Genomic DNA, 53,907 nt, shown 5'->3' with positions numbered 1-53,907 from the left:
CGATGATCGGCACCGCGCTGACCGCCCGCACCATCCGCAGCACCTCGCGGCCGTCGAGGTCGGGCAGGCCCAGGTCGAGCAGGACGACGTCGGGCCGGTCGGTGACGGCCGCCTGCAGCCCGGCCATCGCGGTCGGCGCGGACGTCACCGTGTGCCCGCGCTCGCCCAGCGCGCGCAGCACGGCCGTGCGGATGGTCGGGTCGTCCTCGACGAGCAGCACGGTCGCCATGTTCGGGAGGCTACACACGCGATGCCGCTTCACCGGGCTCGTGGCGAACGCTAAGGACGTCTTAGCCGCGCCTTAACCCTTCCGGATGGCACAGTGGACGGGTGACCAGGCGCGGGCTGCTGATGACCGGGGGCTGGCTGCTGGCCGCCGCGGTCACCGCGGGCGCCGGCACGGTGGCCCTCGACGTCGTCGGCGCGGGCATCCTCGGCCCGCAGAACCAGCCGCTGTCCCAGGACGACGTCGCCCGGGCGCTGGAAACCGTGCCGGCGAGCACGACCCCCGTGACGCCGGCCTCGGCCGCCACCCCGTCGAGCGTCCCGGCGCCGCGCGGCCTGACCGTCCCCGGCGGCAGCCTCGTCGCGAAGTGCACCGGGGACCAGGTCGAGCTGGTGTCGTGGAGCCCGGCCCCGGGTTACCGCACCGACGACGTCGCACGCGGTCCCGCCGCCACCGCGTCGGTGAAGTTCAAGAACGACGGGACCGAGAACGAGACGGTCGTGACGTGCCGAGACAGCGAGCCGCACGCCGAAACGGTCGCCGACGAGGGCCACCACGGCCGCGGCTAGCGCGGCAGCCCGGCGTTGAGCCGGGCCAGGATGCCGTGCGGGAACGGCAGTTCCGGCGCGCTGACGTCGGTCAGCCGGTCCAGCTGGGCGTCGGTCGGATCGAGGTCGAGCGCGCCGAGGGTTTCGGCGAGCTGCTCCGGCGACCGGGCGCCGATCAGCGGCGCGGGCATGGCCGGCCGGCGCGTCACCCAGTGCAGCGCCACCTGGGCCGGGGTCGCGCCCACCTCGGCCGCCACCTCGCGGACGACGTCCAGCACGGCCCAGCGCGTTTCCGGCAGGGACCGGTAGGGCGCGCCCTCGGCGAGCCGTCCCTCACCGGCGCCGTCGCGGGTGTACTTGCCGGACAGGAACCCGCCGCCGATCGCGCCCCACGGCTGGACGGCGATGCCGAACTCCCGCGCCAGGGGCACGTACTCGGCTTCGATCGACCGCTCGACCAGGGAGTACTCCAGCTGCAGCGCCGTCACCGGCGGGCCGCCGAGCATGGCGGCCTTCGTCGCGTACCAGGCCGGGACGTCGCTGAGCCCCACCGCGCGGATCTTCCCGGCGCGCACGAGGTCGCCGAACGCCGCCATCACCTCCTCCGCCGGGGTGAAGCCGTCCCAGAGGTGGAGCCAGTACAGGTCGACGTGGTCGACGCGCAGCCGCCGCAGCGACGCCTCGAGCGAGGCGACCATGTTCTTGCGGCCGTTGCTGCGGCGGCGGGGGTCCGACCGGGGTTCGCCACCGCTGAAGCCGGGCCCGGAGTACTTGGTGGCGAGGACGACGTCGTCGCGGGCGACGTCGCGGAGGAACTCGCCGACCAGTTCCTCGCTGCGGCCGGCGCTGTAGTTGTCGGCGGTGTCGACGAAGTTGCCGCCGCCCTCGACGTAGGCGCGGAAGATCTCGCGCGCGGTGTCGTCGCCGGCGCAGAAGGAGCCGGTGCCGAAGGTCATCGCGCCCAGCGCCAGCGGCGAGACCCGCAGCCCCGAGCGGCCCAGCGGCCGGTAGTCGTCCAGTCGTGTCATGTCCCCGATCGTGCAACCCGGAGCACGGTCCGGGTCAAACCCGATCGAGGGCATTCCGGGGCAACGTCGGGGGGAAATCGAGCCATCCTCCCGGTTAGCCCGGGATGAACATCAGAGGTGCGCTAGCCTGGCCCGATCGTGGGGCCCGGGGCCCCGTACCCCGGCGTCGCGAGGAGTCGAATTCGTGCAACCCGACTTGGGTCCAGGTGAAGACTTCGAGCTCCTGCTCGAACGTCAGGTCCGGGAAATGCAGTCGAAGGCGGCGGCGCTGAACGAAGCGCTTTCCGCCGCCGGTGCCACGGTCCGCTCCCGCGACGGCGCGGTCACCGTGACGCTCGCGCCGAACGGCGCGCTCACGAACCTCGAGCTGGGGCACCGGGCGTGCGAACTGGGGCCCGCGCGGCTGACCGCGACGATCATGGGGACGGTGCGCGAAGCCCAGCGCCAGACCGCCCGCAGCGTCGCGGACTCCTTCGCCACCATCAACGGCGACGGCGAGTCGACCGACATGGTCCGCTCGTTCCTGCCGCCGGACCCGCCGCCCGACGGCGACTTCGCGGCACCGGAGAGCGCCGAGCCCGAGCGGACCCCGCCGCCGGCCGCTCCCCCGGCGCGGCCGCCCGCGCCGCCGGCCCCGCCGGCCGCCGGACCTGCCTCGCGTCGCCGTCCGCCGGCCGACGACCACTCCGACGACGAATCGAACCCCTGGTGAGCGGCGGCGGCTTCAGGGTCGACTCGGAACCCCTGGCCACCTTCGCGAAGCACCTCGACGAGCTCCAGAGCAACCTGCAGGGCACGGCCGACCTGGTCGGCGGTATGACGTGCGACCCCGGCATGTTCGGCATCAACCCGGCGTGCCAGCTGATGGCGGCGGGCGCGAGCACCTGGACCGACAAGGCGCACCACCAGTTCGGCGACTACGCGAAGACGATCGGCGAGTTCTCCGACAAGGTCGCCGAGGCCGCTAAGCGCTACCAGGCGGGCGAAGAAGACGCCGTCGACTCGATCGTGAGGTTCGAATAGTGGGCGACGACTACCAGAGCAAGGACGTCAGCCTCCACGGCTCCGAACTCTTCAACGAGGACAACCGGTCGGCCGGCGCGGGGTTCTTCGAGGCCGCGGTGGGCCTGGACAAGGCCGTCAAGGAAAACGACCAGGTCGCGATCGGCATCGGCGCGGCGGGCATGGCGCTGGAGACCATCGGGCTCGTGCTGGACCCGATCGGCAGCCTGCTGACCGCCGGGATCGGGTGGCTCATCGAGCACATCACGATCCTGCGGTGGCCGCTGGACATCCTGATGGGCGACCCCATCGGCATCAACGCGGCCGCCGAAGCGCTTTCGGCCGAGAAGAAGAAGCTGGAGCAGTGGTCGACGGACCACCAGACGGCACTCGAGACGCTCATGAAGGACTGGTCCGGCAACGCCGCGGACCAGTTCAAGAAGGACATGGACGCGGTCACCGAGCAGCTCAGCTCCCTCGGCGGCTACCTCGACCAGGCCGGCAAGAACATGAAGATCGCCGGCGGCATCGTCGGTGCGTTCCGCGGCATCTTCCGCGACCTGATCGCGATGCTCCTGGCGACGATCATCAAGGGCGCCCTGATCGCGGCGGCGCTGGCCCCGGTGACGTTCGGCGCGTCGATCGCGATCTTCATCGGCACGACGATCGGCACGGTGGCCACGGCACTGGGCAAGATCGGCGCGAAGCTCGTCCAGCTGGGCCGGAAGCTGGGCGACCTGGTGCAGGCGCTGGCGAAGATGGGCAAGGCGGGTGACGAGATCGCCGGGGCGAAGCCCCCGACGAGCAGCCTGACGCCGACCCCCACCCCCAAGCCGGACGCGACGCCGCTGCCCAAGCCGGACTCGACGCCCGCGCCGAAGCCGGACACGACCCCGTCGTCGGCGACGCCGGAGCCGAAACCCGAGCCCAAGCCGGACACGACACCGGAGCCCAAGCCCGAACCGAAGCCCGACACCACACCGTCGTCGGCTACCCCGGAACCGAAGCCCGAACCCAAGCCGGACACAACCCCCGAGCCCAAGCCGGAACCGAAGCCCGACACCACACCATCGTCGGCCACACCGGAACCCAAGCCCGAACCCAAGCCGGACACAACCCCCGAGCCCAAGCCCGAACCGAAGCCCGAGCCCGTGCCATCGTCCTCCTCGGCGACCCCGGAGCCGAAGCCGGAACCCAAGCCGGACACCACACCGGAACCCAAGCCCGAGCCGAAGCCCGACACGACACCGTCTTCAGCCACCCCGGAACCCAAGCCGGACACCACACCCGAGCCCAAGCCGGACCCCAAGCCCGACGCCACGCCGGAACCGAAGCCGGACTCCACCCCGTCGTCGGCCACTCCGGAACCCAAGCCGCACAAGCCGTTCACCGACCAGATGACCGCCGTCATCAAGGACAAGCTGTCCAAGGTGGACGGTGTCACGCCCGAGATCATGGCGAAGTTCGACAAGATCAACAACTTCTCGGTCGAGCAGCTCGGCAAGGTCTTCGGCAAGGAAGGCGCCGAGAAGTTCGAGTCGGCCATCAAGATCATGACCGACCCGTGGTTCGGGAAGTCGGGCCTGGCCGGCAAGACCGTCGTCGACATGATCAAGGGCGTGCCCGCGAGCATCGGCAACGTCACCGGCGGGGACGACGAGTAGTCACTCCTCGGAGAGGATCACCGCCCGGGACGCGAGGTGCAGCGCCAGCCTCTCGTCCGGGCGGGACAGGTCCACTCCCAGCAGCTGCTCGATCCGCGCGACCCGGGCCGCCACGGTGTTGCGGTGCACGCCCAGCACGGTGGCGGTCTCGGCGATCGACGACTCCGCGTCGAGGTAGGCCGCGAGGGTCCGGACCAGCTCGCCCGGCGCGTCCCGCAGCGGCGCGACGAGTGCGCGGGCCGCGGGCTCGAACGTGTCCGTGCGGGTCCACTCCAGCAGCAGCTGGGCCATGCCGAGCTGGTCGACGTGCAGGAAGTGACCGGTTTCGGGCCGGGTCGCGGCGAGCCGGGCCGCGTCGAGGGCCTCCGCGACGGTCGCCGCGAGCCCTTCCGGCCGCGGGTGCGGCCGGCCCACCCCCATGTGCGCGCCCAGGCGCAGCGCCCGGTGCGCCGTCTGGAGGCGGGTCGCGAGGGCGCGCACCCGTTCCGCCGTGGGTTCGTGGTCGAAGGTGACCCAGCCGGTCCAGCCGTCGCCGTGCTCGACGACGACCGCCTCGACGTCCAGCGCGCGCATGACCTCCTGCGTGCGGGCGACCGTGTCGACCGCCGCCGGGACGCCGATGTGCAGGCCGACGTGCCAGCCACCGAGCCGCCAGCCGGCGTCGGCGACGCGGCGGCGCAGGTCCGCGCCGGGCTCGGTGTCGAGGCGCAGGAGGTCGCCGAGCAACGCCGTGCGGGAGCGCGCGTCGCGTTCCAGCTCGAGCCGGTTGGCGAGCAGCCACCGCTGCAGCGCCCCGGCCGCGACGGCGAGCGCGGGCGGCACGACCTCGGCCCGCGCGGCTTCGGCCCCCCGCAGTTCGGCCGCGAGCCACATCGCCGGGCGCTGCAGAAGCACCGGGTGGGCCAGGAAGACGTGGTCGTCACCGTCGGTCCGCTGCGGCACGGCTTCGTCGAGCCGGACGCGCCCGGTGACTTCCCCGGCCAGCGGCACGCCGCGATCATCGAGCACGGCGACGGCCGACCGCAGCAGCCGCCGCAACACGGCGACGACCTCTTCGGGCGGCCGCAGCCGGTCCCCGAGCGCGCGATGGGTGGCCAGCAGCAGGTCCGCCCGGGCGAGTTCGGGGGCGGCGAGCAGCAGCCGCGCCTCGACGAGCAGATCGAGCGGCGCGGCCCCGGTGGTCAGCAGCGGAACGGCCAGCCGATCGGCGAGCAGCCGCGACGCGGTGAGCGGTTCGGTCCCGGGCAGCAGCACCCCGGTGGCCCCGGCATCGGCACAGCGCCGGAGAAGGGCATCGATCTGCCAGTCGGTCCCGGCGACGGGCCGCGCGACAACGGTGAGTTCCCCGGGCCCGGGCAGGTGCGACGCGTCCAAAGTGGCCTGCACGGTCGCAAGTGGACGGTCGAGTCCCGCCGCACCGGCGAGCAGCCGGACGTGCGCCGCCCAGCCGGGAAGGGAGAGAACCCGCCGCAGGCTCACCGGACCCGCCCCAACCCGGCAGGCCCAAGCGCCCCAATGTGGCCTTGGTTGCGTCTGACGCACCGAAGGCCGCCTTGGGTGCGTCTGACGCACCGAAGGCCGCCTTGGGGCGCTCGCGGGGTCACGGGAGACCGACCGGGTCGCAGTCGATGCCGTACGCCCGGGGCCGCACCACCGGCAGCCACCGCGGGTCCCGCCAGAACGGCGCCGCCGCCAGCCGGACCACGTCGACCTCCACTCCCGTTCGGATCGCGTCGCAGGACACCGGTACCCCCGTGCGGTGGTCCAGCACCGACAGCACGTCCGGGGTCGAGGCCACCGGTGCCCCGTCGCGCAGCGCCAGCAGGTACTCGTTCTCCATCTCCAGCCGCAGGAGCCCGCCGTCGCGGTGGTCGGCCAGCGTGACGCTTCCGCGGCCGAACCCCGGGCTTCCGTGCTGCCCCGGGCCGAGGTGCCGCGCCACCTCCAGGACCCTGCCGCGAGCCAGCACCGACCCCGCCAACGCCGCTTCGAGCGCGTCTCGCGGCGGGCTCTCCCCCGCCGCCAGCACCCGGCGGCCCAGCTCCAAAGCGCCGCTCGTCGTCCCCGGGACCGAGCACCCGGCCAGCTCGCCGGCCGGGATCGGGGCCAGGGCGAACGCCGCCCACCCGCCGGAGCCGGCCAGGAACGCCCGGGTGCCGCGCTCGATCACCACGTCGGATCCGGCCGCCAGCACCACGACCTGCCCGCCGGGCTCCGCCAGCGCCGCCGGGGCGACCCCGCGGCCGGTCGCCGCCACCGAGAACTGGTCCAGCCGGGGCAGCCCGCGGCCGGACAGGTCGGCGTCGACGTACCCCAGCCCGAGCTGCTCGGCGACGACCAGGGGCAGCAGCCCGTTGAGGCCGCCGATTTCGATGGACATCAGCGCGTCGGCGCGTTCGCCGGTCCAGCGTTCGACGGCGGCCACCGCGGCCGCGAACTCGCCGCCGCCGGGCAGCTTCTCGGTGAACGCCGCCGTCGCGCCGACCACGCCGATCGGCACGACCCGCGCGTCCGGCGGCAGCTGGCCGGCCGGACGCGCGAAAAGCGACCGGCCGTCGGACAGCAACCGGCGCAGCAGCACGGCGGCGGTCACGGTGTCCCCGCCGCCGCCGGACCCGAGCAGGGCCACCCCGCGCTCGAGGGCGGCCACGTCACCAGCGGTGATGCGCATGACTGACCACAGTAGACGAGCTCAGCGCAGGGCGTACCCACCGTCGGGGTAGAGCGTCGACCCGGTCGTGTAGGTGCTGCCGAACAGGTACAGCACGGCATCGGCCACTTCGGACTCCTTCCCGACGCGGTGCAGCAGCGTGTCCGCGCGGTACTGCGCGAAGCTCGCCTCCCGCACGTCCGCGGGCCGCCCGGCCCACAGGTTGCCGTCGATGGTCCCCGGCGCGACGACGTTCACCCGGACCGGGGCCAGCTCGACCGCGAGCCCGCGGCCGAGCCCTTCGACCGCCGCGTTGCAGGCGACGTACGCGGGTGCCGCACCCGGCGGCCGGACGCTCGCCGCCCCGGACATCAGCACGATGGACGCGTCGGGAGCCAACCGCGGCGCCGCGTGCTTGACGGCGTGGTACTGGCCCCAGAACTTCGTCACGAACGGGCTGGCGGCGTCGGAGTCGCTCAGCTCCCGCAGCGGCCCGACCGTGTACGACGCGCCGGGCGTGAAGAGGTGGTCGACACGGTCGAGAGCACCGAAGAACGCGGCCAGCGATTCCTGGTCGGTGCTGTCGACCACCTGCCAGGTGCCACCGACCTCCTTCGCCGCCGTCGCCAGCTTCTCCGGCGTCCGCCCGCCGAGGTGGACCGAAGCACCCGCGGCGGCAGAGCGCCGGGCCACTTCCAGCCCGATGCCGGAACCGCCACCGATGATCACGACGTGCTTCCCGGCCAAGCTCATCCGATCTCCTCCACGGGGACGAAGTCGTGCGGCAACCCGAAAGCGCCCGGCCCGAAGGTGTCCAGTGCCTCGGGCGTGCGCATCAGCGGCGGGGTCGAGATGCCGACGACGGTGACGCGCTGGCCGTACCGCAGCGTCTCGGTGGTGATCGGCTCGGCCGTCGCGGCCTCCAGCACGCAGATCAGGTCGGGCACCACGCACCGCACGGAGCCGTCCACAGTGGCCAGCAGGTTCTCGTTCTGGAACAGGATCTCCAGCTTGCTCGAGCCGTCGAACGACACCGCCGCGGCGCGTCCGCGGGCGAAGCCCGCCTCCGTCCGGCGCTCCACATCGGACACCTTGCCGCGGAACAGCACCCGCAGGTGCTGGTACGGCGTCGAGCGCAACGCCGTGGCCAGCCGGTCGACCGGATCCTCGTTGCGTTCACGCGCGAACCGGATCGTCCGGCCCACCGTCAAGGCCAGCGAAAGCGTTTGCGGCACGGCGGTCCGCTTGACGTCGGCGCCGCTCATCGCGTACTCGGCGATGTGCGCGACGCCGCCGAGCCGGATGGTGACGCCGCGGGCCAGCCACTCCATCCGCTTGTTGTCCGCGCCGGTGTCGATCACCGTCGTCTCGCCGCGTTCACCGCCGATCGCCATCGGCGACCCCGTGACGCCGTAGACGCCGAACGTCTCCATCTGCAGTTCGGGGAACGCCCGGCCCATGCCGTCCGCGTCGACGACGGGCAGCCCGAGCCGGGCACCGACGATCAGCGGGATCATCGAGTTGATGCCGCCGCACTCGATCGGCATGGTCGCGTCCGCGCGCCGGCCGAGGTGCTTCTCCAGCGTCCGCAGCGCCAGCACGGGTTCGGCGCCGTTGGGCAGCTTCTCGTGCACCACGGTCGGCGCGCCCATCTGCGCGGTCGGGATCACCAGCGCGTCGTCGTCCACTTCGGACGGATCCAGGATGGTGATCGGCCCGTGCTCGCGGATCGCCTCGCGCACGAGCAGCCGCCCGACGTACGGGTCGCCGCCCCCGCCGGTGCCGAGCACGGCGGCGCCGCGGGCGAGGTCGGGCAGGTCGGCCTCGGTCAGGGTCCAGCTCACCCGGTCACCCCGATCGGGTCGATGTCGTAGCCGAAGTACCGCGGCCCGGCGAGCGCGATGCCCTCCGGCGTGTGCCAGCGCGGGTCGGCGGGCGCGGCGATGACCGTGACGCGCTGGCCGAACCGCAGGCCCTCGGTCGTGACGGCTTCCCCGGTCTCCCGCTCCAGCGTGCAGATCAGGTCGGGGACCGACGCCTCGACGACGCCGTCGCGCTCGGCCACCAGGTGCTCGTTCTGGAACCGCAGCACCAGCTCGGCGCCGGTGTCACCGTCCATTCCGGACAGCCGGGCCTCGCCGCGGGCGAAGCCGGTGACCGTCCGGCGCGCGACGTCGACGACCTTGCCGGTGAACAGCCGGCGGCCACCCAAGCGGGAAACGACCCGCGAAACCGGATCGGCGTGCTCCTCACGCGCCGCCCGGACCAGCGCGCCCAGCTCGGCGCAGAGGCTGAGCGTGCCCGGTACCAGCGACTCGCGCGCCTGGGACCCGGACATCGCGTAGTTGCTGATCATCGCCGAGCAGCCCATGTCGATGGTCGCCGAGCGGGCCAGCCGCTCGGCCCAGTGGTTGTCGACGGTATCCAATACTCCGCGGTTGCCCTTTTCGTCGGCAATCGACATCGGCGTCGCCCGGATTCCGTACAGTGTGGGAAGTACCATCTGCAGTTCCGGGAACGCGCGGCCCATGCCGTCGGCGTCGACCAGCGGCAACCCGAGCTGCGCCGCCGCGACGACCGGGATGAGCGAGTTGACCCCGCCCGCCTCGGCGCACGCGATGTGCGTCAGCTCCTTGCCGAGGTAGCCGGCGAGCGTGCGCGCGGCCAGCCCCACCTGCTCCGCCGACGGCAGTTTCTCGACCATCACCGTCGGCGCACCCATCATCGCGACCGGCAGCACGACGGCGTCGTCCGGCACCTCCGCCAGCGGAACCAGCGGCACCGGCCCGTGCGAGCGGACCGCGGACAGCGCGAGCAGCCGCCCGATATACGGGTCTCCCCCGCCACCGGTGCCGAGGATCGCCGCGCCGCGCGCGATGTCGTGCAGGTCGTTCTCGGTGATCTCGCGCATCACGCCCCCAGCTGCAGGTCGCCGACGGCCTTGGCGCGGATGCGCGTGGCGTTGCCGGGCAGGTACGGGATGGGCACCTCGTCGAAGTCGACGATGCCGACCGACGCCGGCGACGCACCGGCGGCGACCGCGCGATCGATGGCCTCCTGCTTCGCCTCCTCGACGACGGCCTCGCGACGGCCGGGTTCGATCACGTAGACGCGGTCGACCTCACCGCCGATCTGGGCGATGGCCGCGCCGATCGCGTTGGCCACGGCGTAGTTCTCCGGCCGGTGCACCTCGCCGCACCCGGCCAGCTCGTCCGGCAGCAGCACCGAACCGCCGCCGACCGCCACGACCGGCAGCGGCTCCGCGGACGTCCGCATCCGTTCGACCACATCGGACACGTCGGCGGCGATCTTGTCCAGCGCCGCCCGGACCAGCGAGCGGTCGAGGTGGGCGACCAGCGAGGCGTCCCCGATGTCGGCTCGTCCCGCCGCGACCGCGATGTCGGTCGCGGTGAGCGTGTCCCCGCCGAAGACCAGCGCCTTCGACGTCAGTTCGTAGCCGACCGAATCCGGGCCCACCGTGACGTTCCCGCGCACGCGGCTGCCGCCGCCGATGCCGATCGAGAGGACGTCCGGCATCCGGAAGTTGGTGCGGATGCCCGCGACGCTGACGTCCGTGGTCGCCTCGCGCGGGAACCCTTGCCGCAGCACGCCGACGTCCGAAGTCGTGCCGCCGACGTCGACCACCGCGCAGGTGTCCAAACCGGACAGCACGGCCGCGCCGCGCATCGAGTTCGTCGGCCCGGACGCGAAGGTGGCCACCGGGTACCGGCGGGCGAAGTCGACGTCCATCAGCGTGCCGTCGTTCTGGCTCAGGTACAGCGGCGCGGTGATGCCCGCGCCGGTGACCGACGCGGACAGCCCGTCGACGATGTGCGCGGCCAGCTCGCGCAGCGCCGCGTTGATCACCGTCGCGTTTTCCCGCTCCAGCAAGCCGATCCGGCCGATCTCGTGGGACAGCGAGATCGCGACGTCCGGCAGCTGCGCGCCGATGATCTCGGCCGCGCGGGCCTCGAACTCGGCGTTGACCGGGGAGAAGACCGAGGTGATCGCGACGCTGCGCACCCCGGCTTCCGCCATGTCGTCGGCGGCCTTGCGCAGCTCGCTCTCGTCGAGCTCCGCGATGTGGCGGCCGTCGAACTCGTGTCCACCGTGGACCAGGTAGCTGCGCCCCGACACCGCGTCGACGAGCCGCTGCGGCCAGTCGACCATCGGCGGCAGCGACGCCCCGGCCGGCAGGCTCAGCCGCACGGCCGCGGTCGGCGCGAGCCGGTGGGCCTCGACGAGGGCGTTGATGAAGTGCGTGGTGCCGATCATCACCGCCCGCACCGCCGCCGGGTCGAACGCGCGTTGCCGCTGCAGGCCGTCGATCGCGGCGACGATGCCCGAGGTAACGTCCGCGGTGGTGCTGGTCTTGACCGAGGCGAGCACCTGACGGCCGTCGAGCAGGACAGCGTCGGTGTTGGTGCCGCCGACGTCGATGCCGATGCGCACGAAGATTCTCCTTGGAGGACTCAGACGACGGGAGCGGGCCGGGCGTCGGCGGTCCGGCTGCTGCCGATCCCCCGCACCAGGCCGAGCTTCCCGGCGACGACGTACAGGACGAAGGCCACGACGAGCGAGTTGATGCTCGGCAGGCCCCACTCGACGAACTCGCCGAAGAGCGCGGCGGCAACCCAGACGACGAGCGTCGCGGGCACCCACACCGGGGCGTCTTCGGGCACCGTGCCGCGGGCGCGGGCGGCTTCCAGGTCACCGCGCCACTTCTTCACGACGAAGTACTCGGCGACCATGATCCCGGCGATCGGCGGGAACGCGACGCCCAGCACGGTGAGGAAGTCGGTGAACTTCGCCAGGATCCCGGCCGCGGCGAGCACGCTGCCGGCCAGGCCGAGCACCGCCGTGACGAGCCCGCGGTGGGCCTTGCGGCCGGACACCGTGCCGATGAAGTTCACGACACCGAGGCCCGAGGAGTAGAGGTTCCAGTCGTTGATCTTCATCGTGCCGGCGATGACGATCAGCAGCCCGATCCAGCCGACCGACGACGTCACGATGGTCGTGATGCCGGCGCTGCCGACGGCGTGCGCGAGCAGGACGCCGGACAGGCCGATGACGTACTCGCCGAGCGTGATCCCGACGAGCGTCTGCTTGACGACGTCGGCGGTGGTGCGGTTGAAGCGGGTCATGTCGGGCGTGATGACGGCACCGACGATGAAGCCGCCGGCGACCAGCGTGGTGCCCTGCAGCAGGCTCAGCGACGGCCCGGGCGGGGCCGACGAGACGAGCGTGCCGAGGTCGTGGCGGGTCAGTTCCGAGATGACCGACCAGCCGACGAGGACGAGGAAGGCCGGCACGGTCAGGTACGCCGTCCAGGCCATGGAGTGGAAGCCCCGCACCACGATCGCGGTGACGAGCAGGCCGAACAGCAGCGCCCAGCCCCACTCCGGCAGGCCGCCGATGAGCGCGACGAGACCTTGGGCGGAGACCGCGGACTGGATGCCGAACCAGCCGATGAGGCTGATCCCGATGGCGAGCCCGATGAGCGCCGAGCCGCCGCGGCCGAAGCCGGTCCAGCGGGCGATCATGGACGTGGACAGACCTTCGCGGACGCCGATGACGCCGACGAGGATCGTGATGAGCTCCAGGATGACCGAGCCGAGGGTGAAGGCCAGGACCGCGTTCCAGAAGCTCATCCCGAAGCCGACGGTGGCTCCGAGCAGGAACTGGGACAAGGCGGACACCTGGCCGAACCGCTGGACGGCGACCGACCACCACGAGTACCGGGCGTGCTCCGGCACTCTGGTGAGGGCATAGTCATCGACACCGACTGTTGAGGCCACGCCGACCTCCTTATCCGGGAAGGGAAACGGTTCCCCGCACCGTAGGCAGCGGTCCCCCCGGCGTCACCGTGCGATGTGCACAGCCACGCAGTCAGCGCTGTGCGAAGTGCACGGTCAACCGACGGGATCCACACCGGTCAGCGTGACACTTTCCGCCCACAGGCGCCCGGCGGCGGCGTCGTCGGTCAGGTTCGTCCAGCGCTCTTCGAGGCGGGGACGGCCGCGCAGGCCGAACACGCGCGGGCCCCACAGCTGCCCGCCGGTGACGTCCGGGCCGAGCACCGCGCGGACGGCGGGCCGCGCGCCGGCGTCCTTGCCCTGCAGCAGCAGGCTCGCGGGCCGGCCGCGCAGCCACTGGCCGCCGGTGCGGACGTGCACCGGCGGGCGTGACGGCGTCAGCGAGTCGAGCGCGCCGCCGGGGTGGGCCACCACGCTCAGCCGCTTCGAACCGGCTGCACGCAACCGCCGGTCGAGTTCGAAGGCGAAGAGCATCTGCGCCAGCTTGGACCGTTCGTAGGCGCGCTTCGGCTGGTAGTCGCGCTCGCTCTGGAGGTCGGCGAAGTCGAGGCTCGCGGACTTCGCCGCGAAGCTGCCGGTGGTGACGATGCGCGCGTCCGGCGCCAGCCGCGGCATCAGCCGGGCGATCAGCGCGAAGTGGCCGAGGTGGTTGGTGCCGAACATCAGCTCGTGGCCGCTTCGAGTTTCGCGTCGCGGCGGGTGGTCCAGCATCACCCCCGCGTTGCAGACGACGGCGTCGAGCGCGCCGGGGTCGACCGCTTCGAGCGAGGCCAGGTCGGCGAGGTCGAGCGGGACGTGCTCGAGTTTCGCCCCGGCGACCTGCGAGCGGATGGCCGCGGCCGCCGTCTCGGCCTTCGCCGGGTCACGGCTGCCGATCACCACCTCCGCGCCCGCGGAGGCCAGCTGCTCGGCGGCGAAGTAGCCGATCCCGGCGTTGCCCCCGGTCACCAGCACCCGCATCGGCGTCCCCTCCCCGTGCCAAGCTGTCCGCCATGGACAACGCTACCGGCTACCGGCGGTCGGCCGGCTCGGCCCGCGGCGAGGCCCGGCGCCGGGAGCTGCTGGCGAAGATCACCGACGACGTCGCCGAGAACGGTCTCGTCGACTTCTCGCTGCGCCGTGCGGCGCGGTCGGCGGGGACGACGCACAAGGTGCTGCTGTACCACTTCGACGGTGTCGAAGACCTGCTGCGGCAGGTGGTCTTCGCCTTGCGGGAACGACGGATCGGCAACGCGCTGACCGCGGTCGCCGCCTCGTCGTCGACGCTGGCCGGCCGCGTCCGCGCCGCCTGGGAGAGCCTCCGCGACGAGGAGTCGGAGCTGCGGCGCGTCCTCGACCAGGCGATGGGCCTGGCGATGTACGACCCGGGCCGATACGCCGCGCTCGGCCGTGGCGCGTCTCAGCAGTACCTGCCGACGCTGGAGTCGTTCTGCCCGCCCGGCTGGCCGGAGCAGCGGAAGTTCGAGGTCGCTTCGATGATCCTCGCGACCCTGCGCGGTTTCCTCGTCGACCTGCTGACCAGCGACGACGGCTCCGGCGCCGAGGCCGGGTTCGCGGCGTTGCTGCGCGCGGTCGAACGAGAGGAAGCGGCTCCCTGATCCTCGACAGTTTGCGAACCACGTGGTTCACTTCTGCCCGGGGGACTTCACTGGGAGGCCGGGATGCAGGTCGAGCTGTCCGCGGGAACCGTCGAGTACACCGACACGGGCGGGCCGGGCCCGGTCGTCGTCTTCGTCCACGGCCTGCTGATGGACGGCTCGCTGTGGGACGGCCCGGTCGCCGCGCTGGACGACCACCGCTGCGTGGTCCCGACCCTGCCGCTGGGCGCGCACCGCGTGCCGATACGTGCCGGCGCCGACCTTTCGCTGCCCGGCATCGCCGCTCTGCTGGCGGAATTCCTCGAGCGTCTCGACCTGCGGGACGTCACGCTCGCCGGCGTCGACACCGGGGGCGCGCTGGTGCAGCTGCTGATGGTCGCGGGCGAGCCCCGGATCAGCCGGGTGGTGCTGGCTTCGTGCGACGCGTTCGACAACTTCCCGCCCGGGCTCACCGGCAAGACGTTGTTCCTCACGGGGAAGCTGTCGCCGGGCCTGTTCGGGCTGTTCATGCAGCAGATGCGGCTGCGCGCGGTCCGCCGGCTGCCCATCGCGTTCGGCTGGCTGACGAAGCGGGGTGACGCGGTGTCCGCCCGCTGGATCCGGCCGGTGCTCTCGCAAGCGGGTATCCGCCGCGACACGGTTCGCGTCCTGCGTGCGGCGGCCGCGTCGCCGGGGATCCTGCTGGACGTGGCCGAGCGGCTCCCGGCCTTCGACCGGCCGGTGCTGGTGGTGTGGGCGCGCGAAGACCGCGTGATGCCCCCCGAGCACGGTGAACGGCTGGCGGCGTTGCTGCCGAAGGGAAAGCTCGTCGAGGTGGACGACAGCTACACGCTGGTCCCGCTGGATCAGCCGGCGGGGTTCGCGCGGCTGGTCCGGGAGTTCACAGCCGGCTGAGGCCGTGCAGGATGCGTTCCATCAGTTCGAGGCTCGGCCGGTTCCCCGACCCCTTCCGCGCGGTGTTGTGCACGGCGACGATCCCCCGGTCCGCCAGGTCGGACAGCAGCACCCGCGCCACCCCCAGCGGGATCCGCCGCCGCGCCGCGACCTCGGCGACCGACTGCGACGTCCGGAGCAGCGCGCAGATCTCCGTCTCCTCCTGCGTGCTCCCCCGCACGACGGCCCGCCCGCGCTGGGTGATCGACACGAGCGTCTCGATCGGCAGGTCCCGGGTCGGGCGGGTTCGGCCATGGGTGCGGAAGTACGGGCGGACCATCCCCGCCCCGCCTTCTTCGAGCACGGACCCCCAGTGCACAGCCAGCTCCTCACGGCGATTAATCCTTGTCGGCGATTATTTGACCTAAAGATCGAGTAGGCCGCAATCGACCGAACAGAGCAACGCCGGAAGATCAGCAGGTCAGCGCACCGACGGCGGGGCGGTACTGCCGCGAAGGACTAGTCGAGTCCCGAGAATCGACGGCGATGTCGCGATTTTTCCGCCGGACAACCTTGCCAGGAGCAGCCCGCCCGCCCACGCGCCGAGCTCGGCCACGGGCTGCGCGACCGTGCTCAGCTCGAGCAGGTCGGCGAGGTCGTGATCGTCGAACCCGAGCACCGAGACGTCCTCCGGCACCCGCAGCCCGGCCCGGCGCAGCGTCCGCAGCGCCCCGAACGCCATTTCGTCCGACGCGGCGAACACCGCGGTCGGCCGGCGGGGCAGGCCGAGGAGGGCACCCATCGCCTCTTCCCCGCCAAGCCGCAGGACCTGGCCCACTTCAAGTGGACGCGCTACCCGTCGGTGGTCGCCGGTCAGCCCAGCCGCGTCACGATCGGCGGGTTCACCCTGGCGGTTTCCACGTATTCGCAGCACAAGCCGGAGGCGTTCGAAGCGGCGCTGCGCCTGCGCAACGCGACTTCGCACCGGCGGACCCCCCGGTCGAACCCCACGATGGCCGACCAGTACCCGATGAAGGGCGACATCCAGGCAGCCCTGACGAACGCGGCGGTCCGCCCGCTCGCGCCGGCGTACCAGAACCTGTCGACGGTGATCTCGAAGGTCCTGTCACCCCGGCGGAGATCGACGTCGAGGCAACGGCGAGCGAACTGCGCGAGCGGTTGACGGACGCGCTGAACTCGCGGGGCATCATCCCGTAGGCCGTCCCGCCTGGGTGGGGACGGCGCTCGGCCCCCATCACCGCTCAAAGCCGGATGGGCTTCCTGTTCATGAACTCCTCGATGCCCAGCGGCCCCAGCTCCCGCCCGATGCCCGACCGCTTGATGCCGCCGAAAGGCAAATCCGCCTCGGACCCGCCCGACTTGTTCAGGTAGACCATCCCCGCCTCGATGCGGCGGGCCACCCGGACCGCCCGTTCGCGGTCCGTGCCGAACACGCTCGCGCCCAGGCCGAACGGCGTGTCGTTGGCCAGCGCGATCGCCTCCTCCTCCGTCTCCGCGCGGAACACCAGCACCACCGGGCCGAAGATCTCCTCGTGGTAGGCCGCCATCTCCGGGGTCACGTCGGTGAGCACCGTCGCCTCCAGGTACGCGCCCGGGCCGGGGACGCGGCGGCCGCCCGCGCGCAGTGTCGCGCCCTCGTGGATCGCCTTCTCGACCTGGGCCGCCACCTCGTCGGCCGCCGCGGTCGAGGCCAGGGGCGGCAGCGTCGTCGCCGGGTCGGCCGGGTCGCCCGGTACGTAGTACTCCGCGACGCGCTTGGCCAGCCGGTCGACGAACTCGTCGTAGAGCTCGCCCAGCACGATCATCCGCTTGGGCGCGTTGCACGACTGGCCGCAGTTGCGCATGCGGGCGGTCGCGGTGACCTTGACCGTCTCGTCCAGGTCGTCGGTGTCCAGCACGATCAGCGGGTCGGACCCGCCCAGCTCCAGGACGCACTTCTTGAGGTTCCGCCCGGCCTCGGCCGCGACGGAGATCCCGGCCTGTTCGCTGCCGGTCAGCGAGACGCCGACCAGGCGCGGGTCGGCGAGCATCCACGGGACCTGGCGGCTCGACGCGAACACGTTCACGTACGCGTCCGCGGGCACGCCGGCGTCCCGCAGCACGCTCTCGATCGCCGTCGCCGAACGCGGGCAGATCGACGCGTGCTTGAGCAGGATCGTGTTGCCCAGCACCAGGTTCGGCGCGACGAACCGGGCGACCTGGTAGGCCGGGAAGTTCCACGGCATGACGCCGAGCAGCGCCCCGATCGGCTCCTTCGTCAGCACGGCTTCGCCGCCGCGGATCGGGAGGGGCTCGTCGGCCAGCAGGTCCGGGCCGCGTTCGCCGTAGTACCGGAAGATGTCGACGACGACGCCGACCTCGCCGCGGCCCTCGTTGATCCGCTTGCCCATTTCGAGGGTCATGACCGCGGCCAGCTCGTCGGCGCGTTCGGCGAACAGCTCCGCCGCGCGCAGCACGATCGCGGCCCGCTCGCCGACCGGCCGGGCGCGCCAGGCCGCGAACCCGGCGTGGACGCGGCTGATCGCGGCGCGGACCTCCTCGTCGGTCGCGTTCGGGATCTCCTCCACGAGTTCACCGGTGGCGGGGTTGGTGACGGAATACATGGCGGTCTCCTCTGCCCACAGTCGCCTACTGCATACTGTATACAGCATGGGGCGGACAATCGACACCCGCGCGGCGGTACCACGCACGGCGTGATCGACTATCGTTTTCGCATGACGCTGGAGATCACCGGCGGAACACCTTTCTCCGCCCTGGCAACGAATAGCTGGACCCGTCGCTACGCAGGAGGCGCGGTCACGTTCGGTTGCCCCGGGCGCATGTACGAACGCGCACCGCGGGTTTGGGGCGGCCGCGGTCTGGGCCTGCCCGAAGACGAGCTGCCGGCCTTCGCCGGCCAGCTCAAGCGCGTCATGAAGCACGAGGCGTACTGGCTGGCGCGAGCGGAGTGCCCGGACCGCCGGGCGGGCGACGCCGCGCGCTGGTCCCCAGGCCGCTACGACGACGAAGACGGCTTCGTCTACTTCGCCGGACCGTGCACCCACGGCGACCCGTGGCCGGGGTACCGGCCGGCGCGGAGCTTCACGATCGCCTTGCCCCAGGTCCGCGGCCTGCGCATCCGCGTCGCCGCCTACCTGGCCGCCGGCTGAGGCCGGCAAAGTCGCCCGGCCTGCCGCCCCCAGCGCCGGTCGACCGGAGTGGCGCCGCTGCCAAACGAATCCGGCCGCGGCGGTCGGGCAGACGACATGAAAGGGTCGTTCATGTCGTCCACGAGGTGAAAGGTCGTTCATGACATCGCCGCGCGACGCCGCCCGAGCCGGAGCCCTCGCCGCAATCCTCAGCGGGATACCGTCGACCGCCCACGCCCTCTTCACCGGCCGCGACCTGCTCGCCGCGACCCGCGCCGCCGGGACGCTTCTGCCCGGCCGGCGCGACCGGCCCGGCGTCGCCGCCGGGCTGGTCGCGCACGTCGTCGTCTCGGCCGCCTGGACCGGGGTCCTCGCCGCGATCGCCCGCCGCCACCGTCTCGGACTGCTCCGGGGCGCGGCGGCCGGGTTCGTGATCGCGGCGCTGGACCTGGGCGTAGCCGGCCGGGCCTACCCGGCCGTGCGGGCGCTTCCCCGCGCCCCGCAGGTCCTGGACCACGTGGTCTTCGGCGCCGTCACCGGCGCCCTCCTCGACCGTCCACACAGGACGGATCAGGGCACCACCTGGACGACGTCACCGGGGTGCAGCGAGTTGTAGAACGTCACCGCTGCCGCGTGCGAAAGGTGCACGCACCCGTGCGACTTGACCTTCAGGCTGCCCTGGTGGAACGCCACGCCGGTGTTCGTGAAGAACACCGAGTACGGCATCGGCCCGTTGTACTGCTTGCTGTAGTGGTCGATGTCCTTGTACTGCACGTGGAACGTCCCGACCGGAGTCGGGTACTTCGCCAGCCCGACGGTGATCGGGACGCCGCCGTAGGTGACGTTCCCGGCGCCGTCCGTCAGCCACGCCGTATTCGAACTGCGCTGGACACAGGCCTTCGCGGCGGCGTCGCACGGCGTCGATGCCGCTTCGGCCGTCCCCGCGAACGCCAGGGTCCCCGCCATCGCGGCGACCCCGCCCAGTAGTGCGATCATCCTCCGGTTCATCGTGTGCCTCCCGTTGTCGTTCGGCTACAGGAAGTAGGATGCCCCGTTTTCCGATCAACGAACCGGGCATCACTCCCGCGGTTGCGACAGCCGGAGGAATTCGTTCTGCTCGCGGTCGTAGCGCTGGGTCAGGCCGTTGCCGTAGCGGTCCCACCAGTTCGCCGTGTGGCCGCCCTGGCGGGTGGTCGTGTCCCCGTAGATCTGGCGGTCGTACTCGATGCGCGCGTCGTGGAACTCCTGCTGGAACTGCTCGGGCGTGAGGCCCTGCGCATGCTGGACCGCCGCGTCGCTGATCGTGTTCGAGCTGCGGACGATGTCGTCGCCCGCCATGTGGTTGAGGATCGCGCGCACCCCGCCGGCGCCGCGCATGTGCGCGCCGGACATGACCGCGGCCTGCGTGCCGGGATCGGTGAAGTTGAGCGCGCCCGCGGTGCGCGCGTTCGCTGTCATCAGGTCGGCGACGACGGCGCGCTCTTCCGCGCTGCCGATGCCGTACTGCTCGCGCGCCGCGATGATCCGGTCGTAGCCGTTGTGCATGTTCTGCCGGAAGCCGTACGCCTCCGGCACGCCGCCCTGTTCCCCCGTCGCGCCTTCGGAGCGCATGATCGAGTCGACGACCCGCGGGTCGAGCTGCTGCGGCGCCGCCGCGGCCGCCGCTCCCCCGCCACCGCCCTGGGCGGCGTCCTGGCCACCGCCGTAGGCCTGCGCGACGTCGGAGTCGGCCGCGTTGTACCCGTTCGCGGCCGTCTGGACGTTCTGGTTGACGTTCGTGATCAGGCTCAGGAACTTCTGCAGCGCGCTCCCCAGCGAAGAGTGCAACGCCGAGTTCGCGGCGGCGACCCCGCTGCCGATGCCGGCGAACGACAACGCGTCCAGCACCAGGCCCTCCAGGTCGCGGGTGGTCGACAGGAAGGACGACCCGACTTCTTCGACCGCCTTGGCGACCGTCCCCATTTCGGTGGTTTCGGCGCGGTAGGCCCCGGCACTCATGCTCTGCTCCCTCCGGACACCGGCTGTGCGCGTCGAGAATTCCTCAGCCGACGATCCCGGCACACGGCCGAATTACCCACTGCCCGAACCTCGCCTGTCGTTCATCTTCAGTTCACGCGGGGTCTCCTGGCGCGGTACCAGGTCTCCATGACTCCCCAGACGCCCGACACGGTCGCGTTCGTCCCGATCCTCGTCGAACGGGCCGCCCGCGAGTCCCTCGAGGAACCGCCGGGCCGCCACCGGCGCTAAAGTCGGGAGATGGACAAGCCCCAGGACGACCCGGACGTCGTGGACGGTGAGATCGTCGACGAGACGCCGACCGCCGCACTGGCGATCCCTTCGCCGCCGCTGCCGGACCCGGACTACAGCGAGGGCGGGGTGCCCAGCTTCGACTTCGTCCGAGACAAGATCGAGAACCGCTACACGACGTCGGTGGGCGCCACCGAGCTGGCGGGGCTGGGCACCGAGAACACCGCCGAAACCCTGGACAAGCAGATCGCCGACCGCGACCAGGCCGCCAAGGACCGGCTGGCCGAGATTCGCCGCTCGATGCGCGGCGAGTGACTCAACCGAAGATCGCGACCGGATCGCCGGTGTACCAAGCGTTTTCGATCCGCACTCGGCGCATGACCCAGCGGTCGCCGTCGCGGACCAGCGTGACGTCGTAGCGGTTCTTCAGCAGCGCGTGCCGGCCGTGGTCGTCGCTCAGCAGGTGCTGGGCCTCGACCAGGGCCGTCAGCCGCGCGGTGTCGCCGTCCACCGTGACGCGCGGGTTGGTCACCTGGTGCGTCGTGTCGACGCGGCCCTCGAACAACGCGAGGATCGTGTCGACGATCGCGTCCCGGCCCGTCATCAGCGGCGGCTCCGCACCCCAGCGCGCGGCCGCCGGCCGGAAGTCCAGCTCCGCGTCGGCGGCGAACGACGACGCGAACAGCTCCCGGTCCTTGAGGTCCTGGCCGAGGCCGAAGCGGTACAGCGCGTCGATGATTTCGGCGCGATCGCGCGGATCCGTGGTCATGTCCCCAGCCTCGCCACGCCCGCGAAGCCGATCAACGCGCTTCTGTGCCACGATCGTGAAGCAGGAGTTGACGATGGAGGGGCGGAATGGCCGAGACCCGCGAGGTCGAGTCGTTCCTCGCGCTGGCCGAGGAGCTGCACTTCGGCCGCACCGCGGAACGGCTGCGCGTGTCGACCGCCCAGGTCAGCCAGACGATCCGGAAGCTCGAACGGCGGATCGGCGCGCCCCTGTTCACCCGGACCAGCCGCCGCGTCGAGCTGACGCCGCTCGGGCGGCAGCTCCTCGCCGATCTCGGGCCGGCGTGGTCGGCGGTCGGCGCGGCCCTGGACCGGGCGGCCGAAGCCGGCCGCGGGGTCACCGGCACGCTGCGCGTCGCGTTCGGCGACGCCGCGGGCGGCCAGCTGCTCGCCGGGGTGGCCGAGCTGTTCCGGCGGCGGGCGCCCGGCTGCGCGGTCGAGTTCCGCGAGGTGCGCCCGGCCGAGATCCTGCCGTGGCTGCGGGAGGGCGAGGTGGACGTCGTGCTCGCCGGGCTCCCGCTCGACGGCCCCGGCCTGGTCACCGGGCCGGTCCTGGTGCGGGAGGCGCGCTTCCTCGCCGTGGCGGCGGGCCATCCGTTCGCGCGGCGCGACGCCGTCCCGGTCACGGACCTCGCGCGGGTCACGGTGCTGCGCTGCGCGCTGCCGGACCCGTGGCTGGACGACCACGCTCCCGGAGCGACGTCGCGGCCGCGCGCCGGGCTGCAGGAACTGCTCACGCTGGCCGGCGCCGGCGAAGGCGTGCTGCCGGTCGGCGCCCACATCCGGCGCTACTACCCGCGGCCCGACGTCGCGTACGTCCCGCTCGACGGCGCGCCCCGGCTCAAGTGGGCCCTCTTCTGGCTCGACGGGTCCGCGACGGCCCGCGTGCGCGCCTTCGCCGAAGCGGCGGCCGACCTCGTCCGCGAACCGGCCTGACGACCGTCCCCCACGGGACGACACGCGTATCCGGATGGACGACACGGCGGAAGCCCCGTGCCTGGCCGTGTCGTCCGCCTGAGCACGCGAGTCGTCCGGTGGGGGCGCGAGCCGGTCAGCCCGGCAGCCAGCGCATCTCCACCGGCTGGCACGTGGCGATCGCCGTCAGCCGGTTCGGGAACACCCGCACCCGGTCGGCGAGTCCCGTCAGCCGCACGACCCGGTCGGCCACGGTCCCGGGCCTGACGATCAGGCAGCCGGCTATCCCGCGGTCCCGGCAGCTTTCCACCGCCGCGAGCAGTCCCCGGGCTCCCTGCGCCGACAAGAACTCCAGCGTCGTGAGGTCGAGCACCAGCAGGTGCGGTCCCGGCAGCTCGCAGATCGCGGCTTCGATCAGCGTCGTCCACCGCAGCACGGTGTCGACGTCCAGCTCACCACGGAGCTCGACGACCAGCACGCCGCTGATCCGCTCGGCGACGGCTTCTTCCCGCTCGCGCATCGCGCGCCTCCCCGGAGCCGGATCGGGGACGGCTCCCAGCCCATCGTCCCACTCCCGCGAGGTCGCGGCCGTCCCGATGGCGGACGGCCCAACCCACACCGCCGTCCGACTCAATGTCCATTGTGGAGACTCAGTCGCACCAGCCACTCCCGCAGCACCGTCACCTCGGCCGCCGTCAGCTCGCCCGGCACCGCCTCCGGCAGCCGGGCGGCGAGCGTCGTCGCCGTCACCGCGAGGTCGCGGTGCTCCAGGGGCGCCTCGGCCAGCACGCCGGACAGCACGCTTTCCCGCACGCGGACGGAAAACCCGGGGTCCGGGTAGAGCTCCGGCCGGGTGATCATCGACAGCGCGACGCCGGCGTTGGCCGCCATGACCATCTGCGCGGCGAGCGGCGGCGGCACCTTCAGCCGTCCGGCGGCCGCGCACCGCTCCAGGACCGCGAGCAGCAGGCCGTGCGCCTCGGCGGCCGCGCCGGGCGGCGTCGACAGGCCCGAGTACATCAGGCGGTAGTGGTTGGGGTTGCCGACCGCGAAGGCGACGTGGTTGTCCCAGCCGTCCCGCAGGTCGCGCACCGGGTCGTCCGACGGCTCGGCGGCCCGCTTGCCGGCGAGGTACTTCTCGAACCCGAGGTCGACGACGGCGGCGAGCAGGCCCTCCTTGTCGCCGAACTGCCGGTACAGCGCCGGCGCGCCGACTCCGGCGGCCTCGCAGACCGCCCGCGTGGAGAAGTCGGCCTCGGCGGAGTGCGCCAGCAGGTCGGCCGCCGCCTCCAGAATCCGCGTTCTCACGTCCACAACAGGGACGCTACCAGCGGATATCACCGATATCAAGCAGGAGGTAGCGCCGGTTCGTGACCTGTGTTAGCGTCGATTACACATTCACGACAACGTCGATACCAAAGGACTCGCCATGCCGTTCGCCAACTTCAAGGTCCCCGCCGGCACCCTCACCCCGGAGCAGAAGGAGCAGCTCGTCACCCGCACCACCGACCTGTACGCCGAAATCTACGGCGACCGCGCCCGCGCGAACACGATGGTGCTGGTCGAGGAGGTCGCCGACGGCGGCTGGGGCATCGGCGGCGACGTGCTCACCCTCGCGAAGCTGCAGGCGGGGTGACGTCAGGCTTCCGTAACCCTCGCGTGGAATCATCGGTACGCCGCCGAAGTTGTACAGGGGGCAGCACCACACGAGGAGAAGGAGTGACGCCGTGAGCACGTCAACCGAAAGGGCCGTCCTGGCCGGCGGCTGCTTCTGGGGAATGCAGGAGCTGTTCCGCCGTCAGCCCGGGGTGATTTCGACCCGGGTCGGTTACAGCGGCGGCGACGTCCCGAACGCCACCTACCGCAACCACGGCACGCACGCCGAGGCCATCGAGGTGGTCTACGACCCGACGCGGACGACGTTCCGCGACCTGCTCGAGTTCTTCTTCCAGGTGCACGACCCGACGACGAAGAACCGCCAGGGCAACGACATCGGCCTGAGCTACCGTTCGGCGATCTTCTTCGAAAACGACGAGCAGAAGCGCGTCGCCGAAGACACGATCGCCGACGTCGAGGCGTCGGGGCTGTGGCCCGGCAAGGTCGTCACCGAAGTCAGCCCGGTGGGCGACTTCTGGGAGGCCGAGCCGGAGCACCAGGACTACCTGCAGCGCATTCCGAACGGGTACACCTGCCACTTCGTGCGCCCGGGCTGGAAGCTTCCCAAGCGCGAGAAGACCGCCTGACACAGTCGTACCAAGAAGGCCCCTTCGCCCACGGCGAAGGGGCCTTCGCCGTTCGGACGCGGGAAAGATCGCCCGAACGGCGGTGAGGTTACTCCAGTCCTGAGTAGACAGTCGACATCCATGATCCCGATGAGCGGAATGTCCTTTTTGGGAAGTATTGCCATCGATAGATAAGACCGTACGTTAGTCGCTTGTTCACGAGCCTCCGGCACCGGATTCTGATTTCCGTTCCACAGCACCACCTCTCGTCCCCTTGACCCGGCCCGGCCTCGACCCCGGGCCTGGTTCACCCTGCCCGGAGGGAATTCCTCGATGGATCTGAGACGTCCTGTCGTCTTGGCAGCAACCGGCGTACTCGTCGGCGCGCTGTGCATCACCGGCACCGCCCAGGCACAACCCACCCCGAACGCCGCCCCGACCGCCGCCCCGACCGCCCTGGCCCAGGCCACCACCGCGGCTGCCGGTCTCGTGGCGAGCAGGCCCGCCGCGCTGCACGCCAGCGCGGACGACGTCTTCCTGGCCCAGAAAGCGATTTCCGCCACCAACGGGCTGCAGTACATCCCGTACGAGCGCAGCTACAAGGGCCTGCCGGTCGTCGGCGGCGACTTCGTGGTCGCGACGAACTCGACGGGCCAGGTGCTCGGCACCTCCGTCGCACAGGACCAGACCATCGACCTCGCCACGACCACCGGGAAGGTGACGAAGGCCGCGGCCGAGGCGACCGCGCGGCAGCAGCTGTCCGCCGTGGACAGCGTGAGCCCCGCCCAGCAGGTCGTCTACGCGCTCGGAACGCCGGCGCTGGCGTGGAAGAGCACCGTCGTCGGCCGCGACGCCGAAGGCCCGAGCCGGCTCGACGTCATCGTCGACGCCGCCACCGGCAAGGTGCTCAAGACCCAAGAGCACGTCATGAACGGGGACGGCACCAGCGCGTACAACCGGCCGAACCCGGTGCACCTCGACACCACCCAGTCCGGCAGCACGTACTCGCTCAAGGACCCGTCCCTCACCAACGTCAGCTGCCAGGACGCGGCCAACAACACCACGTTCAGCGGACCGGACGACCTTTGGGGCACCGGCAACGCCACCAGCCGGGAGACCGGCTGCGTCGACGCCCTGTTCGCCGCGCAGACCGAGAAGAAGATGCTCTCGCAGTGGCTGGGCCGCAACGCCTTCGACGGCAGCGGCGGCGGCTGGCCGATCCGCGTCGGCCTGAACGACCAGAACGCCTACTACGACGGCACCCAGGTCCAGATCGGCAAGAACACCAACGGCCAGTGGATCAGCTCGCTCGACGTCGTCGCGCACGAGCTCGGCCACGGCATCGACGACCACACCCCGGGCGGCATCTCGGGCGCGGGCACCCAGGAGTTCGTCGCGGACGTCTTCGGCGCCTCCACCGAGTGGTTCGCGAACGAGCCCTCGGGCGGCGACGTGCCGGACTTCCTCGTCGGCGAGACGGTCAACCTGGTCGGCTCCGGCCCGATCCGCAACATGTACAACCCGTCGGCGCTGGGCGACAAGAACTGCTACGACAGCTCGGTCCCCAACGGTGAGGTGCACGCGGCCGCCGGCCCCGGCAACCACTGGTTCTACCTGCTGGCCGAAGGCACCAACCCGACCAACGGGCAGCCGACCAGCACCACCTGCAACAGCTCCACGGTCACCGGCATCGGTGTCCAGAACGCGGTGAAGATCTTCTACAACGCGATGCTGCTCAAGACCTCCAGCAGCTCGTACCTGAAGTACCGCACCTGGACGCTGACCGCGGCGAAGAACCTGTTCCCGGGCAGCTGCACCGAGTTCAACACCGTCAAGGCGGCGTGGGACGCGATCAGCGTGCCGGCGCAGTCGGCCGACCCGACCTGCTCGGCGACCGGCACCGTCACCGTGTCCAACCCGGGCAACCAGTCGACCGTCACCGGCACCGCGGTGAACCTGCCGCTGTCGGCCTCGGGCGGCACCGCGCCGTACACCTGGACCGCCACCGGCCTGCCGGCCGGCCTGTCGATCAACGCCTCCACCGGCACGATCTCGGGCACCGCGACCACCGCGGGCACCTCGAACGTCACGGTGACGGCGAAGGACGCGGCCGCCAAGACCGGCACGGCGTCGTTCAGCTGGACCGTCGGCACCACCACCGGCTGCTCCGGCCAGAAGGTCGTCAACGGCGGTTACGAGTCGGGCAGCGGCAGCTGGACCGGGACCACCGGCGCCATCGGCCAGTGGGGCTCGCAGGGTCAGGCCGCGCACGGCGGCACCTACAGCGCCTGGCTCGACGGCTACGGCTCCACCCACACGGAGTCCGTCGCGCAGTCGGTGAGCATCCCGGCCGGCTGCCACGCCAGCCTGACGTTCTACCTGCACATCGACACGGCGGAGACGACCACCACGACCGCCTACGACAAGCTGACCGTCACCAACGGCAGCGCGACGCTGGGCAGCTACTCCAACCTGAACAAGGCCTCCGGGTACGCCCTCAAGACGATCGACGTCTCGTCGGCCGCCGGCGGCACCCTGGCGCTGAAGTTCACCGGCACCGAGGACAGCTCGCTGCAGACCTCGTTCGTCATCGACGACGTGGCTGTCACCCTGAGCTGAAGCTGAACCGCTGAAGCGGGGAGACCGGGCCTCCGGTCTCCCCGCTTCTCCGTTTTCGGGGGCAGAATCGCCCCATGGACACCGAAGAGCTGCGCGCGACCCAGGCCCCGCTGAAGGACAAGTACCGCGAGCAGCCGGAGAGCGCGCTCGTCACGCTGCACGCCGACGCCCAGCTCGACGGCCTCGGGATCTCCTGCAAGGTCGAGACCGGTCGCGCGGTCGTGGAGGCCGGCTTGCACCCGGCCACGGGCGGCGACGGCTCCTTCGCCTGCTCTGGCGACATGCTGCTGGAGGCGCTCGCCGCGTGCGCCGGGGTGACGCTGCGGGCCGTGGCGACGTCGCTGGGCCTCGAAGTGCGCGGTGGCCGCGTGCGCGCCGAAGGGGACCTCGACTTCCGCGGCACCCTCGCCGTCGCCAAGGACGCCCCGGTGGGCTTCCGCGCGATCCGGCTGGCGTTCGCGCTGGACACCGATGCCTCCGAAGAACAGCTCGCCACGCTGAAGAAGCTGACCGAGCGCTACTGCGTCGTCTTCCAGACGCTGCGGACGCCGCCGGAGTTCGCCGTCACGCTGTCCGCGAACTGACCGGGCTCAGGGAGAAACCCGGAGGACAAAGCGGACGCCCGTGCCCTAGCTTGGCGGGGTCACCGAGAGGGGAACCGCCATGCCCGAACCGGACAGTGCCGTCCAGGTGCGCGGACTCGTCAAGACCTACGGGTCGACCCGCGCGCTCGACGGCGTCGACCTCGACATCCCGGCCGGGCGGGTGCTCGGCCTCCTCGGCCCGAACGGCGCCGGGAAGACGACCACGGTCCGCATCCTGACGACGCTGCTGCGGCCGGACTCCGGCGAGGCGCACGTGGCCGGGTACGACGTCCTGACCCAGCCCGACGAAGTGCGGCAGCGGATCGGGCTGTCCGGCCAGTACGCGGCGGTCGACGAGAACCTCACCGGGTTCGAAAACCTCTACATGGTCGGGCGGCTGTACGGCCGGCGGAAGTCCGCCGCCCGGTCGCGTGCCCGGGAGCTGCTGGCGCGGTTCGCGCTCGAGGAGGCCGCGGACCGGCCGGCGAAGGGCTATTCGGGCGGCATGCGCCGGCGGCTCGACCTGGCCGGCGCGCTGGTCGCCGAGCCGACCGTAGTGGTCCTCGACGAGCCGACCACCGGCCTGGACCCGGGCGGGCGCCTCGACACGTGGGGCGTCATCAAGGAGCTGGTCGCGGACGGCACGACCGTGCTGCTGACCACCCAGTACCTCGAAGAGGCCGACCAGCTCGCCGACTCGATCGTGGTGATCGACCACGGCCGGGTGATCGCGCGCGGTACCGCCGACGAGCTCAAGGCGCAGATCGGCGGCGAGCGGCTGGAGCTGGTCGTCGCCTCGGCCGCGGACCTGCCGGCGACGCTGGAGGTGCTGCGCGAGGTGGGGACCGGCGAGCCGTCCGGCGACGACCACACGCGGCGGGCGGAGATCCTCGTCGACACCGGGCCGAAGGCGCTCATCGAAGCCCTGCGCCGGCTCGACGGGCAGGGCATCGCCGTCCAGGACGTCGCCCTGCACCGGCCGACGCTCGACGACGTGTTCCTGTCCCTGACCGGCCACGGCGCCGAGGCCGCGCCGGCCGAGGAGGTGGCGAAGTGAACGCGATCGCGAAGAGTATTTCGGACGGCGGCATCATCACGTGGCGCAACCTGATGAACGTCCGCCGCAACCCCGACTGGCTGATGGCCGCGACGCTGCAGCCGATCATGTTCGTGCTGCTGTTCGCGTACGTCTTCGGCAACGCGATCGGCGGCGAGTCGGGCGGCGCGGCCTACCGCGAGTTCCTCATCGCGGGGATCTTCGCCCAGACGGTGGCGTTCAACTCGGCGTTCACCGTCATCGGCTTCGCCAACGACCTGCAGAAGGGCATCATCGACCGGTTCCGCTCGCTGCCGATGTCCCGGATCGCGGTGATCCTCGGCCGCACGACGTCGGACCTCGTGGTCAGCGTCGTGGCGCTCGTCGTGATGTCGCTGTGCGGCCTGATCGTCGGTTGGCGGATCCGCGGCAGCTTCTGGGACGCGCTGCTGGGCTACCTGGTGATGCTGATGTTCGCGTGGGCCCTGTCGTGGGTGGGCGCGCTGATCGGCCTGGCGGCGCGCAGCGTCGAGGTGGCCCAGAGCCTCGGGCTGGTCTGGATGTTCCCGCTGAGCTTCATCTCGTCGGCGTTCGTCCCGACGCAGACGCTGCCGGCGTTCCTCAAGGCGATCGCGGACTGGAACCCGTTCACGGCGGTGATCAACGCGACGCGGGACCTGTTCGGCAACCGCTTCGGGCCGGCGCCTTCGGGGTGGCCGGCGGAGAACGCGGCGCTGTACGCGATCCTCTGCTGCGTGGCGATCATCGCGGTCTTCGCTCCCCTGGCGACGGCGAAGTACCGGCGCGTGGCGAGCAAGTAGCACTGTCCGAAGTGGACCTCAGCCGAGGTCCTCTTCGGACAGCTCCACGATCGGGATCACCCGCTTGACCTCCCTGGCCTTCGCCCGGTGGTCGGCCAGGAACGGGTAGTGCTCCTCCAGCTCGGTCCACGTCCGCACGTAGTCCGCCCCCAGCAGCGGCAGCGCCTCCCCGACGAACTCGTGGCCGTCCACCTCCACCTTCACCCGGGAATCGGCGATCAGGTTCAGGTACCAGCCCGGGTGCTTCGGCGCGCCGATGTTCGACGCCACCACCAGCAGCCGGTCGCCGTCGCGGTGGTACATCATCGGGACCGTCCGCGGTTTCCCGGAGTTCCGGCCCGTCGTCGTGAGCAGCAGCAGCCGCTCGCGGTGCATGCCCTCGACCTCGCCGCCCGCCCGGAACTGCTCGATCACGCGGCGGTTCGTCGCCTGGATGTCGACGGTGTCCACGGTCACTGGTCGTAGTAGCGGGTCGGCGGGGGCTCCTGCGGTGACCGCTGCCGCGTCGGCGCCGGGGGTTGCTGCTGGGACCGGCGCCGGTGCAGTGTGCGGGCGCTCGCTGCCATGCTGTTGACCACCGCGGCGATCACGAGCCCGATGACGAGGTTGATCGCGGCCGTGGCGATCTTCGCGCTCGGCGCGACGGTCAGCGTCAGCGGCAGGACCACCGCGATCAGCGTCACCAGGACCATGATCCAGCCGAAGAACTGCGAGGGCGCGGGCGTGGCGACGCTGAGCAGGTGCATCAGCCCGGTGGCGAGCAGGGCCACCGCGGCGGCGACCAGCGCGTACGTCGTGGTGCTCGCGTTGCCCCAGACGCCTTCGCCTTTTGGGGCCAGCACTTCGACCTCGAAGACGCCGCGCGCGATCAGCAACCCGACCACCGCGAGCAGGGCCGCGATCACCGCCGTCGCCACGCCGCCGGCCCACAGCCGGCGCGCGTCGATCCCCGGGCGGACGTCCTGGGGCTGGTTCCCGTAGTAGTCGGACATCAGAGCCTTCCTGGGTCGGCTGCCTCTCGGGGTCGATTGTCCCCTGTTTCGGCTCCGGCCGCGCGACTTGCGCTGGAGCGCACTCCAGCTCGTACCGTCGAGGCCATGAGCACCGCACAGCACAAGATCGGATCGGGTTTCGGCGCCACCACCACGGCCGCCGAAGCCGTCGCGGGCATCGACCTCACCGGCAAGCTCGCCGTCGTCACCGGCGGCTACTCCGGGATCGGCCTCGAGACCACCCGCGCGCTCACCGGCGCCGGCGCGCACGTCGTCGTCCCGGCCCGCCGCCGCGCGACCGCCGAGGAGGCCCTCGCGGGCATCGAAGACGTCGAGGTCGACGAGCTGGACCTGGGCGACCTCGGCAGCGTGCGCGCGTTCGCCGAGCGCTTCCTGGCCACCGGACGGCGAATCGACCTCCTCATCGCCAACGCGGGCGTGATGGCCTGCCCCGAGACGCGCGTCGGCCCGGGCTGGGAAGCCCAGTTCGCCACCAACCACCTCGGTCACTTCGCGCTGGTCAACCGGCTGTGGCCGGCCGTCGCCGACGGCGCCCGCGTCGTTTCGCTGTCCTCCCGCGGGCACCACTACTCGCCGATCCGCTGGGACGACGTCCAGTTCGAGCGGGGCTACGACAAGTGGGCGGCCTACGGGCAGGCGAAGACCGCCAACGTGCTCTTCGCCGTCCGGCTCGACGAGCTGGGCGCTTCCCGGGGCGTCCGCGCGTTCGCGCTGCACCCCGGCGGGATCATGACGCCCCTGCAGCGGCACCTGCCGAAGGAGGAGATGATCGAGCGCGGCTGGATCGACGAGGCCGGCACCTTCCTCGTGCAGTTCAAGACGCCGGAGCAGGGCGCGGCGACCACGGTCTGGGCCGCGACGTCGCCGCAGCTGGCCGGGCTCGGCGGCCTGTACCTCGAGGACTGCGACGTCGCCGAGCTGTCCCCTCCGGACGCCGAGGGCATGACCGAGTCGGGCGTCCGCCGGTACGCCGTGGACCGCGAGGAGGCCCGTCGCCTGTGGACGCTGTCGGCGGAGCTGACCGGCGTGGACGCTTTCGCATGATCTTTTGACGTTTGCCGGTCACGTCATCGGGGTACACCGCGGCCGTGGCCGACGACGGCGGGAGAACGGGGAACGCGCCGATGAGCGACGCGGACGACGTCACGTGTGCCCGGTTCGCCCTCGGCGAGTTCGCCGTCCAACCGCGCCCCCTCGACGAACGTCCGCCGGACCTGCTGGCCGGGCGCTACGAGGTCGGCCGGCTGATCGGCAGCGGCGGCACGGCGCGCGTGTACCGCGCCTACGACCTCCGGCTCCAGCGGGAGGTCGCGGTCAAGATCTACGACCTGGACGTGGTCGCGCTGGACCAGCGCCGCCGGCTGCGCGAGATGAGCATTCAGGGCAGCATCACCCACCCGGGCGTGGTGGCGCTGCTCGACAGCGGCACCGACCACGGCCGGACGTACCTGGTGATGCAGCTGGTCGAGGGCGAGAACCTGGCGGAGCGGCTGCTGAGCGGCGCGATGCCGGCAGCCGAGGTGACGGCGCTGGCCGACGGGCTCGCCGAGGCGCTCGCCCACGTCCACGCGCTGCGGGTCGTCCACCGGGACCTCAAGCCCGCCAACGTGTTCCTGTCCGCGGACGGCCCGCTGATCGGCGACTTCGGCATCGCCCACGCCCTCGACACGACGCACATCACCGGCACGGGCGTGGTCCCGGGCACGGCGGCGTACCTGGCGCCCGAGCAGGTCGGCGGCGAACCCGCGGGCCCGCCGGCGGACGTGTACGCGCTCGGGCTGATCCTCCTGGAGTGCGCGACGGGCCGCCGCGAGTACCCGGGCACGATGATCGAGGCGGCGATGGCCCGGTTGACCCGGCCGCCCCGGGTGCCGGAGGATCTGCCGCCCTCGCTGGCGCACACGTTGCGCCGGATGACCCAGCGCGAACCGGCCGACCGCCCGACGGCGGCGGAGGTGCGGCAGCTGCTGCACGCCCCGGCCCCGGCGCCGACGTTGCCGTGGGCAAGCGGACGGTTCGCCGCGGCGGGGGTGCTGCGAAGACGGCACCGCGCGGCCCCGGCCGGCCGCGGAGTACGTGGCCGGCTCGGCGGGGCGGGCCGCCGCCAAGCCGCGGTGGTCGACAGCGGGCAGGTCGGCGGGGCGGCGATCGCCGGAGAGCCTGGCAAGTTCGACGGAGCGGCAAGCGACCCCAGCCGGCGCGAACCCGCCACCGACCACCACCAGCCGAGCGACAGCTCACGGGCGGGCGCGGCAGCGATCGCCCGGGAGTCCGGCCAGTTCCATGGCACGGCGAGCGACCGTGGCGGGCAGGAACCCGCCACCGACCACCAGCCGAGCGACAGCAGGCAGGCGGGCGCGGCAGCGATCGCCCGTGAGTCCGACCGGTTTGACAGCGCGGCAAGCGACCCCAGCCGGCGCGAACCCGCCACCGACCACCACCAGCCGAGCGACGGCTCACGGGCGGGCGCGGCAGCGATCACCCGGGAGCCCGGTCACCACAGCCCGTCCACCGTGCGCAACACCGGCGTTTCGCACCAGTCCCGACCCAGCGGCCCCCGTAAGATCCTCACCGCCGTGGGTCTCTCGCCGGCGAGCCACCCCGCCCAGCGCCGCCGGTTCACCGCGGCCGCCGGGCTGACCGCCGCGGCCGTCGCCGCCGTTTCCGCCATGGTGCTCTCCGCTCCGGAACCCGGCGCCGGGACTTCGACCCCCGCCCAGCCGCCGGCGCCCAGCTCTTCCGCTCCCACCCAGGCGCCGCTCGCCGGATCCGGGACGCCCGATCCGACGGGCCCCGGCGCGACCGAGTCCGCCGAGCTCGAACCCGCCGCCGTCACGCACCGGACCCAGGCCGAGCCGAAGCCCGAGAAGCCCGGCAAGCCACTGAAACCCGAGACCCACGGCAACGGCAACGGCAAGACGAAAGGCAAGGGCCCGGGCCACGACTAGGACCACCGGCCGGGCCGACCAGGGCCCAACGGCCCTGGTGCCGGAAACCCATTGCGAATAGACCGTAAGTCGTCTCGAATTGTTTCCCGAATTGGGACTCGAAGCAATAACGACCGGTAACCGGAACCCTCTCCGCCCCGACACACATCACGTGTCCGCACCGGGTTTCCGCCCCGGGCACCACCGCCGGGGATCCCCCGTCCCGGCCGGTTCGCCGACTTTCCGGAGGTCTTGATGAGTGTCCACGCTGCCCTGGTGCGGCCGGTTTTCGGAACACCGCGCGGACGGCACGCCAAGCCTCGCCCCGCGTGGCCGCGTGTGGCCGCCAGGACGCTCTTCCTCTTGTGCGCGGCGCTCTCCGTCGGCGCGGTCTCCGGCGCCGGCTGGCCGCCGGTGCTGCTCGTCGTGCCCGCCGCCGCGCTCGTGCTGCTCGTCGCCGGCGTCGTGAAACTGCGGACCGCGGCCCGGAAGATCGGCTCCATCTTCGCCGAAGAACTGACGCGGGAAACGCCTGCCGAAATCCGCGAGAGCATCTAGATCTCCTGACCTGCAGATCATTTCCCCTCGCCACAGAACCGCTCCTCGGCAAAGGGTCAAGGACCAGGCGACCGCGGGTTCTTCGTCAAAGGTCACGTCAGGCACCCGCGCGGATGGTTGGGGTCCACCAGGGCCGAGCTACGGCAGGTAAGGCCGGAGGGTCGCCGCGGTCACCCGGTCGAGGAGCCGGTCCGGCAGGACGCGCGTGAGGCGGGTCAGGAAAGCCGCGTCGCGGCCGATCGTGTAGCGCGTGCGCGGACGCCGCGCGGTTGCGGCCTTGGCGACGATCGATCCGGCTTCGTCCGCCGGCATGCCCGCCCGCGTGAACCGCTGCGAATGGGCGACGACGGCCCGCACGAGCCCGCCGTACCGCTGCCGGTGTTCGGCGGTCATCTTCTCGGCGAGGCCGGTGGCGGTGGCGGCACCGCGGTCGCCCATCTCGGTCCGCACCGCGCCGGGCTCGACGACCACGACCTGCACCCCGTGCGGGGCGAGTTCCCGGCGGAGGGAGTCGCTGACCGCTTCGAGCGCGAACTTCGTCCCCGCGTAGGGCCCGTACGTGGCCATCGCGACCTTGCCGCCGACCGAGCTGATGTTCACGATCCGGCCCCGGCTGCGGTGGAGGAACGGCAGCAGCGCCTGCATGACGGCGACGTGCCCGAACAGGTTGACGTCGAACAGCCGCCGCCATTCGGCCAGCGGAAGGGTTTCGACGGGCGCGTTGACCGAGATGCCCGCGTTGTTGACGAGGGCGCGCAGCGGGCGGCGGTCCGGATCGGCGGCGATGCGGGCGGCGAGAGCCTCGACGTGCTCGGGTCGCGTGATGTCGAGGAGCACCGGCTCGACGCCGGCGGCCCGGATCGCGTCGCCGTCGGTTTCGCGGCGGACGCCGGCGAGGACGTGGTAGCCGCGGGCGGCGAGCTCGTGGGCGGTCGCGGCGCCCAGGCCGGTCGAGGCGCCGGTGACGACCATGATCTCGTTCTGATGTGACACTGTCATATGAACCAGTGTGCGCAACTCGTGTGACACTGTCAACTATACTCGGCGCCATGGTGACGCGAGCTGAAGCCGCTGCTGCGACCCGGAGCGCCCTCGTGCGGGCCGCCTCCGAACTCCTCGACGAGGGCGGCCCGGACGCGGTGACGCTCCGCGCGGTCGGGGCCCGCGCCGGCGTCTCGCGCGGCGCGCCCTACGGGCACTTCGAGGACAAGCAGCACCTGCTCACCGCGCTCGCCGTCGACGCCTGGAACTCGGTGGCGGACGAGGTGGAGCAGCTGCGGGCCGACCTCGATGCGTCCCCCGGCGCCCGGCTCGAGCGCGGCCTGCTGGCGCTCATCGGGGTCGGCCGCCGGCAGCCGCACCTGTACGCGCTGATGTTCAGCACCCCGGTGGGCGGCGACCCGGTGGCCGCCGCGGCGGCGGCCCGCGTGGAGAACGAGTTCCTGACGCTGGTCGCCGGCGTGGTCGGCGATGCCGGCGCGCGCCGCTACGGCGCACTGCTGATGTCGAGCGCGCACGGGATCGCCGGGCTGGAGCTCAGCGGCCACCTGGCGAAGGAGAAGTGGACGGTCGACGGCGACGAGCTCGTGCGCATGCTGGTCGCCGCGATCCGCCCGGCTGATCACCCGGCCGGCTCGTAGAACTCTTCCAGCACAGTGCGGGCTTCGTCGTGTCGGGAACCGCCACGTCCCACCGGATCCGGTCGGCCGCGACACGGGCGAGGCGACGTGCGCCTCGCAGCGCCGGCGCCTGGAAGCGGTCGTGGCCCGCCTGGACGAGCGGATGGCGCAGCTGCGACGGGACGGGCAGCCAGCGTGACGGACGTTCAGGACCCGCGAGTGGTCACCGCAGGTCCAGCCACAGGATGCGGAGCCCGACGTCGCCGTGGTCAGGGTGGTGGAACGCGCCCGGTGCCGTGCCGATCGTCACGAACCCGAGGCTCTCGTACAGCCGGAGCGCCGCCGTGTTCACCTCGACCACCGCGTTGAACTGGATCGCCGCGAACCCGCTCCCCCGGGCCCAGGCGACCAGGTCCGTGGCCAGGGCACGGCCGACCCCCGTGCCCCGCGCCTCCCTCGCGACCATCAGGCTGCCCGAGGCGATGTGACTGCCGGGCCCGGGCCGGTTGGCGTACATGTTCGCGGTCCCGGCCACCCGCTCCCCCTCCACCGCGACCACCACCCGGGCCGGCGGGTCGAGCAGCCACGTCCGCCGGGCCTCGGGTTCGGTCATGGCCGGGTCGTAGGCGAACGTCCGTTGCTCGGTGACGACGTCGTGGACGATCGGCCAGATCCGCGGCCAGTCGCCGTCGCGGGCCTCCCGGATCACGCGCGCACCGCCGCGCAAAGTTGCGGGACCACCGTCTCGATGTCCTCGCGCAGCACGAAATCCGCCTCTTCGTCATACGGCGTGGGCTGGTGGTTGACGATCACCAGCGTCGCACGGGCCTGCAGCGCGATCGTGCACAGCGACGCCGCCGGCTCCACCTGCAGCGAACTGCCGACGGCCAGGAAGACCTCGCTCGCCGCGGCGACCTTCCGCGCACGGCCGAGGACCTCGCCGTCCAGCGTCTGTCCGAAGAGGACGATGTCGAGCTGGAGGATCCCGCCGCACTCCGGGCACCGCGGGTCTTCCTCGCCGCGCTCCAGCACTTCGGGGGTCGGGAGCCGCACCGGGCAGGACGTGCACCGCGTGGTGTGCATGGTGCCGTGCAGTTCGAGGACCTTCCGGGCGGCGAGGCCGGCTTTCTGGTGCAGGCCGTCGACGTTCTGGGTGAGCACGCGCACGGCGGCGCCCGAGCCGTCCAGGTCCGCGAGGGCGCGGTGGGCGGCGTTCGGCTCGGCCCGCCAGGCGGCGTGGCCGGCGTAGCTGCGCCAGAACTCCCGGCGCGCTTCGGCGTCGGCCCGGAAGTTCTCGAGCGTGAAGGCGTTCACGGCACTCGGCGAGCGCGTCCAGACGCCGTCGGGCCCGCGGTAGTCGGGGATGCCGGACGCGGTGGAGATGCCCGCGCCGGTCAGCACGCCGATCAGCCGGGCACCGCGAATCCGGTCGATGAGGTCCATGGCCCGCAAGGTTAATGACCCGGGAGCGCGGCGACGACCGGATTTACCGGCACGGCGGGATCAGTCCTTCCGCAGCCGCAACGCCAAAGGCGGGGCACGCGGTGGGCCTCCGCCACCAGTCCCGGTGGCACCGGGCCCGGCGCCACCACGGGAACCGGGCCGAGCGCCCGCACCGGCGACCGAACCGCCCAATCCACCCGAACCGTGCAGCAGGGCGAAGTCGTGGTCGTAACCGAGCGCCCGGACCGCGATGCCGACCGTCGGGTCCACCAGCCCCTTGGTCAACCGGGCCGCGCGCAACGCCGCCTCCAACGCCTTCGCCAGCGGCGCGCCGACCCGGACCTGGTGCCCGGTCCACCCCTCCCCGGCTGTCCACAAAGGACACCTACCTTAGGAGGTTGACACCGGAAAGCCGTTGACCCACTCTTTCCGTTGTCCGCCGGAGGTTTCCTGGTGTTCACGAACCGGACCACAACAGGGCACGCAGCGGCCCCGTGGAGTGGACATCATGAGGCGCCCTCACCCGCCACCGTTGGAGGACCCATGATCCGCAAGCGGATCTTCGCCGCGTTCGCCGCCGCCACCCTGGTCACAGCCGGTGTCGTCACGGCGGCCGCCGTCACCGGAACGGACGAGCCCGCCGCCATCCGGCCGACCGCCTCGACCGTACCGGCGTTCGACCACATCGTCCTGGTGATGTTCGAGAACAAGAAGTACTCCTCGATCAACGGCAGCTCCAGCGCGCCCTACTTCACCACCCTCGCGTCACAGAGCGCGAAGTTCACCAGCTCCTTCGCGATCACCCACCCGAGCCAGCCCAACTACGTCGCCCTCTTCTCGGGCGCGACGCAGGGCGTCACCGACGACTCCTGCCCCGCCAACCTCGGCGCGAAGGCCAACCTCGGCCAGCAGCTGATCGGCGCGGGCAAGACCTTCAAGGGCTACTCCGAGGCGATGCCCTCGGACGGCTACACCGGCTGCTCCAGCGGCACCTACCGGCGCAAGCACAACAGCTGGGTCGACTTCTCCAACGTCCCGGCCGCCAGCAATGTCCGGTATTCCGCCTTCCCGTCCGACTTCACCCAGCTGCCCACCGTCGCTTTCGTGACGCCGGACATGTGCAACGACATGCACGACTGCTCGATCGGCACCGGCGACACCTGGCTCAAGAACCACCTCGACACTTACGCCCAGTGGGCCAAGACGCACAACAGCCTGCTGATCACCACCTTCGACGAGGACAGCGGCACGTCGGTGAACCAGATCTTCACCAGCTTCACCGGCGCGCACGTCAAGGTCGGCAGCTACAGCGAGTCGATCAACCACTACACCGTGCTGCGCACGATCGAGGCGTCCTACGGCCTGCCGGGCATCGGCGGCGCCGCGAGCAAGTCGCCGATCCTCGACGTCTGGCAGTAACCGCGTGTACCTCTCCACCATCGGCCGCCGAGAGCACGCCGCGAAGGGCAAGCTCTCGACGGTCGGCGCGAACGTCTTCGCACTCGGTGCCGTCAGCCTGGTCACCGACGTCTCTTCGGAGATGGTCACCGCGGTGCTGCCGGTGTACCTCGTGCTCGGGCTGCACCTCGGCCCCGCCGCGTACGGCCTGGTCGACGGCCTCTACACCGGCGCGACGGCGTTGCTGCGGATCGTCGGCGGGTACGTCGCGGACCGGATCCGCCGCCGCAAGGTCGTGGCCGGCGTGGGCTACGCGCTCTCCGCGGTGGCGAAGCTCGGCCTGCTCGCGGCCGGGGCGTCGGCGGCCGCGATCGGCGCCGTGATCACCCTCGACCGCACCGGCAAGGGCCTGCGGACGGCGCCGCGCGACGCGCTGATCACCCTGTCGGCGCCGGAGCCGCTGCTCGGCCGCGCCTTCGGCGTGCACCGGGCGATGGACAGCATGGGCGCGTTCGCCGGGCCGCTGGTCGCGCTCGCCGTGCTGGCCGCCGTCGGCGCGACGGACCCCGAGGCGTTCGACGCGGTGTTCGTCGTCAGCTTCTGCGTCGCCGCGATCGGCGTGCTGCTGCTCGTGCTCTTCGTCCGCGACCACCGGACTCCGCGGCCCGCCGACCCGGTCTCGCCCCGCGCCGCGGCGGCCCTGCTGCGCGGCAGCGGCGTGCGGCGACTGCTCGTGGCGGCCTGCGTGCTCGGGCTGGCGACGGTCGGGGACGGGTTCGTCTACCTGCTGCTGCAGCACAAGGAAGACATCGCGACCGGCTGGTTCCCGCTGCTCGCGGTCGGCACCAACCTCAGCTACCTGCTGCTCGCCGCGCCGCTGGGCGTGCTGGCCGACCGCGTCGGCCGGCTGCCGGTCGTGCTCGGCGGCTACGGCGCGCTCGCGCTCGTCTACCTGCTGCTGGCCGGGCCGGTGTCCGGCTGGCCGCTGTTCGCCCTGGCACTCACGTTGTACGGCGCGTTCTACGCGGCGACCGACGGCGTCCTGATGGCGCTGGCCGGGCCGCTGCTGCCGGAGTCGTTGCGCACCACGGGGATTTCGCTGGTGCAGACGGGGCAAGCGCTTGCGTACTTCGCGTCGTCCGTCCTCTTCGGACTGGCCTGGCAGTTCTGGGGCGCCGGGATCGCGATCGGCGTCGCGGCGGGCGCGGCGGTGGTCGCGATCGCCGTGACGTTCGTGGTGCTCTCGCCCCGGAAGGTGGTCACGTGAAGGGACGGATCCTGATCGCCGTCGCCGGGGTGCTGGTGCTGGCCGGAGCGGCGGTCGCGTACGTCGGCTTCGCGAGCGCGCGCGGCCACGACGTCGCGGCGACCGGCGTCGTGAGCCTCTCCCCCGGCCCGCGGCTGCTGTTCCGCAGCACCGCCGACGCCGACCGCGGGCACGTCGCCACGGTGTCCGTCACCGACCCCGGCGGCCCGCGGACCGTGTCACCGTTGTCGTGCAGCCGGGTGTACGCCGCCGGCGGCACCGGGCTCTGCCTGCGCCCGGACGGCGACCTGACCACCTACCAGCTGGCGGTGCTCGACGCGGGTCTCGGAATCAGCCAGGAGATCCCGCTGGTCGGGCTGCCGAACCGGGCGCGGGTGTCGGCGAGCGGCCGGATGCTCGCGTGGACGGTGTTCGTCACCGGCGACTCCTACAACGGCGGCATGTTCTCCACCCGCGCCGGCATCCTCGACACCGCGACCGGCGACCTGGCCGGGACCCTGGAGGACTACGCGGTGACGCTCGACGGGAAGCCGTACCAGGCCGCGGACCTCAACTTCTGGGGCGTGACGTTCACCCGCGACGACCACCACTTCTACGCGACGATGTCGACGGCCGGGCACCGCTACCTCGTCGCGGGCGACTTCGCCGCGCACACGATCCGGACGCTGCGGGAGAACGTCGAGTGTCCTTCCCTTTCCCCGGACGGGACCCGCGTGGCGTTCAAGTCCGCTGTGGACGATGATCCCGCGAAGGGCTGGCGGCTGTCCGTGGTGGACCTGACGACGTCGAGGGTGACGCCGCTGGCCGAGACGCGCAGCGTCGACGACCAGCCGGCGTGGCTCGACGATCACACGATCGGCTACGGCGTGCCCCGCGGGCCCGGCCACGCGGACGTCTGGTCGGTCCCGGCCGACGGCTCCGGCGCGGCCCGGCTGCTGATCCCGGAGGCCGAGTCCCCCGCGGCGCTCACCGACGCTCGTACCGGGTGATGAGCACGCCCTTCGTGGTCGTGACGCTGCTGGTGAGCGTGAACTCGGTGAGCGGCGCCGGTCCCTCGAACAGGCGCCGGCCGGCGCCGAGGGTCAGGGGGTGGATCAGCAGCGTGTAGCGGTCGACCAGGCCGGCGGCGTGCAGGGAGCGCACGAGCGAAGCGCTGCCGATGACGGACAGGTCGTCGCCGGGCTGGGCCTTCAGATCCGCGACAGTCTTCTCGGCGTCCCCGGCGAGCAGCACCGAGTTCCGCCAGGCCCCGGCGTCCTCGAGGGTCGTCGAAGCGACGTACTTCGTGACGGCGTTCATGTGGGTGGTGAAGGGGTTGCCGTCCTCGCGCCCGGCCCACACGCCGAGGAAGCCTTCCCAGGTCCGCCGCCCGAAGAGCATGTCGCCGGCCCGGCTCATGCCCTGGCCCATTTCCCGGGCCAGGACGTCGTCCTGGTACCGGGTGCCCCAGCCGCCGTGGGCGAAGCCGCCGCGGGTGTCCTCGTCGGGCCGGCCGAGGCCCTGCACGACGCCGTCGAGGGTGACGCTCATGGTGACGCTGATCGAACGCATGGGGTGGGTTCCTTTCGTCCAGGTGACCGGTCACCTCCTGAACGAACGGCGGAGCCGCGGATCGACAGCGGGGTCAGTCCATCTTGCGCAGGCCGTCGAGGATGCGGTGCATCAGCTCGTTGTCCGGAGCCGCGAACGCCAGCCGGGGGACCAGGAAGCGGCCTGAGGGCGGGCCGGCCGGCGGGATCGTGCGCGGCACCCGCCACGGCAGCCGGTCCGGGGACGAGTCGCGGCCGGTCTGTTCCGGGATCGGGAGGGTCGGCAGCGCGATCGTGCCCGCCTCGGCGATCCGCCGGTCCGCCTGCTCGAAGCGGAGGCGGGCCTGGATGCCGGCCACCGTCCAGTCCGGCTCGGGGTCCGGCTCCCGGTCGACGGCCGCACGGTGTGGTCGGCGTTCGAGCGTGATGGCCCAGGCCGCCGCGGCGAGCACCGGCAGCAGCAGGCCCGCGATGATGGCGAAACCGGACAGGTCCGCGGCCATCAGGAGGCCCCGGCGACGGGTAGCAGCATGGCGTTCACTTCCGGACTTGCGGGTCTTCCGAAGCATGGCCGACACCTGGATATTCGACGTGAACGAATGTTTCGCGGACCCCGGATCCCCATCATGAACGACCGGTGTCGCTCCCGCAAGCGGCCGAACGGGGTGGTCCGTCCGGACGGTGAAACCGCAGGTGGGAGCCGGTTTCAGGGTAGCCGCAACGAGCCCCTCACCAGGTAGTACGGGCACCGGCGGCGTCCGGTTCACTTTTCTTTTTCGCACACGCTGGGTACGCCGCGGTGAACTCGCCGAATGCGCCCCGATGTGGCGATGGGTGCGTGGGACGCACCCAACGCCGCATTGGGGCGCTGGGGCCTCAGCCCAGCGAGCAGGTGCGAGCCAGGTCGGCCGGGGTCGCGCCGGCCGGACGCGCGATGGTCGACGACGCCGGCGGCCGGACCCCGCGCAACCACCCGCCCAGGGCGTCGAACGCCGTCCGGAAGCACGGACCCAGGGGCCGCAGCCGGTCCGGGAACTGATCGACCAGCCCGTCGACGTGGTTGCCGCCGGCCACCCGGTAGTACCGGTGCAGCGACCCGCGTCCCGCGGAAGTGATCATCCGGTCGTACACATCGGAGTCCCGGGTGATCGGCAGCAGCGTGTCCAGCGTCCCGTGCAGCGTGAGCAGCGGCTTGCCGATCCGCCCGGTCAGCGAGATCCGCTCCACCGCCCGCGCCACCGAAGCGGGCCGCGAAGCGTACTCGTAGTCCGCGTCACACGACGGCGTTCCCGAGGCACAGAAAGGAGTTCCGGCCGACGCGGAACCATCGAACGACGGATCGACCTCCTCCCGGTAGATCCGCTGGGTCAGGTCCCAGTAGACGCGGTAGTGGTAGTCCCACAGGAACTCCGACCCCGGCGCGAACCCGGCGTCCACAATGGACTGGTGCGCCGACGACGACCCCGCCGCGTAGGCCGGGTAAGCGCGAAGCGCCGGCGGCAGGAACGTGAGCAGGTTCGGTCCGTCGGCACGCCACAGCGTCCCCTCCCAGTCGACGCCCCCGTCGTAGAGCCACGGCCGGTTCTCGAGCTGCCACCGCACGAGGTACCCGCCGTTGGACAGCCCGGCGGCCAGCGTCCGCGTCACCGGACGGCGGTAGTGCGACCCCGCGGCCGAGCGGGCGGCCAGCGTCAGCTGCGTGACGCGCGTGTTCCACTCCGCGAGCGCGTCGCCCGGCCGGACGCCGTCGTCGTAGAACGCGGCGCCGGTGTTGCCCTTGTCGGTCGCGGCGAACGCGTACCCCTCGGCCAGGGCCTGGTCGCCGATCGCGCGGTCGTTCGCGTACTGGCGCCGCACGCCCGGCGAACCGGAGACGACGAGGCCGCCGTTCCAGCGCGCCGGCAGGCGCAGCACGAACTGCGAGTCGTGGTTCCAGCCGTGGTTCGTGTTCGCCGTCGACGTGTCCGGAAAGTACCCGTCGACCTGGACACCGGGCACCGGGCCGTACCCCGGCAGCCCTGCCGATGTCAGCCCGGCCCAGTCCGCCTCGACGGTGTGCCCGGACGCGAGCGTGCCGGTCGTCGTCAGGTCGTCCAGGCACGTCGACACGGACTGCTCGGCCCCGGGCACGTCCACCCGGCAGCGCCCGGCCGAAGCCGACGCCGGAGCGGGCAGCGCCGCCGCGAGCGCCCCCGCCAGAACCACAACCAGCCATCTGCGCACGGTCCACCTCCGGTCTCGATGGAACAGAACCCAAGCGCGTGCGCCCGGGCGGAGCCACCCCGCCGGTCACCATGAATCGCCGCGGGGATGTGGTGGACGGCCACATGGCCCGGACCGGCGGGCCGACCTAGCGTCGCTGGAAACCCCTCTCAACGACGAGAAGGACGCCACCATGCGCAAGCTCGCCTTCGCCGGACTCGCCGCGATCACCGCCGCCGTGCTCACCACCGTCGGCGTGGCCTCCGCCGACCCGCCGCCGTCGTCCCTGGTCCCGGTGTCGAACTTCGGCGCCAACCCCGGCGCCCTCACGATGTACACCTACACGCCGTCCGGGCTCGAAACCGGCCGCCCGGTGGTCGTCGCCCTGCACGGCTGCACCCAGAGCGCGGCCGACTACTACGCCCACTCCGGCTGGCCCGAGCTGGCCGACAAGTGGCGCTTCGAAGTCGTGTTCCCGCAGCAGTCGACCGCGAACAACTCGCTGAAGTGCTTCAACTGGTTCTCCACCGCCGACGACACCCGGGGCAACGGCGAGGCCGCGTCCGTCAAGTCCATGGTGGACAAGGCGATCGGCGACCACGGCTCCGACCGCTCGCGGGTGTTCGTCACCGGGCTCTCCGCCGGCGGCGGCATGACGGCCGATCTGCTCGCCGCGTACCCGGACGTCTTCGCCGGCGGCGGCATCAACGCGGGGCTGCCCGCGCAGTGCGCCACGAGCATCACGCAGGCGACGAACTGCCAGCAGAACAACCAGAACCTGACACCGGCCCAGTGGGCGTCGAAGGTCAAGGCGCAGTACCCCGGCTACAGCGGGCCGTGGCCGCGCGTCGCGATCTGGCAGGGCACCGGCGACTACACGGTCTACCCGGTCAACGGCACCGAGCTGCGCGACCAGTGGACCGCGGTGCACGGGATTTCGCAGACGCCGACGAGCACGCAGTCCCTGCCCGGCGGCACGACGCTGACGAACTACGGCGACAAGGTCCAGCTGTACTCGATCGCCGGCATGGGGCACGGCACCGCGGTCGACCCGGGCAGCGGCGCGACGCAGTGCGGCAGCACCGGCGCGTACTTCCTCGCCGGCATCTGCTCCAGCTACTACACGGGCGTGTTCTTCGGGCTGGACAAGGGATCCGGGAGCACCCCGACCACCACGACGGCACCGCCGACGACGACCACGACCACCCAGCCCGCGGGCGCGTGCGTGAACGCGAGCAACTACGCCCACACCCAGGCGGGACGCGCGCACCAGAGCGCCGGCCAGGTGTACGCCAACGGCTCCGACCAGGCGATGGGCCTGTGGAACACGTTCACCACGCACGCCCTGCGCGAGACGTCCCCGGGCTACTGGGTCCTCGCCGACGGGCAGTGCTGAAGGAAGATCCGCATCCCGGGCGGCTCGGCCGAGCGGCCCGGGCCGCCCGGGACTCAGGTCAGCAGTCCGGTCAGCAGCACCGCGGTCAGCCTCCGTGCCGCCGGGCCCGTCCGCGCCGACGTGGTCGCCGTCAGGGCGAGCCGGACGTCCTCGAGCGACACCCGGGGCCGGAGGACGCCGTCGGCGCGGGCCCGGTCGACCAGCCGCGCGAAGGCTTCGGCGTGCGCGCGGCGGCGGTCGGCGAACCGCGGTCCTTCGAGGGCACCCAGGAGCCCCGGCTCCTCGACCCGCCACTCGCCGAAGCGGTGGAACGTGCGGCTCAGCGCGCGACGGCTGTCGGGGTCGGCGAGCGCGGCGCGCAGCTGCTCCTCGCACCGACGCACCTGGCCGTCGAGCACGGCCGCGAGGAGGTCGTCGCGGGACGGGAAGTGCCGGTGGACGGTCGCCGGAGCCAGGCCCGCGCGCCGCGCGATCTCCCGCACCGGCAGGTCCGGGCCGTGGCGCGCGAACGCCGTGTGCGCGACCGCGACCAGGCGACGGCGGTTGTCCTCGGCGTCCGTCCGGCGTTTCCGAGTCAGTTCGTCGCGCACGGCTCTCACTTCCCCGCTCGTCGCCGGTGATCGCTCCTAGCGTAGGCGCGGTCGAGGTGGCCGAGGTGGAGGAGTGATCGTGTTCGCAACCCGGTTCGAGCGGTTCGGTCCGCCCGGCGTCCTGTCGGTGGGAGAGCTCCCGGAGCCGCACGCCGGCCCCGGTGAGGTGCGGATCCGCGTGCGGGCGGCCGGCGTCTCGCCGGTGGACCTCGCGATCCGCGCCGGGAAGTCGCGCTCGCCGATCGTCCTGCCGCACATCCCGGGCGTCGACGCCGCGGGGGTCGTGGACGAGGCCGGTCCCGGGGCCGAGGTCGGCGACGAGGTGTTCGGCGCGGTCGACGTCGCCCGGCTCGGCGGGGCCTCCGCCGAGTTCGCCGTGCTGGCGTTCTGGGCTCCGAAACCGCCCTCGATGCCGTGGGAGCAGGCCGGCGCGGCGGGCACCGGGATCGAGACGGCCATCCGCGCGCTCGACCTCCTGGACATCCGCGACGGCATGACGCTGCTCGTCGACGGCGCGTCCGGCGGAGTCGGCAGTCTCGTGGTGGGCCTGGCGCTGGCGCGGGGCGCGCGGGTCATCGGGACGGCGGGCGACCTGGAGTTCGTCGAAAGTCTGGGTGCCACACCGGTTCCGTACGGTCCCGGCCTGCCCACGCGGGTGTCCGGCCGGGTCGACGCGGCGCTCGACGTCGCGGGCCAGGGCTCGCTGCCGGAGTTGGTCGCGCTGGCCGGGTCGCCGTCGTCGGTGGTCACGCTGGCCGACTTCACCGGCCCGTCCCACGGCGTTCGCGTGTCGACCGGGGCTGTCGGCGGCGAGCCGGACGGACGCCACGGCCTCGCGGTCGCGGCCGGGCTCTTCGAGGAAGGCCGGTTCCGCGTGCCGGTCGAGGAGGTCTTCACCGACGCGGCCGCCGCGCACGCCGCCGCCGAACGCGGGCCGCGGCGGGGAAAGCTGGTCGTCGCGGTCAGCGGGTAGAGGTCCGGACGGTCACGGTCCACTCGGCGGACCGGCCCGGGCCCCGCTCGCCGAGGGCGATCAGGGCGCAGTCCCGGCCCTGGGCGAAGAGCGACTGCGCGATGGTCGTGAGCCCGGCACGGTCCGCGTCCGGGTCGTCGTCCCATCCGGCGACCGCGACGTCCTCGGGCACGCGCAGGCCACGGCGTTTCGCCGCGTCGAGGACGGCGAAGGCGAGCTGGTCGCTCATGGCGATGACGGCGTCGGGCTCGGTGTCCAGCAGCGCGTCGGCCATTTTCGCGGCGTCGTCACGGTCGTTGCGGGCGACGACGGCGACCGGCAGGCCGCCCGGGTCGCCGAGGTGGTCGTAGATGCCGAGGAGCCGTTCGCGGGTGACGGGGAAGACCGCCTCTTCCGGCGCGGGCCCGGTTTCCAGCCTCGGCCGGCGGTCGCGGTCGAACGGGAAGCTCAGCACGGCCGGCCGGTGGGCGCCGGCGAACGTGCGCGCGGCCAGCTCCCGCGCCGACGCGCGGTTGTCGATGGAGACGACCTGGGCCCCGGCGAACGCGGGCCCGCCGTGGATCGCGACCGGCTTGCCGAGGCCGCTCACGACGTCGAGCACCGGGTCGGTGTCGACGGTCGTCCAGACAATGTAGCCGTCGACCGACGCCGACCGCACGCGCTCGACGTCGTCGGCCGCGCCGGTGGTCGGGATCAGGTTCAGCCCGCTGCCGCGCTCGCGGCAGACCTCGGCGACGCCGGCGAGGAACCGGCGGGCCTGCGGGTCCTCGAAGGCGTAGGCGAGGTGTTCGCCGAGCACGACGCCGATCGCGCCGTTGTGTCGCCGGCGCAGCGACCGCGCGGTGGGGTCCGGCCCGCGGTAGCCCAGCTCGGCGGCGACCTCGCGGACCCGGCGCAGCGTCTCCGGGGCGACCCGGTCGGGCTGGTTGTAGCAGTACGACACGGTCATCGCCGAGACGCCGCAGCGGCGAGCGACGTCCGCCATCGTGACGCGAGCGGGTCCGGACACCGCCCCACCTTATCTGTGTATCGTTAAACAATGCTCGTCGAACCCCGGACGAAGCTCGCCCTGGGCGCGCTCAGCGCGGCCTGCTTCGTGTCCGTGACCTCGGAGAACCTGCCGGTCGCGCTGCTGCCCCGGCTCGCGTCCGGGCTCGGCGTCGCGGACTCCGCGATCGGGCTGCTGATGACCGGGTACGCGCTGGTCGTGGCGGTTTCGGTGGTGCCGCTGGTCGCGCTGACGTCGCGCTGGGACCGCCGGACGACCGCGCTGGTCACGCTGGGGATGATCGTGGTGTCGAACCTGGTCCTGGCGGTCGCGCCGAACTACGGCGTGGCCGTCGCCGCGCGGCTGGTGGCGGCCGCGGGGCACGGCGTGTTCTGGTCGGTGGTCGCGTCGATGGCCGCCCGGCTGCTCGGCCCCGGCCGGGGTGGCCGCGCGACGGCGGTGGTGTTCGCCGGGAACTCCTTGGCGTTCCTCTTCGGGCTCTCGGTCAGTTCGTGGCTCGGCACGGCCCTCGGCTGGCGGCCGGCGGTCTTCGCGGTGGCGGGCGCCGCGGCGGTGACGGCGCTGGTCATCCGGCTCACGGTCGGCCCGATGCCCGCGACGGCGTCGGCTCTCCACGGCCGCGTCGCGCACCGCTCGCTGCTTCCGGTGAACGTGACGACGCTCCTGCTGGTGACCGGGCACTTCGCGGCGTTCACGTACATCACGGCGATCATCGCGCGATACGTCCACCTCACCGGCTCGCCGACGTCGTTGCTGCTGCTCGCCCACGGCACGGCGGGCCTGCTCGGCCTGGTCCTGATCGGCCGCCACATCGACGGCCGTCCGCGAGCGACGGCGCTGCTCACGACGGGCGGTCTGGCGTTGTGCATGGTGGCGCTGCTGGTGTCCCCGGGGCCACTCGCCGCGGGGACGGCGATCGTGGCGTGGGCCGGGCCGGCGGCGGGGATCGGCGTGGTGCTGCAGGCGGCGGTCCTGCGGGTCGCGAAGGACCGGCCGGATCTGGCGTCGGCGGTGTACATCGTGGCGTTCCAGATCGGCATCGCCTTGGGCGCGGCGCTCGGCGGGCTCGGGCTGGACCACGGAATGCTGACGGTCGCGGTGGTGATCGCGGCCGTCGGCGGCCTCACGTCGGCGCTCGTGGCGTGGCGGTCGAAGGCGTTCGCCTCACCCGCCTAATCGGTGCACCCGCAGGGCCAGCTGGATCTCCAGTGCCCGGTCCGGCGACTGCCAGTCCTCCCCCAGCAGCGATGCCACCCGCTCCAGCCGCTGCACCACCGTGTTCACGTGGACGTGCAGCACGTCCTTCGTCCGCGCCAGCTGCGACCCGCTCGCGAAGTACGCCCGCAGCGTCGCCACCAGCTCCGTCCCCCGGCGCGCGTCGTAGTCCAGCACCGGCCCCAGGGTCTGGCGCACGAACCCGTCCAGGTCCGCGTGGTCGCCCAGGAGCTGGCCGAGGAAGCCCAGTCCCGCCATCGCCGCGCCTTCGCCCGTCCGGCCCAGCGCCAGCAGCGCCCGGACGCAGCGCGCCGCTTCCCCGTGGGCCGCGGCGATCGCCGACGGGCCGCTCGCCGGGCCCGCCGCGCCCACCGTCACCGGACGGCCCGTCGCCGCGCCGAGGTCGGCCGCCACTCGCCGCGCCAGCTCGTCCGGGTCGCCCGTGCCGAGCAGGACGACCTCCTCCGCGTGCACTCCCACCAGCGTCGCGTGCCGGGCGGCCGCGCTCGCCACGCGCCGCCGGGACCCGCCGTCCGCGTGCGCGACCAGCACCGCGTGCGGTGCCGACAGGTCGATCCCCAGCCGGCGGCCACGGGCCAGCAGCGCCCGCGGGTTGCGGTCGGGCGCGGTCAGCAGGTCGGTCAGCAGCTCGCCGCGGACCTCGTCCTCGGCCCGGACGACCGACCGACGCAGCATCAGCAGCAGCGCCGTCACGACGCCCGCGCGTTCGAACAGCCGCCGGTCCGGGTCGGTGAGCCCGTCGCGGCCGGCCAGCACCAGGCTGCCGAGCAGCTCGGGACCGGCTTGGACCGCACACACCCAGGTGTCCTTTGTGGACACCGCCCGCCCGGCGGCCCGGGCCGCGAACAGCGCGTCCGGGTCGAGCGCGGCCGGTTCCGCCGAACTCGCCAGCAGCCTGCGGTCGGCGTCGTAGACCGTGAGGTCGCCGTGCAGCACCCCGGCGACCGCCGCCGCGACGTCCGGCAGGTCACCGCCCCGCAGCACCAGGTCGGTCAGCCGGTCGTGCGCGTCCTGGGCGCGTTCCATCGCCTCGGTGTGCGCGCGGATCGTCGCGTTGGCCTCGTTGAGCTCCGCGACGGCGCGGCGGGTCTGGTCGAGCAGGTTCGCGCTGTCGAGGGCGATCGCGGCGTGGTCGGCGAGCGACGACAGCAGTGCTACCTCGTCCGCGGAGAACTCCCGCGAGCCGCGGTCCGAGGCGAAGAGGACGCCGAGCACCTTCGGGCCGATGGCCAGCGGGACGCCGAGGATCGCGGTCAGGCCCTCGTCCTGGACACCGGAGTCGATGTGGCGGGTGTGCTTGAACCGGTCGTCGTGGAAGTAGTCCGACGTCGCGTACGGCCGCGCGGTCTGCGCCACCAGCCCGCCGAGGCCCTCCCCCATGCCGAGCACGATCTGCTGGAACTCCGCCGACACCGACCCGTCGCTGACCCGGACGTAGGTCTTGTTCTCGGCCTCGTCGTTGAGCGAGAGGTAGGAGACGTCGACGTTGAGCAGCGCCCGCGCCCGCCGGACGATCGAGCGCAGCACGGTGTCCGGGTCGGACAGTGCGGCGAGCTCGCTCGCGGTGTCGAACAGCGCGCCGAGCTGGGCCTCCCGCCGCCGGTGCTCGGCGAGCGTCTCGCGGATCCGCAGGGCCAGCTCGCCCGCGCTGGCCAGGGCGGCCAGGTCGGCGGCGCCGAGGGCACCTTCGGCGCGCGCGGCCACGACGACGTGCGCCAGCTGCTCGCTGCTCGCCCCGGAGGCGAGCAGGTCGAGCAGCCGGCGCAGCGCGTCCGTGGGTGCGGTCACGGCGGTCATGCTAGGGCGAAACGGCCGTCGTCTCCGCCTCGACGGCATCGACACCATCGTCGTGCAGCGACTCCCCGCGCGTCTCGCGGGCCGCGAGCAGGGCGACCACCGTGATCAGGCACATCGCCGCGACGTACAGCGACACCGGCACGGTGCTGCCCCAGGCGGAGAACAGCGCGACGGCGATCAGCGGGGCGACGGCGCCCGCGGCGATCGACGACAGCTGGCCGCCGACCGACAGCCCGGTGTAGCGCACCCGCGTCGGGAACTGCTCGGCGAAGAACGCCGCCTGCGGGCCGTACATCGCGCCGTGCAGCACCAGCCCGACGGTCGCGGCCAGCACGATCACCGGCGACGACTTCGTGTCCAGCAGCGCGAAGAACGCGAAGCTCCACAAGGCCATCCCGATCGCGCCGAACAGGTACACCGGACGGCGCCCGACGCGGTCGGACAGCGCACCCCACAGCGGGATCGTCACGAAGTGGACGGCCGAGCCGATCAGCACGGCGCTGAGGCCGACGCCCTTCGGCAGGTGGAGCCCGGTCGTGACGTACACCAGGATGAACGCGGTGATCACGTAGTACGAGACGTTCTCGGCCATCCGGGCGCCGATCGTGATCAGCACCTGGCGCCAGCTGTTGCGGAAGACCTCCACGACCGGCACGTGCTTGTCCGCGCGGGTTTCGGCCTGCTTCTGCGCGGCCAGGAACACCGGAGACTCGGCGACGGCCAGCCGGATCCAGAGCCCGATCAGCAGCAGCACGCCCGAGAGCAGGAACGGGACGCGCCAGCCCCAGGCCATGAACGTCGCGTCCGACTGCGTCGCGGAAAGGATCGCCAGGACAGCGGTCGCCAGGAGGTTGCCGCCGGGCGCGCCGCACTGCGGCCAGCTCGCCCAGAACCCGCGGCGGCGGTCGTCACCGTGTTCGGAGACGATCAGGACCGCCCCGCCCCACTCGCCACCGAGCGCGAAGCCTTGGACGAGGCGAAGCAGCGTCAGCAGGATGGGAGCCGCGACGCCCGCGCTCGCGAACGTCGGCAGCACGCCCATCAGGCAGGTCGAACCGCCCATCAGCACCAGGCTGACGACCAGGAGCTTCTTGCGGCCGAGCCGGTCGCCGTAGTGGCCGAAGACCAGGCCGCCGACCGGGCGGGCGAGGAACCCGACGGCGTAGGTCAGGAACGCCAGCAGCGTGCCGGTCAGCGGGTTCGCCGTCGGGAAGAACAGCTTGTTGAACACCAGCGCGGCGGCCGAGGTGTAGAGGAAGAAGTCGTACCACTCGATGGTGGTGCCGATCAGGCTCGCGCCGACGATCTTGGCGATCGCCGACCGGTTCGGTTGACTCACTGCGGGCTCCACTTCCTTGTGGTTGAGCGATATTCAGCGGTTTCAAGCGGATTTCAAGCAGCGGTCCAGCCGCCGTCGAGCGGGATGGAGGCCCCGGTGACGTGGCCGGCGTGCGGCGAGCACAGCCACGTCACCAGGGAAGCGACGTCGTCGGCGTCGATGAGCTTCTTGATGGCGGCGCGTTTGAGGAGGACCTCGGCGACGACGTCCTCGCGCGGGATGTCGTGCTCGGCGGCCTGCGCGTCGATCTGGTTGTCCACCAGCGGCGTGCGGACGTACCCGGGGTTCACGCAGTTGCTGGTGACGCCGTGTTCGGCCCCTTCGAGCGCGGCGACCTTGGAAAGTCCTTCGAGCCCGTGCTTCGCGGCGACGTACGCGGCCTTGAAGGCGGAGGCGCGAAGCCCGTGAACGCTCGACATGTTGACGATCCGGCCGAAGCCCCGCGCGTACATCGACGGCAGTGTGTGCCGGATGAGCAGGAAGGGAGCGGTGACCATCAGCGCCTGGATGCGGGTGAACACGTCCGGCGGGAAGTCTTCGAGCGGCGCGACGTGCTGGATCCCGGCGTTGTTGACCAGGACGTCGACCTCGGCGGGAAGGGTATCGATGGTGTCGGGATCGGTCAGGTCGGCGACGTGCGCCCAGCCCCCGACCTCGGCGGCGACGGCTTCGGTGTTTTCGGCATCGATGTCGACGACGTGCACCTTGGCCCCGGCCGCGGCGAGAGCGCGGACGCAGGCCAGGCCGATACCGCCGGCCCCGCCGGTGACGAGGGCGGTGCGCCCGTCCAGATCGCTGGTCATAGACGGGAACGGTAAGCGTGACCCGGGTCGCGGGCTATGTGCCGGAGAGCTACAGCTCGCGAAGATCCTGTGGTGCGGGCCGACACAAGGTGATCAGGAAGGCATCCCACGATCGGGTGGAGATTTCCAGGGTGCCGCCGGTGCGGTCCTTGGTGTCGCGGATTGTTGCCGCAGGTCCAAGCGCTACTTCCACGCAGTTCGCCTGCTGACTATGGCTGGAAGCCCGCCACACCCCCGGATCCACTCCGCACCTCCAGATCGGCGACCATCGCCTCGATGAGTGCCGAGCTGCCCTGCTCATCCAAGGCCGAGGCCGCCAGGCCCTCGGCCGCTTCGCGGTAGCCGGCCACCTGATCCTCATCGTAGAGGTAGGCGACAGCCCGGAATTCTTCGATGGCGACGATCGGTGGCAGAGCTTCGAACTCGAAAATCGCGAAGTTCCCGTGGAGCCCGGGATGCACCCGGTCGCCACTCGGCAAGACCTGCAGCCGGATGTTCTTCCGCCGGGAGACGGCAAGCAGATACCGAAGTTGCCCCGCCATCACCCCGCCCTCCGCGATGCCCGGCCGCAAGGCCCGCTCATCGATCACCACTTGGCAGCTCGCCGGGCTGCGCCCGGCGAGCACACCTCGCCGCATTCGCCGCACGAGCACCAGGTTCTCGATGTCGTTCGCCCCCAGACCGCCGCCTCCCAGCAGCGCCCGGGCGTATTCGTCGGTCTGCAGGAGCCCCGGTACCAGCAACGGCTCCCAGTTGAAGATCTCCGTGGCCGCCCGCTCGTACTCCACGTAGGCCGAAACGAACGGCGGCACCGCCTTCTCCAGCCAGCTCGGCTCCCGCGCGTTGCCCGCCAGTTCCAGCAGCCGGGCGCGTTCCCCCGGCTCGACCACGAGCACGCCCAGCAACAGAGCCACCTGCTCCACCTTGGGAATCCGCTTCCCGTACTCCCAGTTGGACAGCTCCTGCGGCAGCACGCCGATCAGCCTCGCGAGCTCCCGCACGCCGAGGTCCCGGTCCGTCCGGC

The 53,907-nt window shown here is 72.2% G+C and carries 61 protein-coding genes (2 of these 61 only partly in view); 27 read left to right on the top strand and 34 right to left on the bottom strand.

All coding sequences use genetic code 11. The features are described 5' to 3' along the window. On the bottom strand, nt 1–229 hold the 5' end (the start) of the coding sequence (locus ACZ4TR_RS35380; protein WP_465292243.1) for a response regulator transcription factor. The gene continues 461 nt to the left of window position 1, outside the view; only the first 229 of its 690 coding nucleotides appear in the window; the start codon lies at nt 227–229; its stop codon lies beyond the left edge, outside the window. Between the two features lie 101 nt (nt 230–330). On the opposite strand from ACZ4TR_RS35380, the gene ACZ4TR_RS35375 reads away from it, so the two are divergent. Further along, entirely contained in the window at nt 331–795 is a 465-nt protein-coding gene (locus tag ACZ4TR_RS35375; protein ID WP_465292242.1) for a hypothetical protein, read from the top strand. On the opposite strand, the gene ACZ4TR_RS35370 is transcribed toward ACZ4TR_RS35375, so the two are convergent. Continuing rightward, nucleotides 792–1,802, bottom strand: coding sequence for an aldo/keto reductase (locus ACZ4TR_RS35370; protein ID WP_465292240.1), 1,011 nt, complete (start codon nt 1,800–1,802; stop codon nt 792–794). The genes ACZ4TR_RS35375 and ACZ4TR_RS35370 overlap by 4 nt on opposite strands. Before the next feature lie 184 nt (nt 1,803–1,986). Here ACZ4TR_RS35370 and ACZ4TR_RS35365 point away from each other — a divergent pair, with 184 nt between their 5' ends. From ACZ4TR_RS35365 to ACZ4TR_RS35355, 3 genes are read left to right on the top strand one after another with little or no spacing between them, the layout of a single operon-like run. Next, on the top strand, nt 1,987–2,514 hold the full coding sequence (locus tag ACZ4TR_RS35365; protein ID WP_465292238.1) for a YbaB/EbfC family nucleoid-associated protein: 528 nt from the start codon (nt 1,987–1,989) through the stop codon (nt 2,512–2,514). Then, complete coding sequence (locus ACZ4TR_RS35360; protein ID WP_465292237.1) at nt 2,511–2,825, top strand: hypothetical protein; 315 nt, start codon at nt 2,511–2,513, stop codon at nt 2,823–2,825. Before ACZ4TR_RS35365 ends, ACZ4TR_RS35360 begins: the two co-directional genes overlap by 4 nt. Further along, nucleotides 2,825–4,468, top strand: coding sequence for a WXG100 family type VII secretion target (locus ACZ4TR_RS35355; protein WP_465292235.1), 1,644 nt, complete (start codon nt 2,825–2,827; stop codon nt 4,466–4,468). Before ACZ4TR_RS35360 ends, ACZ4TR_RS35355 begins: the two co-directional genes overlap by 1 nt. Here the strand turns inward: ACZ4TR_RS35355 and ACZ4TR_RS35350 are convergent, their stop codons facing one another. From ACZ4TR_RS35350 to ACZ4TR_RS35315, 8 genes are all read right to left on the bottom strand, one after another. Continuing rightward, nucleotides 4,469–5,947 carry a helix-turn-helix domain-containing protein gene (locus ACZ4TR_RS35350; RefSeq protein WP_465292233.1) on the bottom strand — a complete coding sequence of 493 codons (1,479 nt, stop codon included), beginning with the start codon at nt 5,945–5,947 and terminating at the stop codon, nt 4,469–4,471. It lies immediately after the preceding gene. A gap of 121 nt (nt 5,948–6,068) precedes the next feature. Further along, nucleotides 6,069–7,139 (bottom strand): DUF917 domain-containing protein, encoded by a 1,071-nt coding sequence (locus ACZ4TR_RS35345; RefSeq protein ID WP_465292231.1) that lies wholly within the window; start codon nt 7,137–7,139, stop codon nt 6,069–6,071. Nucleotides 7,140–7,160: 21 nt separating this feature from the next. Further along, nucleotides 7,161–7,871, bottom strand: a complete 711-nt coding sequence (locus ACZ4TR_RS35340; protein ID WP_465292229.1) for an SDR family oxidoreductase — start codon at nt 7,869–7,871, stop codon at nt 7,161–7,163. Next, a complete protein-coding gene (locus ACZ4TR_RS35335) occupies nt 7,868–8,962 on the bottom strand; it encodes a DUF917 domain-containing protein (protein ID WP_465292228.1) in 1,095 nt (364 codons plus the stop codon). The genes ACZ4TR_RS35340 and ACZ4TR_RS35335 overlap by 4 nt, the downstream gene beginning before the upstream one ends. Further along, a complete protein-coding gene (locus ACZ4TR_RS35330) occupies nt 8,959–10,029 on the bottom strand; it encodes a DUF917 domain-containing protein (RefSeq protein ID WP_465292226.1) in 1,071 nt (356 codons plus the stop codon). Before ACZ4TR_RS35330 ends, ACZ4TR_RS35335 begins: the two co-directional genes overlap by 4 nt. Continuing rightward, nucleotides 10,029–11,570, bottom strand: a complete 1,542-nt coding sequence (locus tag ACZ4TR_RS35325) for a hydantoinase/oxoprolinase N-terminal domain-containing protein (RefSeq protein ID WP_465292224.1) — start codon at nt 11,568–11,570, stop codon at nt 10,029–10,031. The genes ACZ4TR_RS35330 and ACZ4TR_RS35325 overlap by 1 nt, the downstream gene beginning before the upstream one ends. A 20-nt stretch (nt 11,571–11,590) precedes the next feature. Then, nucleotides 11,591–12,916, bottom strand: coding sequence for a purine-cytosine permease family protein (locus ACZ4TR_RS35320; protein WP_465292222.1), 1,326 nt, complete (start codon nt 12,914–12,916; stop codon nt 11,591–11,593). A 114-nt stretch (nt 12,917–13,030) separates the two neighbouring features. Next, nucleotides 13,031–13,894 (bottom strand): SDR family NAD(P)-dependent oxidoreductase, encoded by an 864-nt coding sequence (locus ACZ4TR_RS35315; protein ID WP_465292221.1) that lies wholly within the window; start codon nt 13,892–13,894, stop codon nt 13,031–13,033. A 32-nt stretch (nt 13,895–13,926) separates the two neighbouring features. Between ACZ4TR_RS35315 and ACZ4TR_RS35310 the strand changes: the two genes are divergently transcribed. Together ACZ4TR_RS35310 and ACZ4TR_RS35305 are read left to right on the top strand one after the other, a co-directional pair. Then, a complete protein-coding gene (locus ACZ4TR_RS35310; RefSeq protein ID WP_465292219.1) occupies nt 13,927–14,532 on the top strand; it encodes a TetR/AcrR family transcriptional regulator in 606 nt (201 codons plus the stop codon). 63 nt (nt 14,533–14,595) lie between these two features. Continuing rightward, a complete protein-coding gene (locus ACZ4TR_RS35305) occupies nt 14,596–15,426 on the top strand; it encodes an alpha/beta fold hydrolase (RefSeq protein WP_465292217.1) in 831 nt (276 codons plus the stop codon). Here ACZ4TR_RS35305 and ACZ4TR_RS35300 read toward each other — a convergent pair. Next, a complete protein-coding gene (locus ACZ4TR_RS35300; protein ID WP_364524812.1) occupies nt 15,413–15,784 on the bottom strand; it encodes a DUF742 domain-containing protein in 372 nt (123 codons plus the stop codon). The two genes, ACZ4TR_RS35305 and ACZ4TR_RS35300, sit on opposite strands and share 14 nt — an antisense overlap. Before the next feature lie 102 nt (nt 15,785–15,886). Beyond that, nucleotides 15,887–16,207, bottom strand: coding sequence for a LacI family DNA-binding transcriptional regulator (locus ACZ4TR_RS35295; RefSeq protein ID WP_465292215.1), 321 nt, complete (start codon nt 16,205–16,207; stop codon nt 15,887–15,889). A gap of 60 nt (nt 16,208–16,267) precedes the next feature. Here ACZ4TR_RS35295 and ACZ4TR_RS35290 point away from each other — a divergent pair, with 60 nt between their 5' ends. Beyond that, nucleotides 16,268–16,588: a hypothetical protein gene (locus ACZ4TR_RS35290; RefSeq protein WP_465292213.1), complete on the top strand. Its 321-nt coding sequence runs from the start codon at nt 16,268–16,270 to the stop codon at nt 16,586–16,588. A gap of 79 nt (nt 16,589–16,667) precedes the next feature. On the opposite strand, the gene ACZ4TR_RS35285 is transcribed toward ACZ4TR_RS35290, so the two are convergent. Further along, nucleotides 16,668–18,029, bottom strand: coding sequence for an NAD-dependent succinate-semialdehyde dehydrogenase (locus ACZ4TR_RS35285; protein WP_465292211.1), 1,362 nt, complete (start codon nt 18,027–18,029; stop codon nt 16,668–16,670). A gap of 216 nt (nt 18,030–18,245) precedes the next feature. Here ACZ4TR_RS35285 and ACZ4TR_RS35280 point away from each other — a divergent pair, with 216 nt between their 5' ends. Together ACZ4TR_RS35280 and ACZ4TR_RS35275 are read left to right on the top strand one after the other, a co-directional pair. Continuing rightward, entirely contained in the window at nt 18,246–18,575 is a 330-nt protein-coding gene (locus ACZ4TR_RS35280) for a hypothetical protein (protein ID WP_465292209.1), read from the top strand. A gap of 139 nt (nt 18,576–18,714) precedes the next feature. Continuing rightward, nucleotides 18,715–19,170: a hypothetical protein gene (locus tag ACZ4TR_RS35275; protein WP_465292208.1), complete on the top strand. Its 456-nt coding sequence runs from the start codon at nt 18,715–18,717 to the stop codon at nt 19,168–19,170. On the opposite strand, the gene ACZ4TR_RS35270 is transcribed toward ACZ4TR_RS35275, so the two are convergent. Both ACZ4TR_RS35270 and ACZ4TR_RS35265 read right to left on the bottom strand, forming a co-directional pair. Then, nucleotides 19,125–19,562 (bottom strand): L,D-transpeptidase, encoded by a 438-nt coding sequence (locus tag ACZ4TR_RS35270; RefSeq protein WP_465292207.1) that lies wholly within the window; start codon nt 19,560–19,562, stop codon nt 19,125–19,127. The genes ACZ4TR_RS35275 and ACZ4TR_RS35270 overlap by 46 nt on opposite strands. Before the next feature lie 69 nt (nt 19,563–19,631). Next, nucleotides 19,632–20,552, bottom strand: coding sequence for a hypothetical protein (locus ACZ4TR_RS35265; RefSeq protein ID WP_364524828.1), 921 nt, complete (start codon nt 20,550–20,552; stop codon nt 19,632–19,634). Nucleotides 20,553–20,810: 258 nt separating this feature from the next. On the opposite strand from ACZ4TR_RS35265, the gene ACZ4TR_RS35260 reads away from it, so the two are divergent. Continuing rightward, nucleotides 20,811–21,116 (top strand): hypothetical protein, encoded by a 306-nt coding sequence (locus tag ACZ4TR_RS35260; RefSeq protein WP_364524832.1) that lies wholly within the window; start codon nt 20,811–20,813, stop codon nt 21,114–21,116. A gap of 1 nt (nt 21,117) precedes the next feature. Here the strand turns inward: ACZ4TR_RS35260 and ACZ4TR_RS35255 are convergent, their stop codons facing one another. Beyond that, complete coding sequence (locus ACZ4TR_RS35255; RefSeq protein ID WP_465292205.1) at nt 21,118–21,570, bottom strand: nuclear transport factor 2 family protein; 453 nt, start codon at nt 21,568–21,570, stop codon at nt 21,118–21,120. 86 nt (nt 21,571–21,656) lie between these two features. Here ACZ4TR_RS35255 and ACZ4TR_RS35250 point away from each other — a divergent pair, with 86 nt between their 5' ends. Beyond that, nucleotides 21,657–22,523: a LysR family transcriptional regulator gene (locus tag ACZ4TR_RS35250; RefSeq protein ID WP_465292203.1), complete on the top strand. Its 867-nt coding sequence runs from the start codon at nt 21,657–21,659 to the stop codon at nt 22,521–22,523. A 115-nt stretch (nt 22,524–22,638) separates the two neighbouring features. On the opposite strand, the gene ACZ4TR_RS35245 is transcribed toward ACZ4TR_RS35250, so the two are convergent. Both ACZ4TR_RS35245 and ACZ4TR_RS35240 read right to left on the bottom strand, forming a co-directional pair. Continuing rightward, the gene (locus tag ACZ4TR_RS35245) at nt 22,639–23,022 is read right to left on the bottom strand and encodes an STAS domain-containing protein (protein WP_465292201.1); all 384 of its coding nucleotides are present in this window, start codon (nt 23,020–23,022) and stop codon (nt 22,639–22,641) included. 110 nt (nt 23,023–23,132) lie between these two features. Continuing rightward, nucleotides 23,133–23,816: a TetR/AcrR family transcriptional regulator gene (locus tag ACZ4TR_RS35240; RefSeq protein ID WP_465292200.1), complete on the bottom strand. Its 684-nt coding sequence runs from the start codon at nt 23,814–23,816 to the stop codon at nt 23,133–23,135. A gap of 115 nt (nt 23,817–23,931) precedes the next feature. On the opposite strand from ACZ4TR_RS35240, the gene ACZ4TR_RS35235 reads away from it, so the two are divergent. From ACZ4TR_RS35235 to ACZ4TR_RS35210, 6 genes are all read left to right on the top strand, one after another. Then, a complete protein-coding gene (locus ACZ4TR_RS35235; RefSeq protein WP_284742587.1) occupies nt 23,932–24,138 on the top strand; it encodes a 4-oxalocrotonate tautomerase family protein in 207 nt (68 codons plus the stop codon). Nucleotides 24,139–24,229: 91 nt separating this feature from the next. Continuing rightward, entirely contained in the window at nt 24,230–24,745 is a 516-nt protein-coding gene (msrA, locus tag ACZ4TR_RS35230; protein ID WP_360468297.1) for a peptide-methionine (S)-S-oxide reductase MsrA, read from the top strand. A 312-nt stretch (nt 24,746–25,057) separates the two neighbouring features. After that, nucleotides 25,058–27,343, top strand: a complete 2,286-nt coding sequence (locus tag ACZ4TR_RS35225; protein ID WP_465292198.1) for a M4 family metallopeptidase — start codon at nt 25,058–25,060, stop codon at nt 27,341–27,343. 74 nt (nt 27,344–27,417) lie between these two features. Then, nucleotides 27,418–27,927 carry an OsmC family protein gene (locus ACZ4TR_RS35220; protein ID WP_465292196.1) on the top strand — a complete coding sequence of 170 codons (510 nt, stop codon included), beginning with the start codon at nt 27,418–27,420 and terminating at the stop codon, nt 27,925–27,927. Between the two features lie 79 nt (nt 27,928–28,006). Continuing rightward, nucleotides 28,007–28,984, top strand: coding sequence for an ATP-binding cassette domain-containing protein (locus tag ACZ4TR_RS35215; RefSeq protein WP_465292194.1), 978 nt, complete (start codon nt 28,007–28,009; stop codon nt 28,982–28,984). Continuing rightward, nucleotides 28,981–29,784, top strand: a complete 804-nt coding sequence (locus tag ACZ4TR_RS35210) for an ABC transporter permease (RefSeq protein WP_465292192.1) — start codon at nt 28,981–28,983, stop codon at nt 29,782–29,784. The genes ACZ4TR_RS35215 and ACZ4TR_RS35210 overlap by 4 nt, the downstream gene beginning before the upstream one ends. 18 nt (nt 29,785–29,802) lie before the next feature. Here the strand turns inward: ACZ4TR_RS35210 and ACZ4TR_RS35205 are convergent, their stop codons facing one another. Both ACZ4TR_RS35205 and ACZ4TR_RS35200 read right to left on the bottom strand, forming a co-directional pair. Then, nucleotides 29,803–30,240: a nitroreductase/quinone reductase family protein gene (locus ACZ4TR_RS35205; RefSeq protein WP_465292189.1), complete on the bottom strand. Its 438-nt coding sequence runs from the start codon at nt 30,238–30,240 to the stop codon at nt 29,803–29,805. After that, a complete protein-coding gene (locus tag ACZ4TR_RS35200; protein WP_465292187.1) occupies nt 30,237–30,776 on the bottom strand; it encodes a DUF6069 family protein in 540 nt (179 codons plus the stop codon). The genes ACZ4TR_RS35205 and ACZ4TR_RS35200 overlap by 4 nt, the downstream gene beginning before the upstream one ends. Before the next feature lie 105 nt (nt 30,777–30,881). Here ACZ4TR_RS35200 and ACZ4TR_RS35195 point away from each other — a divergent pair, with 105 nt between their 5' ends. The 3 genes from ACZ4TR_RS35195 (at nt 30,882) to ACZ4TR_RS35185 (ending at nt 34,282) form a co-directional block, all read left to right on the top strand. Then, a complete protein-coding gene (locus ACZ4TR_RS35195) occupies nt 30,882–31,841 on the top strand; it encodes an SDR family NAD(P)-dependent oxidoreductase (RefSeq protein WP_465292186.1) in 960 nt (319 codons plus the stop codon). 80 nt (nt 31,842–31,921) lie between these two features. Beyond that, entirely contained in the window at nt 31,922–33,745 is a 1,824-nt protein-coding gene (locus ACZ4TR_RS35190; protein ID WP_465292184.1) for a serine/threonine-protein kinase, read from the top strand. Nucleotides 33,746–34,063: 318 nt separating this feature from the next. Further along, the gene (locus tag ACZ4TR_RS35185; RefSeq protein WP_465292182.1) at nt 34,064–34,282 is read left to right on the top strand and encodes a hypothetical protein; all 219 of its coding nucleotides are present in this window, start codon (nt 34,064–34,066) and stop codon (nt 34,280–34,282) included. A 138-nt stretch (nt 34,283–34,420) separates the two neighbouring features. Here ACZ4TR_RS35185 and ACZ4TR_RS35180 read toward each other — a convergent pair whose 3' ends face one another. Next, entirely contained in the window at nt 34,421–35,281 is an 861-nt protein-coding gene (locus ACZ4TR_RS35180) for an SDR family oxidoreductase (protein ID WP_465292180.1), read from the bottom strand. Between the two features lie 50 nt (nt 35,282–35,331). On the opposite strand from ACZ4TR_RS35180, the gene ACZ4TR_RS35175 reads away from it, so the two are divergent. Then, nucleotides 35,332–35,922 (top strand): TetR/AcrR family transcriptional regulator, encoded by a 591-nt coding sequence (locus ACZ4TR_RS35175; RefSeq protein ID WP_465292179.1) that lies wholly within the window; start codon nt 35,332–35,334, stop codon nt 35,920–35,922. Between the two features lie 202 nt (nt 35,923–36,124). On the opposite strand, the gene ACZ4TR_RS35170 is transcribed toward ACZ4TR_RS35175, so the two are convergent. The 3 genes from ACZ4TR_RS35170 to ACZ4TR_RS35160 are packed head-to-tail and all read right to left on the bottom strand — an operon-like array spanning nt 36,125 to nt 37,722. Further along, nucleotides 36,125–36,610, bottom strand: a complete 486-nt coding sequence (locus ACZ4TR_RS35170; RefSeq protein WP_465292178.1) for a GNAT family N-acetyltransferase — start codon at nt 36,608–36,610, stop codon at nt 36,125–36,127. Next, the gene (locus tag ACZ4TR_RS35165; RefSeq protein WP_465292176.1) at nt 36,607–37,344 is read right to left on the bottom strand and encodes an SIR2 family NAD-dependent protein deacylase; all 738 of its coding nucleotides are present in this window, start codon (nt 37,342–37,344) and stop codon (nt 36,607–36,609) included. The genes ACZ4TR_RS35170 and ACZ4TR_RS35165 overlap by 4 nt, the downstream gene beginning before the upstream one ends. A 60-nt stretch (nt 37,345–37,404) precedes the next feature. Further along, nucleotides 37,405–37,722 (bottom strand): hypothetical protein, encoded by a 318-nt coding sequence (locus tag ACZ4TR_RS35160; RefSeq protein ID WP_465292174.1) that lies wholly within the window; start codon nt 37,720–37,722, stop codon nt 37,405–37,407. A 165-nt stretch (nt 37,723–37,887) separates the two neighbouring features. Here ACZ4TR_RS35160 and ACZ4TR_RS35155 point away from each other — a divergent pair, with 165 nt between their 5' ends. Genes ACZ4TR_RS35155 through ACZ4TR_RS35145 form a run of 3 tightly spaced genes read left to right on the top strand, consistent with a single transcriptional unit; the run spans nt 37,888 to nt 40,998 of the window. Next, nucleotides 37,888–38,763, top strand: coding sequence for an alkaline phosphatase family protein (locus ACZ4TR_RS35155; protein WP_465292172.1), 876 nt, complete (start codon nt 37,888–37,890; stop codon nt 38,761–38,763). 4 nt (nt 38,764–38,767) lie between these two features. Then, nucleotides 38,768–40,009 (top strand): MFS transporter, encoded by a 1,242-nt coding sequence (locus ACZ4TR_RS35150; RefSeq protein WP_465292170.1) that lies wholly within the window; start codon nt 38,768–38,770, stop codon nt 40,007–40,009. Continuing rightward, entirely contained in the window at nt 40,006–40,998 is a 993-nt protein-coding gene (locus ACZ4TR_RS35145; RefSeq protein WP_465292169.1) for a TolB family protein, read from the top strand. Before ACZ4TR_RS35150 ends, ACZ4TR_RS35145 begins: the two co-directional genes overlap by 4 nt. Here ACZ4TR_RS35145 and ACZ4TR_RS35140 read toward each other — a convergent pair. From ACZ4TR_RS35140 to ACZ4TR_RS35130, 3 genes are all read right to left on the bottom strand, one after another. Then, on the bottom strand, nt 40,976–41,560 hold the full coding sequence (locus tag ACZ4TR_RS35140; protein WP_465292167.1) for a dihydrofolate reductase family protein: 585 nt from the start codon (nt 41,558–41,560) through the stop codon (nt 40,976–40,978). The two genes, ACZ4TR_RS35145 and ACZ4TR_RS35140, sit on opposite strands and share 23 nt — an antisense overlap. A 73-nt stretch (nt 41,561–41,633) precedes the next feature. Continuing rightward, nucleotides 41,634–42,107, bottom strand: coding sequence for a hypothetical protein (locus tag ACZ4TR_RS35135; RefSeq protein ID WP_465292165.1), 474 nt, complete (start codon nt 42,105–42,107; stop codon nt 41,634–41,636). A 307-nt stretch (nt 42,108–42,414) separates the two neighbouring features. After that, the gene (locus tag ACZ4TR_RS35130; protein WP_465292566.1) at nt 42,415–43,743 is read right to left on the bottom strand and encodes a 3-hydroxybutyrate oligomer hydrolase family protein; all 1,329 of its coding nucleotides are present in this window, start codon (nt 43,741–43,743) and stop codon (nt 42,415–42,417) included. Nucleotides 43,744–43,933: 190 nt separating this feature from the next. Here ACZ4TR_RS35130 and ACZ4TR_RS35125 point away from each other — a divergent pair, with 190 nt between their 5' ends. After that, entirely contained in the window at nt 43,934–45,136 is a 1,203-nt protein-coding gene (locus ACZ4TR_RS35125; RefSeq protein WP_465292163.1) for an extracellular catalytic domain type 1 short-chain-length polyhydroxyalkanoate depolymerase, read from the top strand. A 53-nt stretch (nt 45,137–45,189) separates the two neighbouring features. Here the strand turns inward: ACZ4TR_RS35125 and ACZ4TR_RS35120 are convergent, their stop codons facing one another. Further along, entirely contained in the window at nt 45,190–45,726 is a 537-nt protein-coding gene (locus tag ACZ4TR_RS35120; RefSeq protein WP_465292161.1) for a TetR/AcrR family transcriptional regulator, read from the bottom strand. A gap of 79 nt (nt 45,727–45,805) precedes the next feature. On the opposite strand from ACZ4TR_RS35120, the gene ACZ4TR_RS35115 reads away from it, so the two are divergent. Then, the gene (locus ACZ4TR_RS35115) at nt 45,806–46,699 is read left to right on the top strand and encodes an NADP-dependent oxidoreductase (protein WP_465292564.1); all 894 of its coding nucleotides are present in this window, start codon (nt 45,806–45,808) and stop codon (nt 46,697–46,699) included. Here the strand turns inward: ACZ4TR_RS35115 and ACZ4TR_RS35110 are convergent. Then, entirely contained in the window at nt 46,689–47,708 is a 1,020-nt protein-coding gene (locus tag ACZ4TR_RS35110) for a LacI family DNA-binding transcriptional regulator (protein WP_465292159.1), read from the bottom strand. The two genes, ACZ4TR_RS35115 and ACZ4TR_RS35110, sit on opposite strands and share 11 nt — an antisense overlap. 30 nt (nt 47,709–47,738) lie before the next feature. Between ACZ4TR_RS35110 and ACZ4TR_RS35105 the strand changes: the two genes are divergently transcribed. Beyond that, on the top strand, nt 47,739–48,884 hold the full coding sequence (locus ACZ4TR_RS35105; RefSeq protein WP_465292157.1) for an MFS transporter: 1,146 nt from the start codon (nt 47,739–47,741) through the stop codon (nt 48,882–48,884). On the opposite strand, the gene ACZ4TR_RS35100 is transcribed toward ACZ4TR_RS35105, so the two are convergent. The 5 genes in view from ACZ4TR_RS35100 to ACZ4TR_RS35080 are tightly spaced (at most 53 nt apart) and all read right to left on the bottom strand, a layout consistent with a single transcriptional unit that may run on beyond the window. Then, on the bottom strand, nt 48,873–50,741 hold the full coding sequence (locus tag ACZ4TR_RS35100; protein WP_465292155.1) for a helix-turn-helix domain-containing protein: 1,869 nt from the start codon (nt 50,739–50,741) through the stop codon (nt 48,873–48,875). The two genes, ACZ4TR_RS35105 and ACZ4TR_RS35100, sit on opposite strands and share 12 nt — an antisense overlap. A gap of 1 nt (nt 50,742) precedes the next feature. Further along, the gene (locus ACZ4TR_RS35095; RefSeq protein ID WP_465292153.1) at nt 50,743–52,080 is read right to left on the bottom strand and encodes an MFS transporter; all 1,338 of its coding nucleotides are present in this window, start codon (nt 52,078–52,080) and stop codon (nt 50,743–50,745) included. A gap of 53 nt (nt 52,081–52,133) precedes the next feature. After that, on the bottom strand, nt 52,134–52,883 hold the full coding sequence (locus ACZ4TR_RS35090) for a 3-hydroxybutyrate dehydrogenase (RefSeq protein ID WP_465292151.1): 750 nt from the start codon (nt 52,881–52,883) through the stop codon (nt 52,134–52,136). A 49-nt stretch (nt 52,884–52,932) separates the two neighbouring features. Then, entirely contained in the window at nt 52,933–53,184 is a 252-nt protein-coding gene (locus ACZ4TR_RS35085) for a DUF397 domain-containing protein (RefSeq protein WP_465292149.1), read from the bottom strand. Then, nucleotides 53,093–53,907 carry the 3' portion of a helix-turn-helix domain-containing protein gene (locus tag ACZ4TR_RS35080; RefSeq protein ID WP_465292147.1) on the bottom strand. 58 nt of this gene lie beyond the right edge of the window, so only the last 815 of its 873 coding nucleotides appear in the window; its start codon lies beyond the right edge, outside the window — the gene reads right to left on this strand; the stop codon is at nt 53,093–53,095. The genes ACZ4TR_RS35085 and ACZ4TR_RS35080 overlap by 92 nt, the downstream gene beginning before the upstream one ends.

Source organism: Amycolatopsis sp. NPDC028719 (genome assembly GCF_055565395.1).
The sequence above is the reverse complement of the archived record's forward strand: the minus strand, read 5'-3'. Positions and strand labels throughout refer to the sequence as shown.

Excerpts from the sequence above, each read along its gene's own strand:
- ACZ4TR_RS35370 (WP_465292240.1), bottom strand. The coding sequence starts at position 1,802 with ATGACACGACTGGACGACTACCGGCCGCTGGGCCGCTCGGGGCTGCGG.
- ACZ4TR_RS35180 (WP_465292180.1), bottom strand. The coding sequence starts at position 35,281 with ATGACAGTGTCACATCAGAACGAGATCATGGTCGTCACCGGCGCCTCG.
- ACZ4TR_RS35135 (WP_465292165.1), bottom strand. The coding sequence starts at position 42,107 with ATGCTTCGGAAGACCCGCAAGTCCGGAAGTGAACGCCATGCTGCTACC.
- ACZ4TR_RS35250 (WP_465292203.1), top strand. The coding sequence starts at position 21,657 with ATGGCCGAGACCCGCGAGGTCGAGTCGTTCCTCGCGCTGGCCGAGGAG.
- ACZ4TR_RS35260 (WP_364524832.1), top strand. The coding sequence starts at position 20,811 with ATGGACAAGCCCCAGGACGACCCGGACGTCGTGGACGGTGAGATCGTC.
- ACZ4TR_RS35190 (WP_465292184.1), top strand. The coding sequence starts at position 31,922 with ATGAGCGACGCGGACGACGTCACGTGTGCCCGGTTCGCCCTCGGCGAG.
- ACZ4TR_RS35090 (WP_465292151.1), bottom strand. The coding sequence starts at position 52,883 with ATGACCAGCGATCTGGACGGGCGCACCGCCCTCGTCACCGGCGGGGCC.
- ACZ4TR_RS35295 (WP_465292215.1), bottom strand. The coding sequence starts at position 16,207 with ATGGGTGCCCTCCTCGGCCTGCCCCGCCGGCCGACCGCGGTGTTCGCC.
- ACZ4TR_RS35285 (WP_465292211.1), bottom strand. The coding sequence starts at position 18,029 with ATGTATTCCGTCACCAACCCCGCCACCGGTGAACTCGTGGAGGAGATC.
- ACZ4TR_RS35195 (WP_465292186.1), top strand. The coding sequence starts at position 30,882 with ATGAGCACCGCACAGCACAAGATCGGATCGGGTTTCGGCGCCACCACC.
- ACZ4TR_RS35280 (WP_465292209.1), top strand. The coding sequence starts at position 18,246 with ATGTACGAACGCGCACCGCGGGTTTGGGGCGGCCGCGGTCTGGGCCTG.
- ACZ4TR_RS35265 (WP_364524828.1), bottom strand. The coding sequence starts at position 20,552 with ATGAGTGCCGGGGCCTACCGCGCCGAAACCACCGAAATGGGGACGGTC.
- ACZ4TR_RS35125 (WP_465292163.1), top strand. The coding sequence starts at position 43,934 with ATGCGCAAGCTCGCCTTCGCCGGACTCGCCGCGATCACCGCCGCCGTG.
- ACZ4TR_RS35200 (WP_465292187.1), bottom strand. The coding sequence starts at position 30,776 with ATGTCCGACTACTACGGGAACCAGCCCCAGGACGTCCGCCCGGGGATC.
- ACZ4TR_RS35340 (WP_465292229.1), bottom strand. The coding sequence starts at position 7,871 with ATGAGCTTGGCCGGGAAGCACGTCGTGATCATCGGTGGCGGTTCCGGC.
- ACZ4TR_RS35215 (WP_465292194.1), top strand. The coding sequence starts at position 28,007 with ATGCCCGAACCGGACAGTGCCGTCCAGGTGCGCGGACTCGTCAAGACC.
- ACZ4TR_RS35345 (WP_465292231.1), bottom strand. The coding sequence starts at position 7,139 with ATGCGCATCACCGCTGGTGACGTGGCCGCCCTCGAGCGCGGGGTGGCC.
- ACZ4TR_RS35330 (WP_465292226.1), bottom strand. The coding sequence starts at position 10,029 with ATGCGCGAGATCACCGAGAACGACCTGCACGACATCGCGCGCGGCGCG.
- ACZ4TR_RS35105 (WP_465292157.1), top strand. The coding sequence starts at position 47,739 with ATGCTCGTCGAACCCCGGACGAAGCTCGCCCTGGGCGCGCTCAGCGCG.
- ACZ4TR_RS35305 (WP_465292217.1), top strand. The coding sequence starts at position 14,596 with ATGCAGGTCGAGCTGTCCGCGGGAACCGTCGAGTACACCGACACGGGC.
- ACZ4TR_RS35315 (WP_465292221.1), bottom strand. The coding sequence starts at position 13,894 with ATGCGGGTGCTGGTGACCGGGGGCAACGCCGGGATCGGCTACTTCGCC.
- ACZ4TR_RS35100 (WP_465292155.1), bottom strand. The coding sequence starts at position 50,741 with ATGACCGCCGTGACCGCACCCACGGACGCGCTGCGCCGGCTGCTCGAC.
- ACZ4TR_RS35255 (WP_465292205.1), bottom strand. The coding sequence starts at position 21,570 with ATGACCACGGATCCGCGCGATCGCGCCGAAATCATCGACGCGCTGTAC.
- ACZ4TR_RS35155 (WP_465292172.1), top strand. The coding sequence starts at position 37,888 with ATGATCCGCAAGCGGATCTTCGCCGCGTTCGCCGCCGCCACCCTGGTC.
- ACZ4TR_RS35220 (WP_465292196.1), top strand. The coding sequence starts at position 27,418 with ATGGACACCGAAGAGCTGCGCGCGACCCAGGCCCCGCTGAAGGACAAG.
- ACZ4TR_RS35085 (WP_465292149.1), bottom strand. The coding sequence starts at position 53,184 with ATGAGCAGGGCAGCTCGGCACTCATCGAGGCGATGGTCGCCGATCTGG.
- ACZ4TR_RS35165 (WP_465292176.1), bottom strand. The coding sequence starts at position 37,344 with ATGGACCTCATCGACCGGATTCGCGGTGCCCGGCTGATCGGCGTGCTG.
- ACZ4TR_RS35275 (WP_465292208.1), top strand. The coding sequence starts at position 18,715 with ATGACATCGCCGCGCGACGCCGCCCGAGCCGGAGCCCTCGCCGCAATC.
- ACZ4TR_RS35140 (WP_465292167.1), bottom strand. The coding sequence starts at position 41,560 with ATGCGTTCGATCAGCGTCACCATGAGCGTCACCCTCGACGGCGTCGTG.
- ACZ4TR_RS35245 (WP_465292201.1), bottom strand. The coding sequence starts at position 23,022 with ATGCGCGAGCGGGAAGAAGCCGTCGCCGAGCGGATCAGCGGCGTGCTG.
- ACZ4TR_RS35235 (WP_284742587.1), top strand. The coding sequence starts at position 23,932 with ATGCCGTTCGCCAACTTCAAGGTCCCCGCCGGCACCCTCACCCCGGAG.
- ACZ4TR_RS35310 (WP_465292219.1), top strand. The coding sequence starts at position 13,927 with ATGGACAACGCTACCGGCTACCGGCGGTCGGCCGGCTCGGCCCGCGGC.
- ACZ4TR_RS35175 (WP_465292179.1), top strand. The coding sequence starts at position 35,332 with ATGGTGACGCGAGCTGAAGCCGCTGCTGCGACCCGGAGCGCCCTCGTG.
- ACZ4TR_RS35225 (WP_465292198.1), top strand. The coding sequence starts at position 25,058 with ATGGATCTGAGACGTCCTGTCGTCTTGGCAGCAACCGGCGTACTCGTC.
- ACZ4TR_RS35270 (WP_465292207.1), bottom strand. The coding sequence starts at position 19,562 with ATGAACCGGAGGATGATCGCACTACTGGGCGGGGTCGCCGCGATGGCG.